The sequence below is a fragment of the Nocardia sp. NPDC055002 genome (assembly GCF_053608825.1).
This window is the reverse complement of the sequence record NZ_JBSGWE010000003.1, coordinates 910,593-968,263: the sequence shown is the minus strand read 5'-3', so window position 1 is coordinate 968,263 and position 57,671 is coordinate 910,593. Positions and strand designations below refer to the sequence as shown.

52 protein-coding genes, 1 tRNA gene and 1 riboswitch (1 of these 54 only partly in view) are annotated in these 57,671 nt (G+C 67.6%); of the genes, 30 read left to right on the top strand and 23 right to left on the bottom strand.

Annotation, left to right across the window (positions count from 1 at the left end; genetic code table 11):
* Positions 1–1,776, bottom strand: the 5' portion of a protein-coding gene (locus ACWF99_RS16720; protein WP_378638719.1) for a penicillin-binding protein. The gene continues 603 nt to the left of window position 1, outside the view; 1,776 of the gene's 2,379 nt are visible here — the first part of the coding sequence; its start codon is at positions 1,774–1,776; its stop codon lies off the left edge, out of view.
* A gap of 372 nt (positions 1,777–2,148) precedes the next feature.
* Between ACWF99_RS16720 and ACWF99_RS16715 the strand changes: the two genes are divergently transcribed.
* Positions 2,149–2,472, top strand: coding sequence for a WhiB family transcriptional regulator (locus tag ACWF99_RS16715; RefSeq protein ID WP_056821932.1), 324 nt, complete (start codon positions 2,149–2,151; stop codon positions 2,470–2,472).
* Between the two features lie 113 nt (positions 2,473–2,585).
* Here ACWF99_RS16715 and ACWF99_RS16710 read toward each other — a convergent pair whose 3' ends face one another.
* Positions 2,586–3,719, bottom strand: a complete 1,134-nt coding sequence (locus tag ACWF99_RS16710; RefSeq protein WP_378638722.1) for an ArsA family ATPase — start codon at positions 3,717–3,719, stop codon at positions 2,586–2,588.
* Positions 3,716–4,753, bottom strand: a complete 1,038-nt coding sequence (locus ACWF99_RS16705; protein ID WP_378638725.1) for an ArsA family ATPase — start codon at positions 4,751–4,753, stop codon at positions 3,716–3,718. The genes ACWF99_RS16710 and ACWF99_RS16705 overlap by 4 nt, the downstream gene beginning before the upstream one ends.
* 59 nt (positions 4,754–4,812) lie before the next feature.
* On the opposite strand from ACWF99_RS16705, the gene ACWF99_RS16700 reads away from it, so the two are divergent.
* Genes ACWF99_RS16700 through ACWF99_RS16690 form a run of 3 tightly spaced genes read left to right on the top strand, consistent with a single transcriptional unit; the run spans position 4,813 to position 6,253 of the window.
* Positions 4,813–4,974: a hypothetical protein gene (locus ACWF99_RS16700; protein ID WP_378638727.1), complete on the top strand. Its 162-nt coding sequence runs from the start codon at positions 4,813–4,815 to the stop codon at positions 4,972–4,974.
* 1 nt (position 4,975) lies between these two features.
* Positions 4,976–5,449, top strand: coding sequence for a RidA family protein (locus ACWF99_RS16695; protein ID WP_379301206.1), 474 nt, complete (start codon positions 4,976–4,978; stop codon positions 5,447–5,449).
* A gap of 9 nt (positions 5,450–5,458) precedes the next feature.
* Positions 5,459–6,253 (top strand): MBL fold metallo-hydrolase, encoded by a 795-nt coding sequence (locus tag ACWF99_RS16690; protein ID WP_452536577.1) that lies wholly within the window; start codon positions 5,459–5,461, stop codon positions 6,251–6,253.
* 170 nt (positions 6,254–6,423) lie between these two features.
* Here the strand turns inward: ACWF99_RS16690 and ACWF99_RS16685 are convergent, their stop codons facing one another.
* Both ACWF99_RS16685 and ACWF99_RS16680 read right to left on the bottom strand, forming a co-directional pair.
* Positions 6,424–7,098, bottom strand: a complete 675-nt coding sequence (locus ACWF99_RS16685; RefSeq protein ID WP_040703546.1) for a Crp/Fnr family transcriptional regulator — start codon at positions 7,096–7,098, stop codon at positions 6,424–6,426.
* A gap of 134 nt (positions 7,099–7,232) precedes the next feature.
* Positions 7,233–7,475, bottom strand: coding sequence for a hypothetical protein (locus ACWF99_RS16680; RefSeq protein ID WP_056821920.1), 243 nt, complete (start codon positions 7,473–7,475; stop codon positions 7,233–7,235).
* Between the two features lie 167 nt (positions 7,476–7,642).
* Between ACWF99_RS16680 and nth the strand changes: the two genes are divergently transcribed.
* From nth to ACWF99_RS16660, 4 genes are read left to right on the top strand one after another with little or no spacing between them, the layout of a single operon-like run.
* Positions 7,643–8,401 (top strand): endonuclease III, encoded by a 759-nt coding sequence (nth, locus tag ACWF99_RS16675; RefSeq protein ID WP_452536639.1) that lies wholly within the window; start codon positions 7,643–7,645, stop codon positions 8,399–8,401.
* Positions 8,398–9,048 carry a TlpA family protein disulfide reductase gene (locus ACWF99_RS16670; RefSeq protein WP_452536575.1) on the top strand — a complete coding sequence of 217 codons (651 nt, stop codon included), beginning with the start codon at positions 8,398–8,400 and terminating at the stop codon, positions 9,046–9,048. Before nth ends, ACWF99_RS16670 begins: the two co-directional genes overlap by 4 nt.
* A gap of 40 nt (positions 9,049–9,088) precedes the next feature.
* The gene (locus ACWF99_RS16665; RefSeq protein WP_378638735.1) at positions 9,089–9,817 is read left to right on the top strand and encodes an NUDIX hydrolase; all 729 of its coding nucleotides are present in this window, start codon (positions 9,089–9,091) and stop codon (positions 9,815–9,817) included.
* Positions 9,814–11,007, top strand: a complete 1,194-nt coding sequence (locus ACWF99_RS16660; RefSeq protein ID WP_378638738.1) for a MarP family serine protease — start codon at positions 9,814–9,816, stop codon at positions 11,005–11,007. Before ACWF99_RS16665 ends, ACWF99_RS16660 begins: the two co-directional genes overlap by 4 nt.
* 127 nt (positions 11,008–11,134) lie before the next feature.
* Here the strand turns inward: ACWF99_RS16660 and ACWF99_RS16655 are convergent, their stop codons facing one another.
* From ACWF99_RS16655 to acs, 4 genes are all read right to left on the bottom strand, one after another.
* A complete protein-coding gene (locus ACWF99_RS16655; protein WP_378661821.1) occupies positions 11,135–12,139 on the bottom strand; it encodes an alpha/beta fold hydrolase in 1,005 nt (334 codons plus the stop codon).
* Between the two features lie 55 nt (positions 12,140–12,194).
* Positions 12,195–12,722, bottom strand: coding sequence for a phage holin family protein (locus ACWF99_RS16650; protein WP_378638743.1), 528 nt, complete (start codon positions 12,720–12,722; stop codon positions 12,195–12,197).
* A complete protein-coding gene (nhaA, locus tag ACWF99_RS16645; RefSeq protein ID WP_378661818.1) occupies positions 12,719–13,948 on the bottom strand; it encodes a Na+/H+ antiporter NhaA in 1,230 nt (409 codons plus the stop codon). Before nhaA ends, ACWF99_RS16650 begins: the two co-directional genes overlap by 4 nt.
* Positions 13,949–14,095: 147 nt before the next feature.
* Complete coding sequence (gene acs / locus ACWF99_RS16640; RefSeq protein WP_452536572.1) at positions 14,096–16,054, bottom strand: acetate--CoA ligase; 1,959 nt, start codon at positions 16,052–16,054, stop codon at positions 14,096–14,098.
* A gap of 388 nt (positions 16,055–16,442) precedes the next feature.
* On the opposite strand from acs, the gene ACWF99_RS16635 reads away from it, so the two are divergent.
* From ACWF99_RS16635 to ACWF99_RS16610, 6 genes are all read left to right on the top strand, one after another.
* The gene (locus tag ACWF99_RS16635) at positions 16,443–18,041 is read left to right on the top strand and encodes a peptide ABC transporter substrate-binding protein (protein ID WP_378638750.1); all 1,599 of its coding nucleotides are present in this window, start codon (positions 16,443–16,445) and stop codon (positions 18,039–18,041) included.
* 63 nt (positions 18,042–18,104) lie between these two features.
* A complete protein-coding gene (locus ACWF99_RS16630; RefSeq protein WP_378638753.1) occupies positions 18,105–19,031 on the top strand; it encodes an ABC transporter permease in 927 nt (308 codons plus the stop codon).
* Positions 19,024–19,953: an ABC transporter permease gene (locus tag ACWF99_RS16625; RefSeq protein ID WP_378638755.1), complete on the top strand. Its 930-nt coding sequence runs from the start codon at positions 19,024–19,026 to the stop codon at positions 19,951–19,953. The genes ACWF99_RS16630 and ACWF99_RS16625 overlap by 8 nt, the downstream gene beginning before the upstream one ends.
* The gene (locus ACWF99_RS16620) at positions 19,950–21,644 is read left to right on the top strand and encodes an ABC transporter ATP-binding protein (RefSeq protein WP_378638758.1); all 1,695 of its coding nucleotides are present in this window, start codon (positions 19,950–19,952) and stop codon (positions 21,642–21,644) included. The genes ACWF99_RS16625 and ACWF99_RS16620 overlap by 4 nt, the downstream gene beginning before the upstream one ends.
* Positions 21,645–21,747: 103 nt before the next feature.
* Complete coding sequence (locus tag ACWF99_RS16615) at positions 21,748–21,912, top strand: hypothetical protein (protein WP_378638760.1); 165 nt, start codon at positions 21,748–21,750, stop codon at positions 21,910–21,912.
* 10 nt (positions 21,913–21,922) lie between these two features.
* Positions 21,923–22,669: a Fic family protein gene (locus tag ACWF99_RS16610; protein WP_378638763.1), complete on the top strand. Its 747-nt coding sequence runs from the start codon at positions 21,923–21,925 to the stop codon at positions 22,667–22,669.
* 424 nt (positions 22,670–23,093) lie between these two features.
* Here ACWF99_RS16610 and ACWF99_RS16605 read toward each other — a convergent pair whose 3' ends face one another.
* On the bottom strand, positions 23,094–23,954 hold the full coding sequence (locus ACWF99_RS16605; protein ID WP_378638765.1) for an HAD-IB family hydrolase: 861 nt from the start codon (positions 23,952–23,954) through the stop codon (positions 23,094–23,096).
* A 348-nt stretch (positions 23,955–24,302) separates the two neighbouring features.
* Here ACWF99_RS16605 and ssd point away from each other — a divergent pair, with 348 nt between their 5' ends.
* The 7 genes from ssd (at position 24,303) to ACWF99_RS16570 (ending at position 29,680) form a co-directional block, all read left to right on the top strand.
* Positions 24,303–25,454 (top strand): septum site-determining protein Ssd, encoded by a 1,152-nt coding sequence (ssd, locus tag ACWF99_RS16600; RefSeq protein WP_452536568.1) that lies wholly within the window; start codon positions 24,303–24,305, stop codon positions 25,452–25,454.
* Positions 25,455–25,521: 67 nt separating this feature from the next.
* On the top strand, positions 25,522–26,703 hold the full coding sequence (locus ACWF99_RS16595; RefSeq protein WP_378638771.1) for a TadA family conjugal transfer-associated ATPase: 1,182 nt from the start codon (positions 25,522–25,524) through the stop codon (positions 26,701–26,703).
* Between the two features lie 214 nt (positions 26,704–26,917).
* A complete protein-coding gene (locus ACWF99_RS16590; protein WP_452536565.1) occupies positions 26,918–27,706 on the top strand; it encodes a type II secretion system F family protein in 789 nt (262 codons plus the stop codon).
* A gap of 275 nt (positions 27,707–27,981) precedes the next feature.
* Positions 27,982–28,602, top strand: coding sequence for a type II secretion system F family protein (locus ACWF99_RS16585; protein ID WP_452536563.1), 621 nt, complete (start codon positions 27,982–27,984; stop codon positions 28,600–28,602).
* Positions 28,603–28,674: 72 nt separating this feature from the next.
* Entirely contained in the window at positions 28,675–28,884 is a 210-nt protein-coding gene (locus tag ACWF99_RS16580) for a DUF4244 domain-containing protein (RefSeq protein ID WP_378661791.1), read from the top strand.
* A gap of 41 nt (positions 28,885–28,925) precedes the next feature.
* Positions 28,926–29,240, top strand: coding sequence for a TadE family type IV pilus minor pilin (locus ACWF99_RS16575; RefSeq protein WP_452536561.1), 315 nt, complete (start codon positions 28,926–28,928; stop codon positions 29,238–29,240).
* A 5-nt stretch (positions 29,241–29,245) separates the two neighbouring features.
* Positions 29,246–29,680, top strand: a complete 435-nt coding sequence (locus ACWF99_RS16570; RefSeq protein ID WP_378661922.1) for an Rv3654c family TadE-like protein — start codon at positions 29,246–29,248, stop codon at positions 29,678–29,680.
* 299 nt (positions 29,681–29,979) lie between these two features.
* Here the strand turns inward: ACWF99_RS16570 and ACWF99_RS16565 are convergent, their stop codons facing one another.
* Entirely contained in the window at positions 29,980–32,370 is a 2,391-nt protein-coding gene (locus tag ACWF99_RS16565) for a DEAD/DEAH box helicase (RefSeq protein ID WP_452536559.1), read from the bottom strand.
* A gap of 435 nt (positions 32,371–32,805) precedes the next feature.
* Here ACWF99_RS16565 and ACWF99_RS16560 point away from each other — a divergent pair, with 435 nt between their 5' ends.
* The 4 genes from ACWF99_RS16560 (at position 32,806) to ACWF99_RS16545 (ending at position 37,582) form a co-directional block, all read left to right on the top strand.
* Positions 32,806–33,012 (top strand): cold-shock protein, encoded by a 207-nt coding sequence (locus tag ACWF99_RS16560; RefSeq protein ID WP_019044597.1) that lies wholly within the window; start codon positions 32,806–32,808, stop codon positions 33,010–33,012.
* Positions 33,013–33,249: 237 nt separating this feature from the next.
* Positions 33,250–36,186, top strand: a complete 2,937-nt coding sequence (gene topA / locus ACWF99_RS16555; RefSeq protein WP_378638787.1) for a type I DNA topoisomerase — start codon at positions 33,250–33,252, stop codon at positions 36,184–36,186.
* A 65-nt stretch (positions 36,187–36,251) separates the two neighbouring features.
* A complete protein-coding gene (locus tag ACWF99_RS16550) occupies positions 36,252–37,451 on the top strand; it encodes a DNA polymerase III subunit delta' (protein ID WP_378661785.1) in 1,200 nt (399 codons plus the stop codon).
* A gap of 58 nt (positions 37,452–37,509) precedes the next feature.
* Positions 37,510–37,582 (top strand) — tRNA-Thr (locus ACWF99_RS16545).
* 51 nt (positions 37,583–37,633) lie between these two features.
* On the opposite strand, the gene ACWF99_RS16540 is transcribed toward ACWF99_RS16545, so the two are convergent.
* Entirely contained in the window at positions 37,634–38,515 is an 882-nt protein-coding gene (locus tag ACWF99_RS16540; protein WP_452536556.1) for a hypothetical protein, read from the bottom strand.
* A gap of 110 nt (positions 38,516–38,625) precedes the next feature.
* On the opposite strand from ACWF99_RS16540, the gene ACWF99_RS16535 reads away from it, so the two are divergent.
* Complete coding sequence (locus ACWF99_RS16535) at positions 38,626–39,207, top strand: ArsR/SmtB family transcription factor (RefSeq protein ID WP_378638804.1); 582 nt, start codon at positions 38,626–38,628, stop codon at positions 39,205–39,207.
* A gap of 8 nt (positions 39,208–39,215) precedes the next feature.
* The gene (locus ACWF99_RS16530; protein ID WP_452536554.1) at positions 39,216–40,589 is read left to right on the top strand and encodes an alpha/beta hydrolase family protein; all 1,374 of its coding nucleotides are present in this window, start codon (positions 39,216–39,218) and stop codon (positions 40,587–40,589) included.
* Between the two features lie 94 nt (positions 40,590–40,683).
* Here the strand turns inward: ACWF99_RS16530 and ACWF99_RS16525 are convergent, their stop codons facing one another.
* Positions 40,684–41,772 (bottom strand): alpha/beta fold hydrolase, encoded by a 1,089-nt coding sequence (locus tag ACWF99_RS16525; protein WP_378638810.1) that lies wholly within the window; start codon positions 41,770–41,772, stop codon positions 40,684–40,686.
* Positions 41,773–41,987: 215 nt separating this feature from the next.
* On the opposite strand from ACWF99_RS16525, the gene ACWF99_RS16520 reads away from it, so the two are divergent.
* Both ACWF99_RS16520 and ACWF99_RS16515 read left to right on the top strand, forming a co-directional pair.
* Positions 41,988–42,452, top strand: coding sequence for a DUF2752 domain-containing protein (locus ACWF99_RS16520; RefSeq protein ID WP_378638813.1), 465 nt, complete (start codon positions 41,988–41,990; stop codon positions 42,450–42,452).
* Positions 42,453–42,490: 38 nt separating this feature from the next.
* Positions 42,491–42,676: a hypothetical protein gene (locus ACWF99_RS16515; protein ID WP_378638815.1), complete on the top strand. Its 186-nt coding sequence runs from the start codon at positions 42,491–42,493 to the stop codon at positions 42,674–42,676.
* Here the strand turns inward: ACWF99_RS16515 and ACWF99_RS16510 are convergent.
* From ACWF99_RS16510 to ACWF99_RS16480, 7 genes are all read right to left on the bottom strand, one after another.
* The gene (locus ACWF99_RS16510; protein ID WP_378638818.1) at positions 42,661–44,016 is read right to left on the bottom strand and encodes a M1 family metallopeptidase; all 1,356 of its coding nucleotides are present in this window, start codon (positions 44,014–44,016) and stop codon (positions 42,661–42,663) included. The genes ACWF99_RS16515 and ACWF99_RS16510 overlap by 16 nt on opposite strands.
* Positions 44,016–47,924 (bottom strand): Pls/PosA family non-ribosomal peptide synthetase, encoded by a 3,909-nt coding sequence (locus ACWF99_RS16505; protein ID WP_452536550.1) that lies wholly within the window; start codon positions 47,922–47,924, stop codon positions 44,016–44,018. The genes ACWF99_RS16510 and ACWF99_RS16505 overlap by 1 nt, the downstream gene beginning before the upstream one ends.
* A gap of 156 nt (positions 47,925–48,080) precedes the next feature.
* Complete coding sequence (locus ACWF99_RS16500; RefSeq protein WP_452536548.1) at positions 48,081–48,515, bottom strand: MarR family winged helix-turn-helix transcriptional regulator; 435 nt, start codon at positions 48,513–48,515, stop codon at positions 48,081–48,083.
* 110 nt (positions 48,516–48,625) lie between these two features.
* Positions 48,626–49,882, bottom strand: coding sequence for a hypothetical protein (locus ACWF99_RS16495; protein WP_452536546.1), 1,257 nt, complete (start codon positions 49,880–49,882; stop codon positions 48,626–48,628).
* Positions 49,875–52,070, bottom strand: coding sequence for a S8 family peptidase (locus ACWF99_RS16490; protein ID WP_452536544.1), 2,196 nt, complete (start codon positions 52,068–52,070; stop codon positions 49,875–49,877). The genes ACWF99_RS16495 and ACWF99_RS16490 overlap by 8 nt, the downstream gene beginning before the upstream one ends.
* A 24-nt stretch (positions 52,071–52,094) precedes the next feature.
* Positions 52,095–53,225: an AAA family ATPase gene (locus ACWF99_RS16485; RefSeq protein ID WP_452536542.1), complete on the bottom strand. Its 1,131-nt coding sequence runs from the start codon at positions 53,223–53,225 to the stop codon at positions 52,095–52,097.
* A 237-nt stretch (positions 53,226–53,462) separates the two neighbouring features.
* Entirely contained in the window at positions 53,463–54,167 is a 705-nt protein-coding gene (locus tag ACWF99_RS16480) for a class I SAM-dependent DNA methyltransferase (protein WP_452536540.1), read from the bottom strand.
* A gap of 172 nt (positions 54,168–54,339) precedes the next feature.
* Positions 54,340–54,454, top strand: a riboswitch (SAM riboswitch).
* Between the two features lie 41 nt (positions 54,455–54,495).
* Between ACWF99_RS16480 and ACWF99_RS16475 the strand changes: the two genes are divergently transcribed.
* On the top strand, positions 54,496–55,812 hold the full coding sequence (locus ACWF99_RS16475) for an aminotransferase class V-fold PLP-dependent enzyme (protein WP_378638838.1): 1,317 nt from the start codon (positions 54,496–54,498) through the stop codon (positions 55,810–55,812).
* Between the two features lie 5 nt (positions 55,813–55,817).
* On the opposite strand, the gene ACWF99_RS16470 is transcribed toward ACWF99_RS16475, so the two are convergent.
* From ACWF99_RS16470 to ACWF99_RS16460, 3 genes are all read right to left on the bottom strand, one after another.
* Positions 55,818–56,303, bottom strand: a complete 486-nt coding sequence (locus tag ACWF99_RS16470; RefSeq protein WP_452536538.1) for a Uma2 family endonuclease — start codon at positions 56,301–56,303, stop codon at positions 55,818–55,820.
* A 118-nt stretch (positions 56,304–56,421) separates the two neighbouring features.
* Positions 56,422–56,889 (bottom strand): flavin reductase family protein, encoded by a 468-nt coding sequence (locus ACWF99_RS16465; protein WP_379220612.1) that lies wholly within the window; start codon positions 56,887–56,889, stop codon positions 56,422–56,424.
* Positions 56,890–57,062: 173 nt separating this feature from the next.
* On the bottom strand, positions 57,063–57,539 hold the full coding sequence (locus ACWF99_RS16460) for a YbaK/EbsC family protein (RefSeq protein ID WP_452536536.1): 477 nt from the start codon (positions 57,537–57,539) through the stop codon (positions 57,063–57,065).
* Positions 57,540–57,671: the final 132 nt, after the last annotated feature.

The window sequence follows — 57,671 nt, the reverse complement described above, 5'->3', positions numbered from 1 at the left end:
CGCGGCGCCCGCGGCGGTACCGCTGACGTCGTCCTTGCTCATCGCGTTGGCGAGGGTGTTGGCCAGACCCGGGTCGACCACCTGCTCACAGGCTTGCTGGGTGAGCGGAACGGTCTTGCCGCTGCGGTCGACGACCTCCTTGATCGGCGAGGGCGGGCACCACTTGCCGCCCGAGCCGAGCGTGGCGGCCACGTTCGTCAGTTCGAGCGGGTTGATCGCGAACGGGCCGAGGGTGAACGAGCCCATGTTGTTGTTCTTGATGTGGTCGGCCAGGCTCGAGTTGCCGTGCCCGGAGGTGCCGGGGTTGGTGTAGGACCGCATGCCGAGGCGCACGGCCATGTCCACCGCGGCCGAGACGCCGACGTCCTGGATCATCTTCACGAAGGTGGTGTTGGGCGAGGTCGCGAGCGCGTCGGTCACCGACATCGACCCCGGGTAGTTGCCCGCGTTCTTGACACACCAGGAGTCGGCCGGGCAGCCCGGCGAGTTCGAGTAGCCCATGCCCCTGGCGGCGTAGGTGCCGGGGACATCCACCTGGGCGGCGATGCCGAGGCCCTTCTCCATCGCGGCGGCGGTGGTGAAGAGCTTGAAGATCGAGCCCGCGCCGTCACCGGCCATCGAGTACGGCTGGCCGAGCAGCGTCTCGTTGGCGTCGCGGTTGAGGCCGTACGTGCGGCTCGACGCCATCGCGAGGACGGGGTGCGAATCCTGACCGGGCGCGACCACCGACATCACCTCGGCGATGTTGTCGAGGTTGGGGTCGGCCTGCTCGTTCACCGAACGCTTCACCGATTCCTGCAGCACCGGATCGAGTGTGGTCTTGATCAGGTAGCCGCCCTTGTCGATCTGCTCGCGGCTGATCCCGGCCTCGGCCAGGTACTGCAGCGCGTAGTCGCAGAAGAAGCCCTTGTCGTTGGCGGAGATGCACCCGCGCGGCAGGCCCTTGGGTTCGGGCAGCACACCGAGCGGTTCGGCCTTGGCCTTGCGGAACTCCTCGGCGCGGTGCGGGATGTTCTGGATCAGCGTGTCGAGCACGGTGTTGCGGCGGTCGGTGACACCGGCGACGTTGGTGTAGGGGTTCAGCTTGGAGCTGGACTGCACCATGCCCGCCAGCATCGCCGACTGGGTGATGCTGAGCTGGGACGCGTCGATGCCGAAGTAGGTCTGCGCGGCGTCCTGGATGCCGTAGGAACCGTTGCCGAAGGGCACCAGGTTCAGGTAGCGGGTGAGGATCTCGTCCTTGGACAGTTCGCGGTCCAGCGTGAGCGCCATCCGGATCTCGCGCAGCTTGCGCGCCGGTGTCGTCTCGATCGCGGCGCGGCGTTCGGCGTCGGTCTTGGCGACCACGAGCAGGTTGAAGTTCTTCACGTACTGCTGGTCCAGGGTCGACGCGCCCTGCTGCACGGCACCCGAGGAGGTGTTGGTGAGGAACGCGCGCAGCGTGCCCTGCCAGTCCACACCCTTGTGGTCGGAGAAGCGCTTGTCCTCGATGGACACGATCGCCAGCTTCATGTTGTTGGAGATCTTGTCGCTCGGCACTTCGAAGCGGCGTTGCTCGTAGAGCCACGCCAGCGGCGACCCGTTCGCGTCGACCATCGTCGACACGGCGGGGACCGTGCCCTCCACCAGTTCGGCGGAGACATTGTCGACGGCGTCGGCGGCGCGGTTGGAGATGAATCCGAATCCACCGGCCAAGGGGAACAACAGCCCAGCGACAAGCACGGCGGCCAGCGCGCAGCTGCCGGCCAGCCTCGCGAGCGTTTGAGTGATCGGCACGATCCCAGACTAGAGGGTGGGGTGGTGAGGTTCACGGCTGTGCTGCTCGACGGGGAATGTCCGGGCGGTGCCAGGGGGGTTGCTCGGGCGTGTCAACAAAATGATCACATCGGCGTGTCGCGACCGGCCACGCCGGTGATCAGCACTACTGCGCGGTTCTGGCCCGATTTGAATGGACGCCCGTACCAAAAAATCGGGGGGCGGTCTTGCGTAACCGCCATACCTTTACCTAGATTGAGAACCCAGTGTGATAGAGCTAACACTCAAAGTGGAATGTGGTGCGGGACGCAGCGGTAGTTGGGTTGCTGTGATCCGCGCTCGCGATTCTGGAGCGCCGCACAACGGTGTTCGGACTGCAAAGGGGCACATCAAATGCACATCACAACCCCCATCGCTCGACTGGATGTAGAGCAGGCCGAGGCAAGGATCGCTTGGGTTGCCCAGGCGCGATGCAAGGAAGTGGACCCTGATCAGCTGTTCGTTCGCGGTGCGGCGCAGCGCAAGGCGGCAACGATCTGCCGTCACTGCCCAGTGCTGATGCAGTGTGGTGCCGACGCCCTCGACAATCGTGTCGAGTTCGGTGTGTGGGGCGGGATGACCGAGCGGCAGCGGCGTGCGCTGCTCAAACAGCATCCCGACGTGACGTCGTGGGCTGAATTCTTCAACGCCCAGCGGCAGCACCAGGTGGCTATCTAGCAGACGAGACCGGACCGTTATCACAAACGGCGCCGAGACCGCGTGGTTTGCGGAATCGGCGCCGTTGGTGAGTGTTACCGGATTGTGAGCTATAGCGGATTTGTCTGAATCGATCAGGCCGAAGCCGGGGTGCCGGTCAGCTGATCGCCGACGGCGCGCAGTGCTTCGAGATCCGAGACCTCGAAGGGCAGCGCGGTCACCGAGACGATCTTCACCCGCGGATGCGCACCGGTGAAGCGGTGCAGCAGCCGCCGCTCCCGCGCCGCCGTCGACACCCGATCGGCGTGGATGCGCAGCACCGACGCGGTCAGCGGGTTCGAATCGGCCAGCTGGTCGGCGGCAGTCAGCGCGTGGTCGCCCGACAGCTCCGACAACGCCGGATGGGTCCGGTTCAGCACCAGACCGGCCAGCGGCATCTTCTCGGTCGAGAGCCGGTCGACGAAGAACGACGCCTCGCGCAACGCGTCCGGCTCGGGCGCGGCGACCACCAGGAAGTGCGTACCGGGCTTGGACAGCATCGCGAAGGTGCGCTCGGCCCGGTCCTGGAACCCACCGAACAGCGATTCCAGCGATTGCAGGAACGTCGAGGCGTCCTTGAGCATCTGCCCGCCGACAATCGTCGACACCCCGCGCATGGCCAGGCTCATCGCCCCCGTGACGATCCGGCCGACACCGCGTCCCGGCGCCATGATCAACCGGATCATCTTGCCGTTGAGGAAGGTGCCCAGCCGCTTGGGCGCGTCGAGGAAATCGAGCGCGTTACGAGAGGGGGGAGTGTCGACCACGATCAGGTCCCACTCCTTGCGCGCGGCCAGCTGGCCGAGCTTCTCCATCGCCATGTACTCCTGCGTGCCACCGAACGACGACGCCACCGTCTGATAGATCGGATTGGCGAAGATCTGCTCGGCCTTGTCCGCGCTGGTGTGCTCGAGCACCATGTCGTCGAAGGTGCGGCGCATGTTCAGCATCATCGCGTGCAGCTCACCGGGGACCTCGGCACCGAGCTCCACACGCTGCGGGGTGTTGTCCAGTTCGGCCACGCCCAGCGACTGCGCCAGCCTGCGCGCCGGATCGATGGTCAGCACCACCACCTTGCGACCCGATTCGGCCGCTCGCAGCGCGATCGAGGCCGCGGTGGTGGTCTTGCCGACGCCGCCGGACCCGCAGCACACGATCACGCGGGCCGTCGGGTCGGCGATGATCTGCGAGACATCCAGCGCGGGCGGGGTGGAAACGTGCTCGCTCATCGGACTCCCTGCGCGGATAGCTGTTCGGCCAGTTCGTAGAGGCCACCCAGGTCGATGCCGTCGCCGAGGGCGGGCAGGGACAGCTGGGGGACGTCGATCTGCGCCAGTTCGGCGGCACTCGCGTTCTGCGCGGTCAGCACGATCGCATGGTCGACCGTTTCGGCGATCAGGCCGTCGAAGTCCGACTCGGACAGGGTGATGCCGGCCTTCGCCAGGTCGGCGGCGACCGCGGCAGTGTCGAGCTCGCCCGCCACGGCCGTGTCGCGCTGAGCCGGGGTGAGTTCGGCGGTGGCCGCCCGGTTGACGATCACCGTGCCGATCCGCAGATCGTCGGCGGTGAGCTCGGCGATCGCGTCGGCGGTCTCCTGCACCGGCAGTGCCTCGAGCAGCGTCACCAGGTGGATCATCGTCTGGTCGGAATGCAGCAGGTTGGACACGCCCTCGGCCTGCGAGGCGATCGGACCGCCCTTGGCGATCTCGGCCATGGCCGTGGTGACGTCGAGGAAGCCGGCGATCCGGCCGGTCGGCGGCGCGTCGACGACGATGTCGTCATAGGCGGGCCTGCCGTCTTTGCCGACCCGGACCACACACTCTTTGATCTTGCCGGTGAGGATCACGTCGCGCAGACCCGGCGCGATCGTGGTGACGAACTCGATGGCGCCCATCCGGCGCATCGCCCGTCCCGCGAAGCCGAGGTTGTAGAACATGTCGAGGTATTCGAGGAACGCGTACTCGATGTCCAGTGCCAGCGCCGTCACCTCGCCACCGCCGTCGGCGCTGGCGATATGGGTCTCGGTGGGCGGCAACGGTGGCCGATCGAACAATTGCGCGATGGACTGGCGACTCTCGACCTCGACCAGCAGCACTTTGCGTCCCCCTGCGGCGAGCGCGAGTGCGAGTGCGGCCGAAACGGTCGACTTGCCGGTGCCTCCCTTGCCGGTCACGTAGTGCAAGCGGGCCTTGGCCGCGCGCTGTGGCCATCCGGTCGACGGTTCCGGAACCGACGAAACCGGCTCTGCTGTTGGTGCTCCCACGCCGCCGAGCCTATAACCCGTTTCGCCCAGGCGTTCGGGGTGAGCCCTAAACTCACACCATGAGTGAAGTCACCCTGTGGGAGTACGCGACCGTGCCGCTGTTGACGCACGCGACCAAGCAGATCCTCGACCAGTGGGGGTCCGACGGCTGGGAGCTGGTCTCGGTGCTGCCCGGACCGACCGGCGAACAGCACGTCGCCTACCTGAAGCGGAAGAAATAGCGTGGCCACCGCGTGGAAGGACGCGCTCGACCGGCTCGGTGTCACGCTGCCGCCGGTCGCCGCTCCCGTCGCGGCCTACATCCCCGCCGTGCGCACCGGTTCGCTGGTGTACACCTCCGGCCAGCTGCCCTTCGTCGACGGTGAATTGTCGGCGGTCGGCAAGGTCGGGGCCGAGGTGGATGTCGAGCAGGCCAAGGAGGCCGCCCGGCTGTGCGCGCTGAACGCGCTCGCGGCCGTGCACGATCTGGTCGGGCTCGACCAGGTGGTGCGGATCGTGAAGGTCGTCGGATTCGTCGCCTCGGCGCCCGGATTCAGCGATCAGCCGATCGTGATCAACGGTGCGTCGGAGTTCCTCGGTGAGGTGTTCGGCGAGGCGGGCGTGCACGCGCGCTCGGCCGTCGGCGTCTCGGAACTGCCCAAGAACACGCCCGTCGAGGTGGAATTGATCGTCGAAGTGGACCAAGAAGTCGGATAGGCAGCCGTCATGGCACTGGAACATCCCGCGTACAGCCAGGTCAGGCCGGTCACCCCGACGGCATCGGTCCTGCTGGCCGACAACCCCAATCAAATGACGCTCGACGGCACCAACACCTGGCTGCTGCGTGGCCCGGACAGCGATTCCTATGTGGTCGTCGATCCGGGACCGAAGGACAAGAAACACACCGCCGACATCGTCGAGGCCACCGGCGGCCGGATCGCGTTGACGCTGATCACCCACCACCATCACGATCACACCGGCGGCATCGATCACCTGGTGAAAGCCACCGGGACGCCGGTGCGATCGGTGGATCCGGCGTATCTGCGTGGCGCGGTCGTGCCGCTGGTGGACGGCGAGGTGATCGAGGCCGCGGGCCTGCGGATCACGGTGCTCGGTACGCCGGGACACACGACCGATTCGGTGAGCCTGCTGCTCGACGACGCGGTGCTCACCGGTGACACGGTCCTCGGCCGCGGCACCACGGTGCTCGAATCCGCGCCGGGCGCGCTGGCGAACTTCCTCGCGTCGCTGGAAAAGCTGCGTGAGCTGGGCGTGGGTAAGGCGTTGCTGCCCGCGCACGGGCCCGACCATCCCGATGCGGCGCCGGTGGCGCAGTACTACCTCGACCACCGGCGTGAGCGGCTCGACCAAGTGCGGGCCGCGCTGGTCGAACTGGGTCCCGGCGCGGGCGCTCTCGCGGTGGTCCGCAAGGTGTACGCCGACGTGGACAAACGGCTGTGGCCCGCGGCGCGCAGTTCCGTGCAGGCGCAGCTGGAATACCTGCGGGCCGAACAGAACTGAACACCGCTCGATCGCCGACGCGCTCGCCGTGTCGGCGATCGAGTGCTGTCCGGCATACAACGGCCGATGTCCCGGCACAACGAAACCGCGGTGGTGTGGACGAGGCCCTCTCCTCGTGAGCCCACACGCATCAACGGTCCCGTCGTACCGGGACGGCAGGTGTTCGAACGTCAGCGAGCGCGACGTGCCAGACGCTCGGAATCCGAGATCAGCACGCTCTTGCCCTCGAGGCGCAGCCATCCGCGATGAGCGAAGTCGGCGAGCGCCTTGTTGACGGTTTCCCGGGAAGCGCCGACCAGCTGGGCGATCTCTTCCTGGGTCAGGTCGTGGGTCACGCGCAGCGCGCCCGCTTCCTGGGTGCCGAAACGCTGTGCGAGCTGCAGCAGCGCTTTGGCGACGCGACCTGGCACGTCGGTGAAGATCAGGTCGGCGAGGTTGTTGTTGGTGCGGCGAAGGCGTCGTGCCAGCACGCGCAGCAGCTGCTCAGCGATCTCAGGGCGCTGATCGATCCACGACTTGAGTGCGTCGCGGTCCATCGTCACGGCGCGGACCTCGGTGACCGTGGTTGCGGTCGAGGTACGCGGGCCCGGGTCGAAGATCGACAGTTCACCGAACATGTCGGACGGACCCATGATGGTCAGCAGGTTCTCCCTGCCGTCCGGGGACCGCCGGCCGATCTTCACCTTGCCCGTCGTGATGATGTACAGCCGATCGCCGGGTTCGCCCTCGTTGAAGATGACGTGGCCGCGCGGAAAATCTACGGGCTGCAGCTGCTTGGCGAGCGCGGCCACCGCGGTGGGCTCGACGCCTTGGAAGATGCCTGCTCTGGCGAGGGCCTCGTCCACGAATGTGCTCCTTATGGGATATGGCTTGCGAACCTGGTCGAGCGAATCGACCAACCGCGCAGTCTACGCGGCATTCCGGCACCGCAGTGACAGACACCACGTAAAGAGTGGATTGCGCGTTGAGAATCGATCGTTTAGCTCGCCCGTGCGACATCCAATTCGGAGGTACGGGAACGGCGCTTGCGCACGCGCGCCACGGCGGCGGGCAGGCCGAGCTTCGTCAGCTCTTTCACTTCGGCGTTGCTGGCGTTGTCCAGGTACTGCTGAACCTCTTCGTCGGGTTCGAGAAGCTTTCGGAGCCGATTCTCGACCCGCTCCATCCCCAGCGCGAACAGCATCAACAGCACTGGGAAGAGCACCACAGCGAGTCCTTGCATGACTGGCAGTAAACACGGTCCAGGTCTCAGATGGAACACAGCGGGCAAACTGGCCGGGCAATGTTGTCGTAGTGGTTCCGTATGGTGAAGCGGTGCCCGTTTCCCCCGCCCCCGCCGCCGCAGGCGATGCCGATCCGGCAGCGGATTCGGCCGCCGCACCCACCGGCATCTCGGCCGCCCGCAAGCGCAAGAACCGTGCGATAGCTGCGGAAACGCGGATCGGACTGGTCCGGCGCGCCCGCCGGATGAACCGCACGCTCGCCGCGGCGTTCCCCGACGCGCACTGCGAGCTCGACTTCACCACTCCGCTGGAACTGGCCGTCGCGACGATCCTGTCCGCCCAGTGCACCGACGTCCGGGTGAACCTCACCACTCCCGCCCTGTTCGCGAAGTACCGCAGTGCCTACGACTACGCGCAGGCCAACCGGGTGGAGCTGGAGGAATACATCAGGCCCACCGGCTTCTACCGGAACAAGACCAGTTCGCTGATCGGCCTCGGCCAGGCGCTGGTCGAAAAATACGACGGTGAATTGCCTCACACTCTGGACGAATTGGTGAAATTGCCCGGGATCGGGCGCAAGACGGCCAACGTCATCCTCGGCAACGCGTTCGATGTGCCCGGTATCACCGTCGACACCCATTTCGGCCGGTTGGTGCGTCGCTGGAAGTGGACCGACGAGGAGGATCCGGTCAAGGTCGAGCACGCGGTCGGCGCGCTGTTCGAGCGCAAGGACTGGACGATGCTCTCGCACCGGGTGATCTTCGAGGGCCGTCGGGTGTGCCATGCGCGCAAGCCGGCCTGCGGCGCGTGCGTGCTCGCCGACGATTGCCCGTCGTTCGGGCTCGGCCCCACCGACCCGGCGGTGGCCGCGGAGCTGGTGAAGGGCCCGGAGCGCGATCACCTGCTGAACATGGTCGGCCTGTGAGCGAAGCCTCGCTGCTGCGGCGGCCCGCTGTGCGCTGGGTGCTCGCCGCGGTGATCTTGGTCGTCGCGGCCACAGTGGCGCTGTGGCCGCGTGAGGGTTCCGAGACCACCGGCGTCGTTGCGCAGACATCGCAGCAGACGTCGGGCGTGTCGGCCGAGGAACGAGCGGCGGCGGGGTCGCAACCGTGCCCGTCGCCCGCGTCCGCATCCGCGACCGGATCGGGGCCGCTGGCCGGTCTCCAGATGAGCTGTCTGGCGGATGGCAAGCCTGTCGATCTCGCCGCGGCGCTCGCCGGAAAGCCCGCGCTGCTCAACCTGTGGGCCTACTGGTGTGGGCCCTGCGCCACCGAGTTGCCGCATCTGCAGGAGTTCGCGCAGCGGGCGGGCTCGGCACTCACGGTCATGACCGTGCACAGCGATCCCGACGAGGCGAAGGCACTGTCTCGGCTGACCGGACTCGGCATCACCCTGCCCGGCGTCGAGGATCCGCAGGCCGCCGTGCGCAGTGCGGTCGGTGCGCCCGCGGTGCTGCCCGTCTCGGTGCTCGTGCGGGCCGACGGCACCATCGCGAGTGTGGAGGTGCGTACGTTTGCCGACGTGGCCGACATCGCGGATACGGTATCCGCGAAGCTCGGGGTCACGGTATGACAGAGGACGTAACAGTGGCGTGTGGATCGAAGGCGATGGCGTGAACGATGTAGCGAGGCTCGACGATTCCGGCGTTCCCTCGTGGTTGCGCACCGCGATCAGATCCGGCGGTCCCGACGCCGACGACACGCTCGCTACTTCCCGCGCCCTGCGCCGGGCCATGTCGATCACCGGCAGGCCACGCCAGGCTGCTGTCCTCGTGCTGTTCGGCGGCTCGCCCGACGCCGACGAGTCGGTGCCCGGGGGCCTGCCCGCCGACGCCGACGTCCTGCTCACTCAGCGTGCTTCGACCATGCGCCAGCACCGCGGCCAGATCGCGTTCCCCGGCGGCGCCGAGGATCCCGGCGACGACGGCCCGGTCGGCACTGCCCTGCGCGAAGCCGCGGAGGAGACCGGACTCGATCCGGCCGGTGTCCAGCCGTTCGCCCTGCTGCCGAAACTGTTCGTTCCGCCGTCGAAATTCGACGTGACCCCGGTGCTCGGCTACTGGCGGGCACCCAGCGCGGTCCGCGTCGTCGATCAGGGCGAAACCGAGCGTGTCGTGCGTGTGCCGCTCACCGAATTGCTCGATCCGGCACACAGATTCATGGTGCGTGGCAGTCTCGGCTACCAGAGCCCCGCGTTCCAGGTCGACGGCATGCTGGTGTGGGGACTCACCGGCGGTATCCTCGCCGGCATCATCAAATCCGCTGGGTGGGAACGAAACTGGGATCGGGGCGACGTGCGTGACCTGGAGAGCTCGCTGGCTGCGGTCGGAATGACCCTGTGACCGCCTCGGTATGGCTCGACATCGCGGTGGTACTGATCGCGCTGGTCGCGGCGTCCACCGGCTGGCGGCAGGGCGCGGTGGCGTCGGCGCTGGCGTTCTTCGGTGTCGCGCTGGGCGCGGTCGCGGGCATTCTGATCGCACCGCACATCCTCAAGCACCTCAGTGAGGGTCGCAGCCGGGTACTCGGCGGCATCCTGCTGATCGTGCTGCTGGTGATCGTCGGTGAGGTGGCGGGCATGGTGCTCGGCCGGGCCGCGCGCACCAGCATCCGCCAGCCGGTCGCGCGCAGCGTGGACAGCGTTGTCGGCGCGGTCTTGCAGGCGGTGACCGTGCTGGTCGCGGCGTGGCTGCTCGCGTTGCCGCTGGCCACCGCGTCCCAGCCCGCTGTCGCCGCCGCGATCAACGGGTCGAAGGTGCTCGCCGACGTCAATTCGGTCGCGCCGGACTGGTTGCGCAAGGTTCCCAACGAATTCTCCAAGCTGCTCGACACGTCGGGCCTGCCCGATGTGATCGGCCCGTTCGGCCGAGCTCCGATCGCCGCCGTCGAACCGCCGGATCCCTCGGTGCTGGCCAGCCCGGTTGCGGCGTCGCTGCAGCAGAGCGTGCTGCGCATCCGCGGCACCGCACCCAGTTGCCAGCGGGCGCTCGAAGGTTCCGGCTTCATCGTCGCGCCGGAACGCGTGATGACCAACGCGCACGTCGTGGCGGGCACCAACACCGTGTCGGTCGACACCGCGCGCGGTGCGCTCGACGCCACCGTGGTCCTGTTCGACCCGTCCAAGGACATCGCGGTCCTCGCCGTCCCCGGTCTGACCGCTCCCGTGCTGCCCCAGGCCCCTGAGCCCGCGAGTTCGGGCGAGAGCGCGATCGTGCTCGGTTACCCCGGTGGCGGCCCGTACACCGCCAGCGCGGCCCGTGTCCGCGAGACTCTCGACCTCACCGGCCCGACCATCCACCGCGACGGCACCGTCGAACGTGAGGTCTACACGGTGCGCGGTCAGGTCCGCGCGGGCAACTCCGGCGGCCCGCTGGTCGACGCCGAGGGCCAGCTCCTCGGCGTGGTCTTCGGCGCGGCAGTTACCGACGACGACACCGGCTACGTGCTCACCCTGCACGAGGTCGCGTCCGAACTGGCCGCGGCCGCCCCGAGCAGCACACCGGTCAACACGGGCGCCTGCGTACTGAGCTGATCACCCAGCCCGGAGCAGGTAACCCCGATGTCGTCGCCCCCACATACAGCTCGGCTCCAGTAGTCCCTGTATGTCTGTACCCAAAGGGGCCTCAGGGGCCCCGCTCGAGCGCGCCAGCGCTCCAAGATCACGGCGAAACCAAGTCGTCGTGGGGCGGTGACCCGTTGACACCGTTCTGCTCGCGCCAGTGCGCGGTCAGCGCCTCGTTGACCTTGCTGGGGTTCTCCTGATGCGCGTAATGCCCCGCTCGCGGTATCGAGACCAGCGTCCGACGAGGCGACAGCGACTCCCCCCGCTGGTACGTCGCATCCAGCAGATACGAATCCTGTTCGCCACGCAGCATCAACACCGGGATGTCGATCGGGGTGCGCATCGTGGCCATGAACCGCTTGCCGTCCGGTCGCCACTGGCTGCGAAATGCCCAGCGCTGATACTCCAGCGCACTGTGCGCGGCCCCCGGAATCCGGATGGCATGGCGCATCCGCGACGCGGTCTCGACGAATTCCGCACTGCGCGACCAGGATTCACCGACCCGATCGTGCAGCAGGCGCTCTACCTCGGCGCCACCACGTCGGGTGAGCAGGTTTTCGGGATAGCGCGGTAGCTGATACCGCAGGAAATCGGGCAGCCAGGTCGCCCGCTGGGCCGGATCGCGCAGCACGGCGCTCTTGAGCGCGGCGGGATGCGGCGAGCTCACCAGCGCGATCGAGCGGACCAGTCGCGGATGCAGCACCGCGGTGGCCCAGCAGACCAGGCCGCCTTCGGCGTGGCCGACGAGCGTGGCCTCGGTGTGCCCGAGCGCCCGGATCAGACCGGCGATGTCGCCTGCGAGGGTCCAGCCGTCGTAGCCACGCGGTGGTTTGTCGGTGTCGCCGTAGCCGCGCAGGTCGACGGCGACGGTGCGATACCCGTGGCCGGCGAGCGCGGTCAGCTGATGCCGCCACGACCACCAGAAATCGGCGAAACCGTGCAGCAGCAGCACCAGGGGCGCCTCGGGGCGGTCCGTGCCGTCGGTTTCGGCGGCGACTGCTTCGACGACGTGGAAGCGGATTCCGTTGGCGTGCACGTCCCGGTGGGTCCACGGTCCGTCGAAACGGACGCTGGAGGGATCCGGGAATGAATTGGACGACACGCCGATCGAGCCTAGTGGGCGGGTCCGGCTGTTGCGACCGGGCCCGCCCGGCGCGTCATCGGTTGCTCGACTTCTCCAGCGAAGTGGCGCCCGCACCACTGGATCCGATGGCCGCGTGCGCGTCGGCCGCGTCGCGGTGGGTGAACGCGGCGGGCAGCACCTCGGCGGCCTGCTTGAGCGAACCGATCGTCTTCTCCGGCGCGCGCACCTTCCGTACCTTGAGCCAGCCGAGCAAGGCCAGCAGGACAGTGGTGAGCACCATCAGCAAGAACACGATCAGGAAAGCGGCCCAGCGCCACAGCCACATGTCGAGCAGCTCGGCGAGGAAGAAGAAGAAAAAGAACGAGCTGAACAGCAGCACTGTCAGCGCGAGGATGAAGAAGACGCTGCCGGTGAGGCCCTTCTTGATCTCACCGGTGACCTCGGCCTTGGCCAGCGCCACCTCGGCGCGCACCAGTGTCGACATCTGCTCGGTGGCATCGCGCACGAGGCTGCCGATGCTCGCCGATCCGGGCGGATTGGCGTCGGTCAACGGGATCGAAGTGACCGTCCGACCGTCATTTCCGCCTTGGGTGTAACTCACTTCGTCGACCCTTCTCCCTGTGGTAACTGGTCTGCATCGCGGCGCGCCTGGTGCACACGTCCTCGGCGCAACAGTAGCGCCGATCCGATCAGCGATGCTGCCATCGAGGTCACCAGAACGGCGGCCTTGGCAAGATCGATGGCATCGTCGCCGACGTCGGCGAGCGCGAGTTCCGCCACGAGAAGGCTAACGGTGAACCCGATCGCGCCGAGTACCGACAGGGCGAACATGTCGCGATACTCCAGTCCGGCTGGGCGTTTCGCCCAGCCGAGCTTGATAACGACCCAGCTCACACCGAAGATTCCGATGGTTTTGCCGAGCAGGAGCCCGAGGATGATCGCCAGCGCGAGCCGGTCGGTGAACAATGATCCGAACACTGCGCCGTTGAGCGGCACACCGGAGGCGAACAGCGCGAACACCGGTACGCAGAACCCGGCCGAGATCGGCTGCACCACATGCTCGAGGTGCGTCGCGGGCGCGATCTCCTCGCCGGGATCTTTGCGGACCCTGGTGAGCAACCCGAGTGCGACGCCGGCCAGCGTCGGATGGATGCCCGCCTCGTGCAGCGCGTACCAGCACACCAGCGCGACCGGAATGTAGAACAGCGGCGTGTGCAGGCGCAGCTTCTGGGCCAGTGCCCACACCCCGCAGCAGGCGAAGGCGGCGGCCAGCCACAGCAGCGACAGCGAGGCGGTGAACAGCACCGCGATGAGAACGATGGCGAGCAGATCGTCGACCACGGCCAGGCTCAGCAGGAACACCCGCGCGCTGGTGGGGATTCGCGAACCGGTCATCGCGAGGATCGCGAGCGCGAAGGCGATATCGGTGGCGACGGGAATGGCCCAGCCCTTGTCCATGCCGGGCACGCCGTGGCCCACCACCAGCGCGATCACGGCCGGGGTGATCACACCGCCCACCGCGGCGATGACCGGCAGCGCGGCCCGTTTCGGGTCGCGGAGCTCGCCGACGGCGAACTCGCGTTTGAGCTCGAGCCCGGCGACGAAGAAGAAGATCGCGAGCAGCCCGTCCTTGGACCAATCGGCCAGGGTGAGGTCGAGGTGCAGTGCGGGAATGTCGAGGTGGGTGTCGACCATCGTCTGGTAGCTCGCGCCCCACGGCGAGTTCACCCAGATCAGGGCTACCGCGGCGGCCACGAGCAGCAGCGCACCGCCGACGGTTTCGGTGCGGAGATAGCGGGTGAGCTCGGAGCGGACGCGCGTGATCAAGGGCAAGCCTTCCGGCAGGGGTCGACGGAACTGCGGGCGCTCATCGACTCGGATTCACGACCGCATGCCGACCAGACTTCCCGGCACACCTTTACGCGATCCTAACGGACCCGGCCGGTGACATCCGATGTCACCGGCCGGTGCGCGTCAGTTGCTCCCGGTGCGAATGGCCTCGAAAACGCCCGGATCGACCAGCGTGGAGGTGTCGCCGAGCTCGCGTCCCTCGGCGACATCGCGCAGCAGCCTGCGCATGATCTTGCCGCTGCGGGTCTTGGGCAGTTCCGGCACGATGTGGATCTCGCGTGGCCGCGCGATCGGGCTGATCTCCTTGGACACCTGCGCCTTCAGTTCGGCGACGAGCTCGGGGCCCGCCGACGCCGCGGCTTCGCCGGTGAGGATCGTGAACGCGACGATCCCCTGCCCGGTGGTCGCGTCGGTGGCGCCGACCACCGCCGCCTCGGCGACGGCTGGATGCCCGACCAGCGCGGACTCGACCTCGGCGGTGGAGATGCGGTGTCCGGAGACGTTCATGACGTCGTCGACCCGGCCGAGCACCCACAGGTCGCCGTCGGCGTCGAGCTTGGCGCCGTCGCCCGCGAAGTACCATCCCTGCTCGGCGTAGCGCTCCCAGTAGGTGGCGCGGTAGCGATCCATATCGCCCCAGATGCCGCGCAGCATCGACGGCCACGGCTTGTCCAGCACGAGGTATCCGTTGGCCTCGGTTTCGCCGAGCTGCACCGGTTTGCCCTCTTCGTCGACGACCGTCGCGGAGATGCCGGGCAGCGGGCCCATCGCGGCGCCCGGTTTGGCCGCGGTGACGCCGGGCAGCGGCGCGATCATGATGGCGCCGGTCTCGGTCTGCCACCAGGTGTCGACGATCGGAGTCTTGTTCGCGCCGAAGACTTCCCGGTACCAGCGCCAGGCTTCGGGATTGATGGGTTCGCCGACGGAGCCCAGCAGTCGCAGGGTGCTCAGGTCGTGGGCGTCGGGGATCTCACGACCCCATTTCATGAAGGTGCGGATGAGGGTGGGTGCGGTGTAATAGATGGTGACGCCGTACTTCTCGATGATCTGGAAGTGGCGGTGTTCGTCGGGGGAGTTGGGGGTGCCTTCGTAGACGACCTGGGTGGCGCGGTTGGCGAGGGGACCGTAGACGATGTAGCTGTGTCCGGTGACCCAGCCGATGTCGGCGGTGCACCAGTAGACGTCGTCTCCGGCTTTGTGGTCGAAGACGTTGTGGTGGGTGTAGGCGGTTTGGGTGAGGTATCCGCCGGTGGTGTGCAGGATGCCCTTGGGCTTTCCGGTGGTGCCGGAGGTGTAGAGGATGAACAGCGGGTGCTCGGCGGGGAAGGGCTGCGCTTCGTGCGAAGGCGAGGCGGCGGCGACGGTTTCGTGCCACCACAGATCGCGACCGTCGGTCCACGGCACCTCCGTGCCGACCCGGCGCACCACGAGCACGTGCTCCACCGACGACGGCACGTCGCCCTTGGCTGCCAGCGCCTCGTCGACGGCCTCCTTGAGCGGTGCGGGCTTGCCGCGCCGCCACTGACCGTCGGTGGTGATGATCAATCGGGCCTCGGCGTCGTCGACCCGCTGGCGCAGCGCGCTCGGCGAGAATCCCGCGAACACCACCGAGTGCGTGAGTCCCAGTCGCGCGCACGCCAGCATCGACACGATCGCCTCGGGCACCATCGGCATGTAGATCGCGACGCGATCGCCTGCCTCCAGACCGAGCTCGGTCAGGTAGTTCGCCGCTCGCGAGACCTCTTCCAGCAGTTCGCGGTAGGTGATGTCGCGCGAGTCGCCGGGTTCGCCTTCCCAGTGGATGGCGACCTGATCGCCGTGCCCGTCGATGACGTGGCGGTCGACGCAGTTGTAGGCGACATTGAGCTCGCCGTCGCCGAACCAGCGCGCGACCGGCGCGTCGGTCCAGTCGAGTACCTCGGTGAAGGGTTTGTGCCAGTGCAGCCGGTTGGCCTGTTCGGCCCAGAAGCCGTCGCGGTCGGTCTCGCCACGGTCGTAGAGCGTGGCGTCCGCGTTGGCGGCGGCGGCGAATTCCGCACTGGGCGGAAACGAGTCCTGGTGTCCTGCAGCAGTTTCGGTCACGTCGGTTCAGCCTCACATGCCTGGTGCGGTCGGGTCGGTCGCCGGGGTGCGGCCCAGCTGTCTAGACAGTAGCCAACGGACCCGCGACGGCGTGTCCCGTTGTCGTGACGATGTTTCGCGGCGGTCAATAGGGCTAGTTCATCCGATGACTTCGCCGGACAGACCGGACGGTCGCGAGCTATCGTTTTTACTCAACGGTTCAGCTGAGCGTTCCCGATATTTGTTCATATTTTTCTGCCGAGGGCGAGGGGCTCGGCAATTTTTCCTGCGTTTCCAGCGAGTAACCGTACTGATACATGTGAACTGAAAATGGCTCGGATCGCTGAAAAATCCAGCCGGAGCCGCTAACCTCCGACCGTTAGCCACGGAATTGAACCGGGAGAGAGCGTTGAGATTCATCAGAGCGACCGCGCTGGTCGCGGCGGGACTGGCGGCCACAAGCCTCGGTCTCACCGCGTGCTCGTCCGACGACAGTGCTGATTCGAGCATCGTCACCACCAATGCGGGCGAGCCGCAGAATCCGTTGGTGCCCAGCAATACCAACGAGAACATGGGCGGCCGCGTCGTCGACCGTTTGTTCGCCGGGCTGAAGTACTACGACGCCAACGGTGAGGCCCACGACGAGGTGGCCGAGAAGATCGAGACGGCTGATCGGAAGTCGTACAAGATCACTATCAAGCCGAATTGGAAGTTCACCGACGGCACCACGGTCACCGCGAAATCATTCGTCGACGCGTGGAACTACGGCGCACTCGCCGACAACGCGCAGCTGCAGAGCTACGTGTACAGCCCGATCGCCGGGTTCGACGAGGTGAGCGCCGAGAATCCCACCGTCAAGACGATGTCGGGCTTGAAGGTTGTCGACGATCGCACCTTCACCGTCGAGTTGAAGTCGCCCTCGATCGACTTCGAGAGCGCGCTCGGCTACGCGCCGTTCTATCCGCTGCCCGATGCCGCTTTCAAGGATATGAAGGCGTTCGGTGAGAAGCCGATCGGCAACGGTCCCTACGCGTTCGGTTCCTGGGAACACAACGTCAAGATCGATCTCACGCCCAACCCGGACTATCCCGGTGGCCGTCCGGCCAAGAACAAGGGCCTCCGATTCGTGATGTACCAGTCCTACGACACCGCGTACGCGGATCTGCAGGCCGGAAATCTCGACACCCTCGACACCATTCCCGACAGCGCGATCACCACGTACGAGAGCGACCTCGGCGACCGTGCGATCACCAAGCCGACCGCGCAGAACCAGCACATCGGCATCCAGACCACCGTGCCGCATTTCGGTGGCGAGGAAGGCATTCTGCGTCGCAAGGCCATCTCGATGGCGATCAACCGCCCGCAGATCATCGACAAGATCTTCAACGGCACGCGCACGCCGTCGCGCGACTTCACCGCCGCGACCCTGCCCGGCTACGACGCGAACCTGCCGGGTGCGGAAGTGTTCGATTACAACCCCGACCAGGCCAAGAAACTGTGGGCGCAGGCTGATGCGATCTCGCCGTGGTCGGGTCAGTACCAGATCACCTACAACAGCGACGGCGGCCACCAGGCCTGGATCGAAGCTGTCGCCAACAGCGTGAAGAACACCCTCGGCATCGACGCGGTCGCCAACCCGATGCCGACGTTCAAGAACATTCGCGACGCGGTGAACGCCAAGACGATCGGTACCGCGTTCCGCTATGGCTGGCAGGGCGACTACCCCACGATGATGCAGTTCCTCGGTTCGCAGTACTACAGCTTCTCCGAGACCAACAACGTCAACTACAACAATCCCGAGGTGGACCGGCTGTTCAACGCCGCCCTCGCCGCCCCGACGCAGGCGGAGTCCTACAAGCTGATCGCGCAAGCGCAGGCGATCATGATCAAGGAGATGGCAGACATCCCAGTGTTCGACTACGTCGCCAACGCGGGCCGCTCGGACAAGGTCACCAAGGCCGAGCTCACCTGGAACGGCCTGTTCGACTTCGAGAACATCGAGAAATAGAACTCGACAGCTGGGCCGGGTCACTGCGAAGTGGCTCGGCCCCGGTCGTTTTCGGAGGAAACGATGGCTTGGTACGTAGTTCGGCGTCTGCTCCAGATGATCCCGGTATTCCTGGGCGCGACGCTGCTCATCTATGCAATGGTCTTTCTGATTCCGGGTGACCCGATCAAGGCGTTGGCCGGCGAGAAACAGCTGACGCCGGCCGCCGAGGCGGTACTGCGCGCCCGATATCACCTCGATCAGCCTTTCATCGTGCAGTATCTGCATTACTTGAAGGGGATTCTCACTTTAGATTTCGGCACCTCGTTCTCGGGCAGACCGGTCCGTGAAGAACTCGAACGCGCCTTTCCGATCACCATCAGGCTGGCGTTTCTCGCCGTGTTCATCGAAGGCTTGTTCGGCATCTTGTTCGGCATGATCGCCGGGCTGCGAAAGGGCAAACTCTTCGATTCGACCATGCTCATCGCGAGCCTGGTGATCATCGCGCTGCCGGTGTTCGTCGTCGGTTATCTCGCGCAATTCTTTCTCGGTGTTAAATGGGGGATCGCCCCGGTTACTGTCACGGGTAAAGCGAGCCTGGGCGAGTTGATCGTTCCCGCGTTCGTGCTCGGCTCGCTGTCGTTCGCCTATGTGCTGCGGCTGACCCGAAACTCGGTGGCGGAGAACAAATCCGCCGACTTCGTTCGCACGGCGACGGCCAAAGGGCTCGGGCGCCGACGCGTGGTGAGCGTGCACATTCTGCGGAATTCGATGATCCCGGTCGTAACCTTTCTCGGCGCCGATTTCGGCGCGCTGATGGCAGGCGCGATCGTCACCGAGGGCATCTTCAACATTCCCGGCGTCGGCGGCACCATGTACCAGGCGATCATCCGCGGCGAGCCGCCCACTGTGGTGTCGTTCGTGACGGTGCTGGTGGTCGTGTTCCTGATCGTCAACCTCGTGATCGACCTGCTCTACGCCGCACTGGACCCGAGGATCCGCTATGCATGACAAGCAACAGCATTTCGTGGCCCCCGCCGACGAGGTGGAGGTGCTCGCCACCGACCGCGTCCTGGACCAGGGCACCCCGACCAGCATCTGGGGCGACGCGTGGCGGCGACTGCGCCGAAACCCCGTGTTCCTGGTCTCGGTGGTGTTGATCGTGTTCGTCATGCTCGTGGTGCTGTGGCCGTCGCTGTTCACCAGCCAGGACCCGCGGTTGTGCCTGGGGGAGTTCGGCATGGACGGCCCGCGCGAGGGTCATCCGTTCGGATTCGACAAGCAGGGCTGTGACATCTATGCGCGCACCATCTACGGGGCGCGTGCGTCGGTGAGCGTCGGCATCGCATCGGCGATGCTGTTCCTGCTGGTAGGCGGCATCCTCGGCGCGCTCTCCGGTTTCTACGGTGGGCTGCTCGACACGATCGTCTCGCGCATCGCCGAGATCTTCTACGCCATTCCGATGGTGCTGGCCGCGATCGTGCTGCTGCAGCTGCTGCGGCCCGCCGGGATCATGACGGTCGTCGCGATCCTGGTGGCCTTCACCTGGCCGCAGGCCGCGCGCATCACGCGTGGCGCGGTGATCGAGGCCAAGAACAGCGAATATGTCACCGCCGCGAAGGCGCTGGGGGTGTCGCGTCTCGGCACGCTGATGAAGCACGTGCTGCCCAACTCGGCGAGTCCGCTGATCGTGGTCGCCACCATCTGGCTCGGCGTCTTCATCGTCACCGAGGCGACGCTGTCCTATCTCGGCGTCGGTCTGCCGCCGAGCATCGTGTCCTGGGGCGCCGATATCGACCGCGCCAAGACCGAGATCCGTACCTCGCCGATCCTGTTCTATCCGGCGACCGCGCTGGCCATCACAGTGCTGAGCTTCATCATGCTCGGCGACGCGGTGCGCGACGCGCTCGATCCGAAGGAGCGCACCCGATGAGCCTCGACAAATCCGCACCGGAGCCACTGCTCGAAATCCGGGACCTGGACGTCGGTTTCACCTCCGACGGCAAGGAGATCCCCGCCGTTCGCGGCGTGAGCCTCACCGTCTACCCCGGGCAAACCGTCGCCATCGTCGGCGAATCCGGCTCGGGTAAGTCGACGACCGCGCACGCCATCATCAACCTGCTGCCCGGCACCGGCAAGGTCACCGGCGGTTCGATCCTGTTCGACGGCAAGGACCTGACGAAAGCGTCGGAGAAGGAGATCGTCGCCATCCGTGGCAACGGCATCGGCCTGGTTCCACAGGATCCGATGTCGAACCTGAACCCGGTGTGGAAGATCGGCTTCCAGATTCGGGAAACCCTGGTGGCCAACGGTATCGCCACCGGCGCCGCGGCCCGTGAACGCGCGGTGGAACTGCTGGCCGAGGCCGGTATGTCCGATGCAGAACGCCGCGTGAACCAGTACCCGCACGAGTTCTCCGGCGGGATGCGGCAGCGCGCGCTCATCGCGATCGGCCTGTCGTGCAGGCCGAAACTGCTGATCGCCGACGAGCCGACCTCGGCGCTCGACGTCACGGTGCAACGCCAGATCCTCGGCCATCTCGAACAGCTCACCACCGAGCTGGGGACCGCGGTGCTGCTGATCACCCACGACCTCGGCCTCGCCGCGGAACGGGCCGAGCACCTGGTGGTGATGTATCGCGGCAAGGTGGTGGAATCCGGTCCCGCACTGCAGATTCTGCGCGATCCGCAGCACGCGTACACCAAGAAGCTGGTGAACTCGGCGCCGTCGCTGGCGGCATCGCGGATGTCGTCGTCGCGGCAGCGGGCCGAAGTGCGCGCGCAGGCTGTCGAAGTAGCTGTCGCCGAGAAGGACGCCGACGCACTGCCCGACGCCGTGCTCGATGTGCGAAACCTGTCCAAGGCGTTCAAGATTCGCGGCAAGCGGCCGTGGCTGTCCACCGACTTCGTGGCCGTCGACGATGTGAGTTTCACGGTCTGTCGCGGCACCACCACCGCGATCGTCGGTGAGTCGGGATCCGGCAAGTCGACCATCGCGCAGATGGTGCTCGGCCTGCTCGAACCGACGTCGGGCACCGTGGAGTTCGACGGCAAGGACGTCGCGAAGCTCGACAGCAAGGGCGCGTTCGCCTTCCGGCGCCGGGTGCAGCCGATCTTCCAGAATCCCTACGGCTCGCTCGATCCGATGTACTCGATCTTCCGCACGATCGAGGAACCGCTACGGGTGCACAAGATCGGTACGCCCGCCGAGCGCGAAGCGGTGGTGCGTGACCTGCTCGACAAGGTGTCGCTGCCCGCGTCGGTGCTGCGGCGTTATCCCAACGAGTTGTCGGGCGGGCAACGTCAGCGGGTGGCGATCGCCCGCGCGCTGGCCCTCTCGCCTGAGATGGTGGTCTGCGACGAGGCGGTCTCGGCGCTGGACGTGCTGGTCCAGGCGCAGATCCTCACCTTGCTCAACGACCTCCAGGCCGAGCTGGGGCTGACGTATCTGTTCATCACCCACGACCTGGCGGTTGTTCGGCAGATCGCGGACAACGTGCTGGTCATGCGCGAGGGCAAGGTGGTGGAGGCGGCCACGACCGACGAGGTGTTCGCGTCTGCGCGCGAGGACTACACGCGGGCATTGCTCGAGGCGATTCCTGGTCGCGAGCTGCTCACGGGGTAAGGGTGTCAGCTGGGCTCTCGAAACCCTTCGAGAGCCCAGCTCATCGGCGTAGCGTGGATTCGTCCGAGGTGGTGCGGTGTGGATCGCGGGGTTGGAGACGCCGGTGGATCGAATCGATGCTGAACGGCTGGCCGAGCGGGAAGCGCGGCGGCGCAGGGCGGTGACCCCGGCGGCCAAGCGGCTCGCCGAGGTGCCGTGGCCGGATCGCAGCTGGCCGACGGTGCGCGGGTTGTATGTGACCGTGGGGGTCGCACTGTACGAGCGGTAACCTCCATGCCGTGACTGATCCGCTCCAGCCCCTGGTCGACCTGCCCGGCGTGCGCGAGGCCGCCGACAAGGCGCGCGACGCGCTCGCGGCCGTGCATCGGCACAAGTCGAACCGGCGTGGCTGGGCGACGACCGCCGCCGAAGCCGCCGTGCGGGCCGCCCGTTCCTCGGCGGCCATCGAAGGCGCGAGCACCGACCTGCCCGCCGACGGCCAGGTCAGTGACCCGGTGCTGGCCGGCGCGTTGCGGGTGGGCCAGGCGCTCGACGGCGACGCGCTCACCAATCTCGTCGGCACCTGGCGGCGCGCGCCCCTGCAGGCGCTGGCCCGGCTGCACCTGCTGGCCGCCGCCGACCTGGTGACCGACGAGCGGGAACTCGGTCGCCCGCGCTCGACTCCCGGCGTCGCCGAGCGGCTCGACATGCTCACGCAAACCGTCCAGTCGAGCAAGGCGCCCGCCCCGGTGATCGCGGCGATCGTGCACGGCGAGCTGCTGTCGCTGCGTCCGTTCGGCACCGGTGACGGTGTCGTCGCGCGTGCTGCCTCGCGGCTGGTCGCGGTATCCAGCGGACTCGACCCGCACAGCCTCGGCGTGCCCGAAGTGTTCTGGCTGCGCCGCCGTCAGGCCTACCTCGACGCGGCCGCCGGATTCGGCATGGGCACCGCGGAGGGCGTGGGTGGCTGGGTGCTGTTCTGTGCGGGAGCGTTGGAAGACGGAGCCCGCGAGGCGAACTCGATCGCCGACGCGGCGGCCGGCTGAACCCGGCCGTACACGTCGAAACGGGCGGCGTTGTCGATTGCTCGACCTCACCGCCCGCTAGCACGGAACACCCGGTTACCAAGCGTGCAGGGTGGGTTGTGTTCGGTGGCCTCGGCGATCATCCCAACCCCGCCGGTTCATCCCCGCAACCTGTGCGAGGCGTTCGCCGACGTTGGCTCGAATTTCGCAGGCCCACAACTCTTTCGGCCTTGTCGCGGCGCGCTCCGCGTGGGTGCCTGGTGTCCGTGCTGGGAAGGGTGGGATGGGAGGCGAAACCTTCTCTTCCGGCTCCGTCTTGGCCTTCCGTCCTTCCGTGACTCCATTCTTACACTGTGATGGCACTCACATCAAGGGTTTCTAAGGCATTACCGAATCCCGAGGAATTCGGCGTGTCGCTCGGAGATTCGTGCTGCACAGCGGCCGGTCAGCGTCGTTTGCGGAGCAGTCGGTAGCTGATCGCGCCGGCGATGATCGCGCTCAGTCCGACGGCGGCCGTCGCGGCGACGGTGGTGGTCGACGGTGCCTGGAATCGTGACCACAGCGACACCGGGTTGGAGAACGTGAGTACCGGCCAGCCGCGGCTCGCCGCCTCCTTGCGCAGCGCGCGGTCGGGGTTCACCGCGGTCGGATGGCCCACGGCGCTCAGCATCGGCACGTCGGTCACCGAGTCGGAGTAGGCGTAGCACCGCGACAGGTCGTAGCCCTGCTCGGCGGCGAGCTTCTCGATGGCGGCGACCTTGCCCTCGCCGTAGCAGTAGAACTCGATATCGCCGGTGTACTTGCCGTCCTCGACGACCATCCGGGTCGCCTCGGTGTGCGAGGCGCCGAGCACCTCAGCTATCGGTCCGACGATCTCCTCGCCGGAGGCCGAGACGATCACCACATCGTGGCCGCGGATCTTGTGATCGGCGATCAGATCGGCGGCCTCGGCGTAGATCAGCGGGTCGACCAGATCGTGAAGAGTCTCGGCCACAATGGTTTTCACCTGCTCCACATCCCAGCCCGCGCACATGTTGGCGAGGTTTGCCCGCATCCGTTCCATCTGGTCGTGATCTGCACCGGAAAGCAGGAACAAAAAGTGTGCGTAGCTGCTCTCCAACACGGCTCTGCGGTTGAGCAGACCCTGCGCGTAGAACGGTTTGCTGAAGACGAACGCGCTAGACTTCGCGATCACCGTTTTATCGAGATCGAAGAACGCGGCGACGCGCCCGCCCGGCACCGGGGCTCGGCCCGTTTTGCCGAGACTTGTGTCCGTAGGCGGGGTCTGGTCGCGTTCTGGCGTCACGTCAACAGAATAGGCACGACCTGCGCGCACCGCAGGATCGACTGTCCGCACCGTGGAAAAGGGTTTGCCCCGGGGACGCCGGACGGCGCGAATCGCCGAAGAATGTCGGCGAATGCTACTTGCGCCCGCAGCAGGGGGTGGGTGTAGTATTGCTGGCACCTGGACTTAGTCCAGGCGCGTTCAGCCCGACCCCCCGGGGCTGAACCCGACGGCCCCAGCCTCCTCCCCCCCGGCTGGGGCCGTCCTCTATTTCCGGGACGATCGTCAAAGTTCTCCACACCCCCGAGTTATCCACAATCGGTGTTTTCGGGGTGTTGATGAACTCCTCGCTCGGCAACGCTGAGTCGTATGAACCCAGTCCCGATGCGCGGTGGCCCGCCACAGATCGCGCCCGCTCTCGTGCTCGTGCGTGACGAACGGCTGCGCGCGGAGGTGCGTCGAGTCGCGGCGGCCGCCGAGCGCGTCACCGAGGAACGGGTGATGCCGGTCGGCAGGCACGCGTGGGCCGGGGCAGGCATAGTCATCCTCGATACCGCCGCCGCTGTTGCCGCCGCCGCCGGCGGATTCCCGCGGCGGGCGGGCGTCGTCCTGGTCACCGAGGGAGAGCCTGCCGTGCCCGACTGGCAAGCGGCGACGGCGGTGGGTGCCGAACGAGTTGTCGCGTTGCCCTCGGCGGCTGTCGCACTGGTCGAACAGTTCGCCGAACACGCCGAATCCCGCACGGGCGAAGGGATAGTCGTCGCGGTGGTCGGCGCGGGTGGGGGTGCCGGCGCATCCACGCTCGCCGCGGCGATCGCGCTGCGCGGGGCCGCCCGGCGGGTGCGTCGCGACACGGTGCTGATCGACGGTGCCCCGCTCGACGGTGGGATAGATCTGGTGCTGGGCATGGAGAACGTGCCGGGGCTGCGCTGGCCGGACCTGATCATCGAGGACGGCCGGGTGTCGGCTGCGGCGCTGCACAACGCGTTGCCCGTCGGGGCTCCCGGCTTGGCGGTGTTGTCCTGTGGCCGAGCGCGACCCGCCACCGGGGTGGGTCCCGGGCGATCACGGTCCGACTCGGTTTCCGTGGGGCACGCGTTCGTCGGACTGGCACCGGCGGCGGTCCGTGCGGTCATCGAATCAGGGAGGGACGCGGGAGATCTCGTGGTCTGCGATGTGTCGTGTGAGCGTGGCCCGGCAGCCGACGCGATGCTCGACGCCGCCGATCTGGTCGTCCTCGTCGTACCGGCCCGTCTGCGCTCCATCGCCGCGGCCGAAGTCGTCTCTGCCTATCTCGGAGAGCGAAACCCCAACCGCGGCTTGGTGGTCCGTGGTCCCGCGCCCGGCGGATTGCGCGGCGCGGAAGTCGCCGAACTTCTCGGATTGCCCCTTCTCGCCGCAGTGCGCGGGCAAGCCGGCCTCGCCTCCCGCCTCGAACGCGGTGGCCTGAGCGTCCGCCGGCGCGGCCCCCTGCGCGACGCCGCCGACGCCGTCCTCGCCATGGTCGGAGCCGAGGGATGACTACCCCCGCCGGCGCCGGACGCTGCATCCCTCGTGCGGCCCCTCGGATGGACGGAGCCGACGCGACATGACCTCCTTTGTGACCGTCGACCTCCTCGAACGCGTCCGTGAGCGCCTCGCCGAGCATCCGGGCGTCCCAGATGCCGCGCAGCTGGCGGCCGCGATCCGTACGGAGGCGGGCGGCGTGCTCGCCGACACCGATCTGCTCCGGGCCCTGCGCCTGTTGCAGACCGAGATGACCGGTGCGGGGCTGCTGGAGCCGTTGCTGCACGATCCCCGGGTCGCCGATGTACTCGTCACCGGGCCGGATGCGGTGTGGGTCGACCGTGGCCGCGGCCTGGAGTTGACCGATGTCCGCTTCGCCGACGAAGCCGCTGTTCGCCGCCTCGCCCAGCGCTTGGCCTTGGCCGCGGGCCGCCGCCTCGACGACGCTCAACCCTGGGTCGACGGCAAACTCGCCGGAACCGAAGCCACGCTGGGCGATGCGTTCGGCGTTCGACTCCACGCGGTACTGGCCCCCGTCGCCCACGACGGCACGTGCCTGTCCCTTCGCATCCTCCGCCCGGCGACCCAGGGCCTCGACGCGCTGGCGGCCGCCGGTTCGATTCCCCCGGACGCCCGCCGTCTGCTCGGTGACATCGTCCGCGCCCGCCTCGCGTTCCTGGTTGTCGGAGGTACCGGAGCGGGAAAGACTACTTTGCTCTCAGCCCTGCTCGCCGCCGTCGACCCTGCCGAACGAATCGTCTGCGTGGAGGACGCCGCCGAGCTCGCTCCGGTCCATCCGCATGTTGTTCGCCTCGTTGCCAGGACGGCCAATGTTGAGGGGGTAGGAGCTGTTACGGTGCGCGACTTGGTCCGTCAGGCCTTGCGGATGCGCCCGGATCGCATTGTCGTCGGGGAGGTCCGTGGTGCCGAAGTCGTCGATCTCTTGACGGCCCTCAACACCGGCCACGACGGCGGTGCGGGGACCGTCCACGCCAACTCGCCCCAGGAAGTTCCCGCGCGCCTGGAGGCACTGGCCGCGCTAGGTGGGATGGACCGGGCGGCCCTGCACAGCCAGCTCGCTGCCGCCGTCCAGGTGGTCCTGCACGTTCGGCGCCGCTCCGACGGAACCCGTACCCTCCACGAAATCGGTGTCCTGCACCGTGATGTCGAGGGAGTTCACATCACCCCGGCCTGGCGGTCGGACAAGCATCCGACTCCCGCGGCCGGTGAACTGCACCGACTACTCGAGGTGCGTCTCGGATGAGTAACCCGGTCGCGTATGCGGTGGTGGCTGTGCGGGATTCGTGTCGTCACGCGCGAATTCCATGGGCGGGCAAGTGGCTTCACAGGTCTAGACGCCATTCCGGGCGACGGCCGGTGGTCGACGATGCGGAGCGGCGATCGCTGCGGGTGGAGCTCGGAGCCGCCGCCGAGAGTGTCGAACGAGATGCGGGTTTCGGTGTGGAGGAGGCGGGCTCATGGGTAGTGCGTTGCTCTGTTGCGCGATCGCGGTGCTGGTGCTGCCCGTGGCAGGCGGTCAACGGCGATTCAACCGGCTGTTCGCCCCGAACGGGGGCAGTGCGCGAAAACGCGTGCCTGTGGAGTGGTGTGCAGGAATCGCGCTGGGGTGCGCGGCATTCCTGTTCGGACCCGGCGTCGGGTTGGCCGCTCTCATGCTGGGAACCACGGTGGCGGTCCGGCAACGGCGTGGTCGAGGTGACCGCGAACGGCGACGCGAATGTGGCTACCTCCTGGCCGGCCTCGAAGCTGTGGTCGGGGAGCTCCGCGTCGGCGCCCACCCGAGCGCGGCGGCCGAGTCCGCCGCAGGCGAGTCGCGTGGCGAAGCGGCGCGCGTACTGGCGATCAGTGCCGGCCGCAGCCGCCTCGGTGGGTCCGGAGCCGACGGTTGGGTCCAGCCGGGTTCGATTGTCGCCGAGGAACTGTCGCGAGTCGCCGCCGCCTGGCGGGTGGCCGAAGAGCACGGCTTGGCGCTCGCGGAACTACTCGCCGCCGCCAGGTCCGACCTACTCGGCCGCATCCGCTTCCGCGACCGCACCGAAGCCGCACTCGCCGGCGCCCGAGCATCGGCCACCGTCCTGGCCGGCCTTCCTCTGGTAGGTATCGGCCTAGGACAACTGATGGGAGCTGCCCCGCTCACCATCCTGTTCGCTGCCCCAGCTGGGGAACTACTTCTCCCACTGGGTGCCGCCCTCGCCTGCTGTGGACTGCTGTGGACAGATGTCATCACCCGCAAGAGCACAGCCTGATCCGCACCGGACGGTGTCGAACGGACGGCGGTAGTGGACAACTCGTGTGGATGCCCTGTGGACAGATGTGTGCTGCTGCAAGAGCACAGCGTCACTCGGCGTGCGGCACGGCCGGACGGGCAGGGCGGGAGTAGTCGCCGATCCGAATTCCTGTGGACAGATGTGATCACCGAAAAGACCACGCGCACACCGCGGTGCCCCGCGTGGGGCAGTTCGAATCGGGGTGTGGATGGGTGTGGACAGAACTTCGAGGAGGGGGATTTGCTGTGCAGGGGATGGCTGGTGCTGTTCCGCCGGGGGCGTTGCTGCTCGCGGCGGTGGCGATTGTGGTGCTACCAGGGCGAGTGGCCGTCAGTCGACGGGTGCGTGCGCTCGGTGCGACGACGGTCGGCGTCTCCGGGGCGACAGGTGACACCGCGAAGGTCGACCCGCTCGGGTCGGCATCCGCGTTCGATCTCCTGGCCGCGTGCCTCCGAGCAGGACTGCCGATGGCCGCGGCTGCGCGAGCCAGTGCGCCCACAGCGCCGCCGGTTCTTCGGGCGGCATTGCTCAGGGCCGCAGACCTTCTCGCGCTGGGCGCCGACGCGGCGACGGCATGGGAGCGGGCGGCCGCGGATGCGGTGGGGTCGGCGGGCGCCGATGACGTGGAGTCGCTGGCCAGGATGGCACGTCGTTCGGCGCGCTCCGGCGCCTCGCTGGCCGCGGCAGTCGGCGAACTCGCCACGCAACGCCGCGAAGCCGTGGAGGACGCTGCCGTCGCGCGCGCCGAACGCGCGGGTGTGCTGATCGGTGGCCCGCTCGGCCTGTGCTTCCTGCCCGCTTTCGTCTGCCTCGGCATCGTCCCGGTCGTTACCGGCCTCGCCGACCGCGTGCTCGGCGGCGGTGGGCTGCTGTGACCGGTTGCGACGGGGCCACCGAAACTTCACCGTGCGGATCAGCCGCGCGGTGCAACCAGAGAGGGGATCACGATGACGTTCGCGCACGCGGTATACCTGGGGGCTCGCACTCGAATCACGCGTCTGCTGCTCGAGGACGACGGCATGTCCACGGCGGAGTACGCGATCGGCACCATCGCCGCGGCGGCCTTCGGGGCCGTGCTCTACGGGGTCGTCACCGGGGACAGCATCGTCAACGCGCTGACCGGCATCATCGACAAGGCACTCAACACGAGCGTGTAAACCGCCGCGACACCAGCACTCTCGGGGCCGATGCGGGTGCGGTGACGGTCGAGGCCGCCATCGCCCTCGCGGCCCTGGTGTGCGCCGTAGCCCTGTGCGTCGGCGCACTGCTCGCCGGATCCACCCAGGTCCGCTGTACCGACGCTGCCCGCGAGACCGCCCGCCTCGCTGCCCGGGGTGACACCTCGCGCGCGATCACCGCGGGCCGAGCTGTCGCCCCATCGGGCGCGACCGTCGAACTCCGCACCGAAGGCGATCGGGTGGTCGCCACCGTCGCCGCGAACACCCCGCTCCTTCCCGGTCTGCGCCTTCGAGCCGAAGCGGTAGCCGTCACCGAGCCGGGAGTGGATCCGTGACGGCGATGCGCCTGTGCCGGCGAAGGGGAGCGGCTCTCGAGGTGAAACCGTGCGAATCGAAGGATCGTAGGTCGTCGTGGTCGAGGTCGAAGGCGGACGGAGGTGGGGCAACGGCGTTCGTGTGTGTGGCGTTGGCGGGGTTGATCTGCCTGACGTTGTTGGTGGGCCAGGTGGGTGTAGCGGTGGTGGCTCGGCATCGGGCGCAGGGGGCCGCTGATCTGGGCGCGCTGGCCGCAGCGGGTCTCTTGGCACAGAGCGCGGAGGCGGGATGTGGGGAGGCCGGGGAGATCGCCCGGCGGATGGGGGTTCGAGTACGGCGGTGCTCGGTCGCGCAGTGGGATGTTGTTGTAGATGTCGAGGCGAATGTGTCAGCGGGAGTGTTCGGTATGCGCACTGTGCGGGCTTCGGCACGGGCGGGTCCGGTGGAAGAGAATGAGTGACGCGCAAGTGTTATCACTGGCCGGTGGTTGTTCCGCACCGAACCAATTCGAATTAACCGGAAGTGCGTTTGCGCTATTTCATGCGCATTCTTTGATCTGGGCGAGAAAAAAATGAAAAAAACGATGTAATCGCGCCCGTGGCTCCAGTTGGCTATGTGCCAGTTAATAGAAGAGTGGTCCTTTTTATTCGGGCGCTGGGTGCTGGCCGACATATCGCTGCTGGTCAGCAGTAATTCGGACGAGTGACCAGCATTCTTCGAGTGCGGTGTCTCGCCGGTCACGCCGCGAGCGTGCGTACATCATGAATCCGCAGGTAGCTCCCCATGAGCCCGCAGCTCGCCGAGGACGGCGGCCAGCAAGCGCGCGGCGGCGTCCTTGTCCAGGGGGTTGTTGCCGTTTCCGCACTTGGGCGACTGCACGCACGAGGGGCAGCCGTCCTGGCACGCGCAGCTGTGGATCACGCTCAGCGTGGCGGACAACCAGGCCGTGAGCTGGGCGAATCCGCGCTCGGCGAAGCCGGCGCCACCGGGCTGGCCGTCATAGACGAACACCGTCGGCGCACCGGTATCGGGATGTTCGGCGATGGAGACACCGCCGATGTCCCACCGGTCGCAGCCCGCGACCAGCGGCAACATGCCGATGGCGGCGTGCTCGGCGGCGTGCAACGCGCCGGGAAGCTGCTCGTCGGAGATGTCCGCGCCGGCGAGCAGCCGGGGCGTGACGGTATACAGAACGGCCTTGGTGTGCAGGGTGTGCGCGGGCAGATCGAGCTCCACCTGGTCGAGCACCTCGCCGGTCACCAGGGTCCGCAGGTAGCCGATGACCTGGTTGGTGACCGCGACCTGCGCGGATGCCGCCGTGACCGCACCGAGCACGCGCTCCTCGATCACCCCCTCGACGGTGATCGAGGTGATCTGCCGGGAACTGGTGGTGAAGCCGGGATCCACCTCGTTGACGAACGCGACACCACCCTCGAGGTCCAGTTCGTCGACCAGATAGGTCTCGCCCTGGTGCAGATGGACAGCCCCCGTGTGCAGCGTGGCGGGTGCCCGGCCTGCGTCGGCGGTGCCGAGCAGGCGCCCGGTCTCGGCGTCGACGATCGCGATCGGCGCGCCGAGTCCTCCGCGCACATCCACGTCGTCGTGCGGGTGGGTGTGCGCGGTGATGTGCCAGCGGGCACCCGCGCCGCGGGTGCCCGGCCTGCGCCGGATCAGGCCCTGCTCAGCGAGGTCGGCGAGCACTTCGTCGGCTCTGAACTCGCTCGCCTCTTCGTCGGTGAGCGGCAGTTCCATCGCGGCGCACAGCAGTTGGGGGCCGAGGATGTAAGGGTTGTACGGGTCGGTGATGGTGGCCTCGATCGGCCGGTCGAGCAGCGCTTGCGGGTGGTGCACCAGGTAGGTGTCGAGCGGGTCGTCGGTAGCCACGAGCACCACCAGCGAACCCTGCGTCCGTCTGCCCGCCCGCCCGGCCTGCTGCCAGAACGAGGCCACCGTTCCGGGAAAACCGGCGATGACCACGGCGTCGAGGCCCGCGATGTCGACGCCCAGCTCGAGTGCGTTGGTACTCGCCGCGCCGAGCAATGTCCCCTGCGACAGCGACTGCTCGAGCTCCCGCCGGTCCTCGGCCAGATAGCCCGCCCGGTAGGCGGCAACCCGTTCCTGCAGCTCGGGGGCCGTTTCCGCGAGGACGCGACGGGTATCGAGCGCGATCAGTTCGGCACCGCGCCGCGAGCGAACGAAGGTCAGGGTCCTGGCGCCCTCGGCCACCAGCGCGGCCATGATCTTGGCCGCCTCGCTGGTCGCGGTCCGCCGCACCGGTGCTCCGTTCTCACCGGCGCGCATCGCGCTCAGCGGCGGTTCCCACAGCGCGACGGTCCGGGCACCGCGCGGCGATCCGTCCTCGGTGACAGCGACCACCGGCGCCCCGATCAGCCTGCTCGCCGACGCGGCCGGATCGGCACTGGTCGCCGAGCACAGGATGAACACCGGGTCGGCGCCGTAGAACCGGGCGAGCCGACGCAGCCTTCGCAACACCAGCGCCACGTGCGAACCGAACACTCCTCTATATGCGTGGCATTCGTCGACCACCACATATCGCAGGTTGCGCAGTACCCGTGCCCAGCGCTGATGCGAACGGAGAATCCCGACGTGCAGCATGTCGGGATTGGTGAAGATCCAGCGGGCGTTGGCCCGCACCCACTGTCTGACCTCGGCGGGAGTGTCGCCGTCATAGCTCGCCGGATGCGCCTCTCGCAGCGGATTGTCATGGATCAGGCTGCCGACGGCGCGGAGTTGATCGGCGCCCAGCGCCTTGGTGGGGGACAGATACAGCGCGGTGGCGCGTGGGTCGTCGTGCAACGCGGTGAGCACCGGTAGCTGGTAACCGAGCGATTTCCCGGACGCGGTTCCCGTGCTCACGACGACGTGGTTCCCGGTCGCCGCGAGATCGGCCGTGCGGGTCTGGTGTTCCCACGGCAGCGTGATCTCCTGTGCGTCCAGGGCTGTGACCAGGTCCGATGGCACCCATTCCGGCCACCCGGTGGTGCGCGCGCGCCGTGCGGGCAGCTCGGCGATGTGGGTCAGCGGGTTGCCGCCGGCAGCCGCCTCGGTCAGGACACGATTCAGCAACGATCGCCCATAGCTCTCGCCCGTATCGTGCTCTCGGACCTCGGTCCGGTCTGTCGGATTCATCCAGTCCTTCTCTCACGCGACACGCGAAGTGTGAAACGTGTGTGTGCGACAACCACTACCTGGGATTTCGTAACCCAGTAGCGATCTGGGTCACAGCATGTTTGCTGGAAGCTCACTCGGTTATCAAGAAGCAAACAGACCGAAAGTACGGATACACCCAATCTGTCCCTTACCTGCACATTCGCAAGATCATGAATTTTGCAAATAGTCGGTAACTCGACTGTCGAATTGCGCAGAGACATGGTTCACTGGGTCTCGGTCGCAAGCTTCTGTGTTCGAGGGACGGATCCAAGGTCCAAACCATCAGCAGGATCGTTGTTGCGAACGCCGTGCTCAGGATTTCCTTGCAGGGGGACCAACAGTACAGCGGTCGGAACGGGCCCGGTGGACGAACCCAGTTGTCCGCCGTTTCCGGTAGAAAGAGAAGGAAACAGAATGGCACAGGGAACTGTGAAGTGGTTCAACGCGGAGAAGGGGTTCGGCTTCATCGCGCCCGAGGACGGCTCCGCTGACGTCTTCGTCCACTACTCGGAGATCCAGGGCACGGGCTTCCGTACCCTCGAGGAAAACCAGAAGGTCGAGTTCGAGGTAGGCCAGGGCACCAAGGGCCCGCAGGCCACCGGCGTTCGCGCGCTCTCCTGAGCTGCGAAACACAACAACGCCTCGTCCCCCTCCTCCGCATGCGGAGGAGGGGGACGAGTCATTTCCGGGTACCATCGCCCAGGACAGCGCCCGCGTCGTGAAACGCCGCAAATGCCTCTACCCCAAGTGCGCAGGGTATAAACGTCACTGGTGGTGATGTCCGAACGTCGCCGTCTGCCCCAGCCGCGCACCGAGCGGACCTCCCGACGCGCGGATCTAGAAGGAAGGTGTTCGCCGGTGGCAACACGAGACCGCAGTTCAGCCGACCAGGGCCGACCCCTGCGTCGTCTCGTGATCGTCGAGTCGCCGACCAAGGCCCGCAAGATCGCGCCCTACCTGGGTCGCAACTACACGGTCGAGGCCTCGGTGGGCCATATCCGCGACTTGCCGCGCGGTGCCGCCGACGTGCCCGCCAAATACAAGGGGCAGCCGTGGGCACGCCTCGGTGTCGACGTCGATCACGACTTCGAGCCGATCTATGTGGTGAACCCGGATAAGAAGGCAAAGGTCGCCGAGCTCAAGAGCTTGCTGGCCGACGCCGACGAGCTCTACCTCGCCACCGACCCCGACCGCGAGGGCGAGGCCATCGCCTGGCACCTGCTCGAAACGCTCAAGCCGAAGGTCCCGGTTCGCCGGATGGTCTTCCACGAGATCACCGAGCCCGCCATCCTCGCGGCCGCCGCCGACACGCGCGAGCTCGACAACGATTTGGTCGACGCGCAGGAAACCCGTCGCATTCTGGACCGCCTCTACGGCTACGAGGTCTCCCCGGTGCTGTGGAAGAAGGTCATGCCGCGGCTGTCCGCCGGTCGTGTGCAGTCCGTCGCCACCCGGGTGATCGTGCAGCGTGAGCGTGAGCGCATCGCGTTCCGCTCCGCCGGGTACTGGGACATCGCCGCCAAGCTCGACGCGGGTCCTGACGAGAAGTCCGATTCGACCAACCCGCGCACGTTCGGCGCTCGCCTGGTGCAGGTCTCCGGCGACCGTGTCGCCTCCGGTCGCGATTTCGGTTCCGACGGTCAGCTCAAGTCGGCCACCGGTGTCGTCGTGCTCGACGAGGCCTATGCCCGCAGGCTGGCCGAGGCGCTCGACGGCGCCGCGCTCGAGGTCAGCTCGGCCGAGGCCAAGCCGTACACGCGCAAGCCGTACCCGCCGTTCATGACTTCCACGTTGCAGCAGGAAGCGGGCCGCAAGCTGCGGTTCACCTCCGAGCGCACGATGCGGGTCGCGCAGCGGTTGTACGAAAACGGCTACATCACCTATATGCGTACCGACTCCACGACGCTGTCGGAGTCGGCGATCGCGGCGGCGCGCTCGCAGGCGACCCAGCTCTACGGCGCGGAGTACGTCTCGCCGTCGCCACGCCAGTACACCCGCAAGGTCAAGAACGCGCAGGAGGCACACGAGGCGATCCGTCCCTCGGGTGACACCTTCATGACGCCCGGTCAGCTGGCCTCGAAGGTCGACAACGACGAGTTCAAGCTCTACGAGATGATCTGGCAGCGCACGGTCGCCTCGCAGATGGTCGACGCGCGCGGCACCACGCTGACCCTGCGCATCACCGGCACGGCGCGGACCGGCGAGGAGTGTGTGTTCTCGTCCTCGGGTCGCACCATCACCTTCGCCGGGTTCCTCAAGGCCTATGTCGAGAGCGTGGACGAGGAGGCGGGCGGTCAGTCCGACGACGCCGAATCCCGTTTGCCCGCACTGGAAGAGGGCCAGAGCGTCACGGCCGTCGAGCTCACTCCCGACGGACACAGCACCAACCCGCCCGCGCGCTACACCGAAGCCTCGCTGATCAAGACGTTGGAAGACCTCGGCATCGGCCGCCCGTCTACCTACTCCTCGATCATCAAGACGATCCTCGATCGCGGGTACGTCTACAAGCGCGGTAGCGCGTTGGCCCCGGCGTGGGTGGCGTTCGCGGTGGTCGGCCTGCTCGAGGCCTACTTCGGTCGACTCGTCGACTTCGACTTCACCGCCGCGATGGAGGACGACCTCGACGCCATCGCCGGTGGACGCGAGCAACGCGGAAACTGGTTGTCCAGCTTCTACTTCGGTGGCGAATCCGGCGCCGAGGGTTCGGTCGCGCGGTCCGGTGGCCTCAAGAAGATGGTTTCCGTGCAGCTCGACGACATCGACGCGCGCGAAGTGAACTCGATCAAGATGTTCGTCGACGAAGAGGGCCGCGATGTCGTGGTCCGCGTCGGCCGCTTCGGTCCGTACCTGGAGCGGATGATCATCAATCCCGATGACCCCGAAGGGGATCGGATCTCGCAGCGGGCGAATCTGCCCGACGATCTGCCGCCCGACGAGCTGACGCCCGAGGTCGCCGAGAAACTGTTCTCGACGCCGCAGGAGGGTCGCTCGCTCGGCGTCGATCCGGTGTCGGGGAACGAAATCGTCGCCAAGGAAGGACGTTTCGGCCCGTACGTCACCGAGGTGCTGCCGGAACCGCCCGCACCCGAACCGGACGCGGCGCCCGCGAAGAAGACCAAGAAGGCCGCGGAGGTCAAGCCGCGCACCGGTTCGCTGTTCAAGTCGATGGACCTGGCCGAGATCACCCTCGACGACGCGCTGATGTTGCTCTCGCTGCCCCGCGTGGTCGGCAACGATCCCACCTCGGGCGAGGAGATCACCGCGCAGAACGGCCGCTACGGCCCGTACCTGAAGAAGGGCACGGATTCCCGTTCGCTGGCGACCGAGGATCAGTTGTTCTCGGTCACCCTCGAGGAGGCGCTGAAGCTCTACGCCGAGCCCAAGCGTCGCGGGCGTCAGGCCGCGGCCGCGGCGCCGCTGCGTGAGCTGGGCAAGGACTCGGCCACCGACAAGCCGATGGTGATCAAGGACGGTCGCTTCGGCCCGTACGTCACCGACGGCGAGACCAACGCGAGCCTGCGCAAGGGCGACGAGGTCGAGTCGATCACCGACGAACGCGCGTCCGAACTGCTGGCCGATCGCCGGGCGCGTGGGCCGGTGAAGAAGGCGGCGAAGAAGACGACCGCGAAGAAGGCGGCCAAGAAGGCGCCCGCGAAGAAGGCGGCGGCGAAGTCGACGGCGACGAAGACGGCGACCAAGACCGCGGCGAAGAAGACCACCGCGAAGAAGACGGCAGCGAAGAAGGCTCCGGCCAAGAAGGCTGCCGCGAAATCCGCGGGGACAGACGAGGCTTGATCGCTCGCCCGCGTCCCGCCCGGCCTCGGTGAATCCTGTCGGACCCCGCGGCTAGGGTGTAGCGCGTGGCAGGTGTCTTCGATCGACTGGTCGGCCAGGACGTGGTCGAGACCGAGCTGGCCGCTGCCGCGAAGGCGGCGCGGGCCGGTGTGGTCACCGGGGCGATGACGCATTCGTGGTTGTTCACCGGGCCGCCCGGTTCGGGGAGGTCCGTCGCGGCGCTGTGTTTCGCGGCGGCGCTGCAGTGCACCGATCCCGATACCGTCGGGTGCGGGCGGTGCCATGCCTGCACCACCACGATGGCCGGTACCCATGGCGACGTGCGGCGCATCATCCCCGAGGGGCTGAGCATCAGCACCAAGGAGATGCGGGCCATCGTGCAGATCGCGGCACGTCGCCCGAGCACCGGTCGTTGGCAGGTCGTGGTTGTCGAAGATGCCGACCGCCTCACCGAGGGAGCCGCCAACGCCCTGCTCAAGGTGGTCGAGGAACCGCCGGACCGCACTGTCTTCCTGCTGTGCGCTCCCACCGTCGACCCCGAGGACATCTCCGTCACCCTGCGCTCGCGTTGCAGGCACGTCCACCTCGTGACGCCGACCGTTCCCGCGATCGCCCAGGTTCTGCGCGAGCGCGACCAACTCGACGCGAAGACCGCCGACTGGGCGGCTTCGGTCAGCGGCGGCCACGTCGGTCGAGCCCGCCGCCTCGCCACCGACGAGGACTCCCGCCAACGACGCAAGCGCGCCCTCGCTCTGGTCACCGCGACCGAGCGCCCCGGCGCCGCCTACGCCGCCGCCGACGAACTGGTGAAGTCAGCCGACGACGAAGCCAAACTGATGAGCGCCGATCGCGACGACCGCGAACGCGACGAACTCGCCACCGCTCTCGGCGCGGGCGGCACCGGCAAGGGTTCCGCCTCCGCCACCCGCGGTTCGGCGGGCGTCCTCAAAGACCTCGAACGCCGCCAGAAGTCCCGTGCCACCCGCACCGGCCGCGACGCACTCGATCGCGCCCTCATCGACATCGCCGGCATGTACCGCGACGCCCTGGCCATGCGATTCGCCGGCCGTGGCACCCCCATCACCCTCACCCACCCCGACATGGCCGACGAGATCACCGACCTCGCCACCAACGTCCGCCCCGAAGGCCTGCTCCGCAGCATCGACGCCGTCCTGGCCTGCCGCGAAGCCCTCGACCTCAACGTGAAACCTCGTTTCGCCATCGCCGCCATGACCGCCACCCTCATCACCGCCCGCACCACCTGACCACCCGTTTTCGCGTTCTACCCCTTCCCGCGATAGACTCGCGTCGCCGAAATGGCACGCCGCCTTAGCTCAGTCGGTAGAGCGCTTCACTCGTAATGAAAAGGTCGGGGGTTCGATTCCCCCAGGCGGCTCCGAGGCCATCAGACCCTTTCCGGGATACCGGGGAGGGTCTTTTGCTGTATCTAGTGGCCGCCGAGGAGGTTCCAGACTGTTACGCGCTCGTGGGTGATGTCGATGGGGGTGCCTGCGAGGGCGGTGAGGAGGTCGGGCAGGGGCCAGGTGGACAGGTGGGCGTAGCGGGCCGAGTAGAGGCCGAGGTGGGTGAGGGCGTAGGTGTTGGTGTGGTCGAAGAGGGCGTAGGCGATGACCTGGTAGAGGTCGTTGGAGGTCAGGGAGTCGGCGCGGATGCCGGTGCGCTGGTTCTTCGGGCCGAGGTGGGTTTTGAGGTCGAGGAGCAGGCCTGCGCTGATGAGGTCGGCGTCGGCGTTGCACAGGACCGAGGCGTCGAAGGTGGGGCCGGGGAAGGTCGGGGGGTGCAGGTGGGGGAGGAGGTGTTCTTCGGCGAGGCCGCGGAGTTCCCAGAGTTGGCGGATGGCGTCGGGGGGTGCGAGGGCGAGGAGGTGCTCGGGGGTGAAGCGGCCGGTTCTGAGCAGGTTGTCCAGGGCTGACTCGCGGAGCAGGCCCCGCCGGTAGACGTCGGTGCACAGGGCAAGGGCCCAGCAGGCTCGGCTGAGTCGGTCGACGTCGGTGGCGGTCGGGGCGACCGCGGCCTGAGCTGTCTCGATCACCGACTCGATGACGGCCGACTCTCGCGGATGGCCGAAGAATCCGAGTAGTGGCAGGACCGGCGCGTGTTCGGGTACCAGCAGGAACCTGATTTCGAAGTCGAACGCGGCGCCGAGCGTGGCCGGGTGCGCGCCGCCGGTGTCGACAAGTAGCGGTCCGGCTTCTCGCCGGTACTCGGCCTGCACGCCCCTGGTGTGGGGAAACCGTTCGTGCAGGTATTCGCGCAGCGGTGAGGTCTTGTCGCGCAGTGCCGCGGACAGATTGGTGTAGACGTACACGGACCCTCCGTTTCCAGAGATGAGCGTGCTGTCGATAGTGCCACGGGCCGCGACCCCATGTTGCATAAAGTTCTTTGCACACATATTTGTGCAAAGAGTACTTTGTAACTATGGCCGACGAGGTACCGCCCAGAGAGATCACCGACCCCGCGGCGCTGCGAGCGCTCGCGCATCCCCTGCGTCAGCGCATCCTGCGCGCGCTCGCCGAGAACGGACCGGCCACCGCGACAGCGTTGGGCGCTCGGCTGGGCGAGAACACCGGCGCGACCAGTTACCACCTGCGCCAGCTCGCCGAACACGGCTTCATCGAAGAGGCGCCCGAACTGGCCAAGGGCAAGGAGCGGTGGTGGCGTTCGCCGCCGAAGGACCTGCGCTACCGGATGGACCGCGAGCAGTCACCGGAGCTCCGCGAGCTGATGGAAGGTCTTGTCGCGCAGCACATCGCCGAAGACATCGAGATGTTCCAGCGCTTCCAGGCCGAGCGTGCCGAGCTGGGTGAGTGGGCCGACATGATGCCCTTCTCGCGTGGCGCGATCTACGCGACGCCGGCCGAACTCGAAGAATTCTTCGAGGACTACATGACCCTGCTCAAGCGTTTTCAGCAGTCTCACCCGCAGGATCGCCCGGGCGCCCGTCGTGTGCTGACGCGCTTCCTCGCCTTTCCCGCACCTCGCACGAACACCGCAGACTAGGACTTGGCGTGCTCTCGATCTTCCGGCGAATCATCCTGCTCACCTTCATGATCACCGTCGTCGCTGGATTCCCTGCGGCGCACGCGCAGAACACCACCACCGTCGACATCACCGTCACCCGCTCGGACGGCACGACCACCGCTGGCACCGTGCACGCCCCGACGGGGGCGTCCGGCAGGCCGGGCGTCGTGCTCGTCCACGGATCGGGCGACGGCAGCGGCGAGCACTACGACCATGTCGCCGAGGCGTTCGCCCGCGCGGGCATCGTCGCGTTGCGCTACGACAAGCGCACCGAGGATTACACGCCGTCGCACCGTGACTACTCCCTCCTGGCCGACGACGCGCTGGCAGGGGTTGCCGCACTGCGGAATCGGCCCGAGGTCGACCCGGCGCGAGTAGGTCTGTGGGGTCTGTCGGAGGGCGGATGGGTCGCGCCCCTCGCCGCGTCGCGATCCGCCGACGCGGCGTTCTTGATCACGATCGGCGCGAATTCGGCCGCACCCGCCGCGCAGCAGAACTGGGCGAACGAGACTCGGTTCGGCGCGGCGGGCGTGCGTGGTTCGATGGTTGATGTGCTGGCCCGCAACGGTATTCGTCAGCTGGTCGCCGCCGGTCAGTTCGCGCAAGCCGATTACGACCCGATCCCGGTGCTGGAGCGGATCACCCAGCCGGTCCTCGCGATCTGGGGTGATCTGGACCGTCTGACCCCACCCGGTGACAGTCTGCGCGGATTCCAGACCGCCTTCGAGCATGCCGGAAAGACGAACTACACGCTGCGCACACTCGCGAACGCTCAGCACGCCGGACAACCGACTACCGATGGCTTCGACAAACTTCCCGGCTTGGCGCCGGGATACGGCGAGCTCCTGGGTGATTGGGTCAACGGGCTTCCTGGATCCGCGACCCCACCGACGGCGGATCAGCCGGCGGCACAGGGGCATCCGGTGCGGGCGCTGGCTCCCGCATCCTGGTGGGAATCGACCACGGTGCAACTGACCTTGCTGTTCGGCATGATCCTGGCACTGGCCGGCTACGCGTTCACCGGAATGGTCAGGTCCTGGCGACTGCCCGATCGGCTGCCTGCGCGAGTGCTGTTGTGCACGACGGTGATCGGCATGCTCGGCACGATCGTCCAGCTCGGCTACATCCTCACCACCCGCGCAACCTCGTTCGGCCCCTTGCTGTTCGGCCGGACCCTGCCCTGGCTGGCATTGCAGGTGATCGCCTTCGTGGCGGTGGTCGCGCTCGGTTTCGTGCTCGCCCGCGCCCGTCACACCCTCGCCGGTGCGAGCGCCGGAGCGCGGACCCGATGGGTCCTGTTGTTCTGCGGTGGAACAGGTTTCGTGCTCTGGGCACTGTACTGGGGTCTGCTGCTCCCTTGACCTACGAGAAAGGCCCCCGACGAGGTCGGGGGCCTTCTTCGCGGTTACTCCTGAGCCGATCGCCGTTGATCGGTCTCAGGAGAACTGGCTCGGGTCAGCGGGCAGCGACATTGCGGCGGGTGGCCCGAGAGTTCATGGAGCTGCGCAGGATCTGGTGCAGAACGGCATCGAAGGCGTCGGTGTCTTCGACATTGCTGAGGTGGCCGTGCGGCAGCACGTGGAAATCGGCCAGGTTGCCGGTGCGGCGCAGGATGTCGACGATCGGGCGCGACAGGCGCTGCGGCAGCAGCCGGTCCCTGGCGCTGGCGATCACCGTGGTCGGGACGGTCAGGTTGGCGGTGCCTGCCGACAGATCCATGTCGGCCATCGCGGCAGCGTGGCGCCCGCGCGCGATCGGGCGGCAGGAGCGGATGATGCCCATCGCGAAGTCGACCTCGTCGGCGGTGGCCTCGGGGGTGAGAATGCGCGTGCGCAGAATCTGCTGGGTGAGCCAGCCGCCGGGGATCGGCAGCGGCGCGAACAGCAGCGACTCGCTGACCGGCTGCGGCATCCGCACCGGTGCGCCCAGCAGGGTGACCGGGTACTGCGCGACGGTGAGCTGCTTGTTCAGCAGCGGCAGCATGTCGGTTTCCCAGCGGATCGCGGCGTTGGCGGTGTTGGCGAGCAGCACGGCGGACGCGCGTCGGGAGACCTGTTCGGGGTGATGCTTGGCCCAGGCCTGAATGGTGAGCCCGCCCATGCTGTGCCCGGCCAGGACCGCTTTCTCGTCTTCACGCAGCGTCGCGTCGAGGACGGCGGACAGGTCGTCGGCCAGGGTGTGTTCGCTGGGGGCGGCGGTGCCGAGGGTGGAGGCGCCGTGGCCGCGCTGGTCGTAGCTGACCACGCGGTACTCGCCGGCGAAGGCGGTGATCTGCGGGTTCCAGTATTCGATACTGCAGGCCCAGCCATGGATGAGGACCAGGGTGGGGGCGGTATCGGGACCGTAGACGTGGACCCGGAGCTGCGCGCCGTCCGTGGTGGTCACCGGGACGACCCGGTGCTCGACGGTGGGGGCGTTGAATTTCGCGGTGGCGAAACTGCGGGTACGCAGCCCGGCACGGAACTGTGCGGTCAGTGCGCCGGTCTCGAGGTGAGAGACCATGGATCGCGCTGCCGCGAGCGTCATCATCGACTTCGCAAGCATTGTCGGCACTCCTTTGTGTCGTAGGCCACCGTACAGTGCAAGCCAGGGTGCTAGCTAGTGTTAGCGGGTCACAGTGTCCCACTTGTTGTGAACTGGGTCACCGAGCGTGCTGACATTGTGAAATCGCCTGAAATCAGCGAAAAATTGCACCGGAAGGGCACGATCGGGCATCGGTCGCGCTGGCGGCGGCGTACGGCCGCCGCTACCGTATTGGAGTGGACAAAACGCACGTCACGGCCGAGTTTTCCGGCGCGGATCCGAACCGGGGTACCGCGCGCTCGACCTGGCAGCGGATGACGCCACCGCTGATCGCCGCCGGTCTCGGCGTCGGCACGCTGGCCCTGCTGCATTTCCGTGACCCGCACGTCGAGGGTTCCTACGGCCTGTGCCCGGTGTACGCGCTGTTCGGGGTGTACTGCCCCGGGTGCGGCGGCATGCGCGCGATGCACAACCTCACCGACGGCAACATCGTCGACTCGCTGCACAGCAATCTGCTGGCCCTGCCGCTGACCGTAGCCTTCGCGGTCTTCGTCATCGACTGGATTTTGCGCGCTCGTCGCGGACAACGGTGGCGCGTACCCGGGCTCAGCGCGGTGACCGTGTGGTCCTTCTTCGGCCTGCTCGCCCTCTATTCTGTGCTCCGCAACACGCCATGGGGAACGTGGCTCACGCCCGTCTGACGCTGGTTCGCGGGCTGATTACCGGGCACCCTGGAGGTATGGGCGATTCACTGAAAGACAGAGTCCGGCAGAAGTTGCAGCGTCAGCTCGCCCAGGACGGACCCGACCCCGAGCAGGACGACGCCAGGGCCATCTCGGTGGCCGACGATCTCGAGGCGCTCGAGATGGTGCAGGCCGACGATCCGCTCATCGAGGAATTGGCCCAGCGTTATCTGGTGTTCTGATGCGCCTGCCCGCCCAGCGGCGGTAATTGCGGCAGCGGCTTGGTCCCGAGCCAGATCGCGAACAGGCCGCGCAACGGCGCCACACTGTAGTGACCGGCCAGGTCGACGAATTCCTCCGTAGTGACAGAGGAGTGCCGGTACCGCGCGGTCCACTCTCTGATCAGTTCGAAGAACAGGTGATCGCGCAGTTCCAGCCGCAGCGCGTGCAGGGTGAGCGCCCCGCGCTTGTAAACCCGGTCGTCGAACATGTCCTTGGGTCCGGGATCGCCGACGATGATGTCCTGCGGCTGACGCGCCAGGTTCGCGCGCGCCGCCCGCGCCAGCTGATCGGCGGTCGGCCCACCGGACGCTTCGGACCAGATCCATTCCGCGTAACAGGCGAAACCTTCGTGCAGCCAGATGTCCTGCCACCGCTTCAGTGTGAGGCTGTTGCCGAACCATTGATGCGCGAGTTCGTGTGCGACAAGACGTTCCGCGCCGCGCTTGCCATCGCAATGGTTGGCGCCGAAGATCGAGATGCCCTGCGCCTCGATCGGGATGTCGAGCTCGTCGTCGGTGACGACCACGGAGTAGTCGTCGAACGGGTACGGCCCGAACCGCTCGGTGAACAAGGCCATCATCTCGGGCTGACGCGCGAAGTCGTGTTCGAAGCTCGCCCGCAACCGCGGCGGGATGACCGCGTGCATCGGTACCGGTTCACCGACGGCGCCGACCCGGTACTTGCGGTAGGTGCCGATCTGGATCGTCGCCAGATAGCTCGCCATCGGCTCGGCCATCTCGTATACCCAGGTGGTCTGGCTGGCCTTGGCCTGCTTGCCGACCAGGGTGCCGTTGGCCAGCGCGTAGAACGGGCTGTCGGTGGTGATCGAAATCCGGTAGGAAGCTTTGGAACTCGGGTGGTCGTCGCACGGGAACCAGGACGCGGCGCCGTTGGGCTGGCTCGCGACCAGCGCGCCCTCGGTGAGTTCTTCCCAGCCGACCTCGCCCCACGGGCCGCGCACCGGCTTGGGGGTGCCCGAGTAGTGGACGGTGATCTCGAGAACGCCACCGGCGGGGATCTTCTGCTGCGGCGTGAGCGCGAGCTTGCCCTGCTGATGGACGAATTTCACCGCCTTCGATCCGTTGACGAGAACCTTCGACACCATCAATGCCTGCGACAGGTCGAGGGTGAACCACGGCCGCACCGTGGTGGTGACCGCGATGATCACCGCACGCCCGGCGAGCCGGTTGCTGGCGGGTCGGTAGCTCAGTTCCAGCTCGTAGCGCGACACACGGTAGCCGCGATTGCCGTTCTGCGGCAGGTACGCGTCGATGGGGTCCTCGTAGAACTTGCTCCGCATCAGGCGGCTCCGCGCTGCCTCGACTCCCGCGTCGAGGCGGGATCGGTCCAGTGCGTGATGGGATTGCCCCACCAGCGAGTCGACGGCGGAACCACGTCGCCGCGCATGACGAGCGACGCCGGGCCGATGGTGGCGCCCGCCCCGATGTGGGCGGCGGGCAGGGCGACGCAGTGCGGGCCGAGGGTGGCGCCCGCGTCGAGTGTCACCGTGTCCATGGACATGATGCGGTCGTGGAACAGGTGTGTTTGCACCACGCAGCCGCGCTCCACGGTCGCGCCGTCACCGAGTGTCACCAGGTCCGCCTCCGGTAGCCAGTAGGACTCGCACCATACCCCGCGGCCGATCTTGGCACCGAGTCCGCGAAGCCACAGATTCATGACGGGAGTACCCGTGGCGGCCCGCGCGAACCACGGCGCCGCGACGGTCTCGACGAAGGCGTCGGAGACCTCGTTGCGCCACACGAACGAGCTCCACAGCGGGTACTCCACCGCGCGAATCCGCCCGACGATCAACCACTTGGCGGCCACCGCGATGGCACCGGCGACCGCGCCCGCGGCCATCAGTACCAGACCTGAGACAAGCGCTGCGACAAGGTAATCGGTGTGCTGAGCGATCAGCGCGAGCACGAGCAGCACGCTGAGACCGATGGCGAAGGTCACCATCACCGGGATCAACCGGCAGGTCTCCACGAAGGCACGGGCCAGCTTGAGCCGCAGTGGCGGATCGAACGTGCGCGAGGTGTCGCTGGATTCGGTCGCGCGACGAAGCCGCACCGGCGGGCTGCCCAGCCAGGACGAGCCTGCCTTGGCCTTGTTCGGCGCGGCCGAGAGCACCGCGACCAGACCGTTCTTCGGCACGCGCCGACCGGGCGCGGTCATCCCCGAATTGCCGAGAAAGGCGCGCTTGCCGACCTTGGATTCGCCGATGCGCAACCAGCCGCCGCCGAGTTCGTAGCTACCGATCATGGTGTCGTCGGCCAGGAAAGCGCCGTCGGAGATCACGGTGAACTTGGGCAGCATCAGCACGGTCGACGCCTCGACGTTCTTGCCGATCTTCGCGCCGAGCAGGCGCAGCCAGATCGGGGTGAGCAGGCTGGCGTAGAGCGGGAACAGGAACGTGCGGGCGGAATCGAGCAGGCGTTCGGTGGCCCACACCTGCCAGCCGGTCCGGCTGCGCACGGGGTGGTAGCCCTCGCGCAGACCGATGCTGAGCAGACGCACCGCGAGCACGGTCGCCACGGCGTACACGCCGAGGCTGAGCAGGGTGGCCAGCGGCAGGATGGCGAAGCCGCGCAGGGCGGCGGCGCCGATGGTGGTCTCCTCGCGGACCCACCAGGCGATGAAGGTGCCGCCCACCGCGAGGCCGAACACGGGCATCGCGGCCAGCACCATCGACGACAGGCCGAACACGACCAGCCAGTGCCTGGCACGTTCCGGGGAGTGGTCGGGCCAGCGGCGCGGTGCCTTCCCGGTCTTGGTGGCGGGCGAACCCGCCCATTCCTGTTCGCCCTTGACCTTGCCCGAGACGGCGGAGCCGGGCGCGATCTCGGCTTTCTTGCCGATCTTGGTGCCGGGCAGCAGGATCGAGCGGGCGCCGATCACCGCGCCGTCACCGATGGTGATACCGCCGATGTGCACGATGTCGCCGTCGACCCAGTAGCCGGACAGGTCGACCTCGGGTTCCACGCTGGCGCCGTCGCCGAGTTCGAGCATGCCGGTGACCGGCGGCAGGCTGTGCAGGTCGACGCCCTTGCCGATCTTGGCGCCGAGCGCGCGAGCGAACGGAACCATCAGCGGTGCGCCGGACAGGCTTTCGGCGCCGCTGGCCTCGGACAGGCGTACGGCGGCCCACAAACGTAAGTGCACGGCCGAGCCGCGGGGGTAGGACCCGGGCCGAAGTCCGGCGAGCAGAATTCGGGCGCCCGCCACGCAGATCGTCATCCGGCCGATCGGCGAGATGAACAGCACGAACGCCAGCAGAATCCACCACCAGGACAGCCGTGGCAGCCACGGCAGCGAACCCGACCAGCCCGCGATGCCCGAGACCACGGTCAGCCACGTGACCCACTGCAACCCGGTGAGGGTGGTCAGCGGAATCGTGGCCAGCACCTGGGTGATCTGGGCGCGCACCGGCGTCGGCGTCACGACGCGCACGTCGACGGCCGCGACCGGCGCGCTGCCGTCGAGCAGTTCGACCAGCGAACCGAGCCGCGGGTGGTCGTAGAGATCGGCGACGGTGACATGCGGGTACCGCTCACGCAACGCGCCGACGAGCTGCGCCGCCGACAGTGAGCCGCCGCCGAGATCGAAGAATTCCGCGTCGAGATCGGTGGGCTGGGCGCCGAGGATCGCGTCCCACAGGTTCGCCACCCACGCCGCGGTGCCGGACAGTCCCGTCTCGGGTTCGTCGGCCGAAGGCAGCGGCCATGGCAGTGCGTCGCGGTCGACCTTGCCGGAGGTGCGGGTCGGCAGGTCGGCGACGACCGCCAGTCGCGGCACCAGCGGAGCCGGAAGTTGTTCGGCCAGAATCTCCCTGGCCTTCTTCACATCGAAATCAGGACCGGCGCCGGTGAGATAGCCGACGAGAATCTTGTTGCCGGCCTTGGTGGTTCGGATCGCGGCAGCCGCGCCGCTGACACCCGGCAGATGCTGGAGCGCGTTGTCGAGCTCGCCGAGTTCGATGCGGCGGCCGCCGATCTTGATCTGGTCGTCGGCGCGGCCGAGGAAGATCAGGCCCTCGCGGTCGTTGCGTACCAAATCCCCACTGCGATAGGCGCGTTCCCAGCCGAGGGAGGGCAGCGGCGCGTACTTCTCGGCGTCCTTGGCCGGATCGAGGTAGCGGGCCAGTCCGACGCCACCGATCACGAGCTCACCGGTTTCGCCTTCGCCCACCGGGTTGCCCTGCGGGTCGACGACGGTGAGGTCCCAGCCGTCGAGCGGCAAGCCGATCCGGACGGGCATCTCGCCGGTGAGCAGCGCGGCACAGGCGACCACGGTCGCCTCGGTGGGCCCGTAGGTGTTCCACACTTCGCGGTCGGCGCCGGTCAGCCGTTCGGCCAGCTCCGGAGGTACCGCTTCGCCGCCGAAGATCAGCAGTCGCACCGATTCCAGCGCTTGGGCAGGCCAGGTCGCGGCCAGCGTCGGCACCGTGGAGACGATGCTGATCTCGCGGCGCATCAGCCACGGGCCGAGGTCGGCGCCGGTGCGCACCAGATCGCGCGGCGCGGGGACCAGGCAGGCGCCGTTGCGCCAGGCCAGCCACATTTCCTCGCAGGAGGCGTCGAAGGCCACCGACAGGCCGGCCAGGACCCGGTCGCCGGGGCCGATCGGGGCCTTGCGCAGGAAGAGCCGGGCCTCGGCGTCGACGAAGGCGGCGGCGTTGCGATGGGTTACCGCAACACCTTTCGGGGTTCCGGTGGAGCCGGAGGTGAAGATGATCCACGCGTCGTCGGCGGGGGTGGGCAGGGTGTTCCAGTCGTGGTCGCCGGTGGCCGTGGTGGCCGACTCGATGCCGTCGCCGGTGGCGATCGCGCTCACCCTCGCCTCGCCGAAGACGAGCTTGGCTCGCTCCTCCGGGTCGTCGGCGTCGACGGGTACATAGGCGGCGCCGCAGTAGAGCACTGCCAGAATCGTCACGTACAGCGCGGCGGAGCCCGAGGGCATCCGCACGCCGACGCGGTCGCCCGGTCGCACGCCCGCCTCGGTGAGCTCGGCCATCCTGGCCTCGATCGTGGCGATCAGTTCCATGTAGCTGAGCACAACGGTGCCGTCGTCGATGGCCGGTGCGTCCGGGTGTGCCACGGCGGTGCTGGTCAGGATGTCGACCAGGGTGCGCGGCGGCGCGGCGAGATCCGCGCGCAACAGCGGGTCGCGCAGGACCGCCGGTACCTCAGTGTGTGGCTCGAGCATCGTGCTCAGTCCACCTCTCATCGGTTGACCCCCATCGGTGGTGTCTGTTGTTTCATGAGCGGGTTACCGGAGGGCAAACAGGATGGTCACCAGATGCCAACGGTACTCGGTGCGGGTGTTGCCGGACGGCAGCGAAAGGCGTGCCGTCGGCGCTGTTCACGAAGGTGATTCCGGCAGTTCGCCGAGGGCGGTGACCGTCAGCCGGTGCAGCGTCCGCTGTTCGTCTTCGTCCAGGCTGCTCAGCACGCGGGCGGTGGCCTCGGCGATCAGCTTGTCGGTGCGTTTGCACTGTTTGCGCCCGGCCTCGGTGATCCGCAGCCGGTATTTGCGGCGATCCTTGCCGTCGCGGGTGCGCTCTACCAGGTCGGCGCGTTCCAGCGCGTCGATGAGGCGGACGACTTCACTGCGGTCGATACCGAGCGCATCGCCCACCTTCTTCTGCGTCAGGTCGGCGTTTTCCTCGATGAAGGTGAGCACCCAGTGATCGCGCAACGGGAAGCCGATCTCGGCGTGCAGCGCCTTGGTGAGCCGTCCGAGCGCGTACACCGGGTAGCGCGGCAGGCCGCGGACGGAGTTCGTGTTCGTGGACATGAGAGGGAACTCTAGCAAATAGTGGAGCTGCCCAATCATCTTGGGTATCCATCATGGGGTGCATAGATGGTTGGAAACTGGGTGTGATCAGGCAACTCGGGGGCAATCGGTCAGGGGTAGCCGACCACGTTGCGTGCGCGTGGCGAGCGCGCGGACTGATAGGTCTCGGCGCGGCGCCGGACCTGAGCGTGGATGCTCGAGGTGGGATCGAGATCGGCGAGCTCGAACGAGATCTTGCCGCCGTGGTCGTGGTGGATGACCAGGGAATCGTCGAGGACGCGGTAGACCGCGCGAACTTCACCTTCGGCCCAGGCCGCGACGTACTGCACCGCGACAGCCCGGTGCAGCGCGAGTCGCCAGTACTTGCTGGTTCGCTCGCGCAATCGATCGGCATCGACGCCGTCGTACCAGCTGGGTTCCATCATCGGCGAGGAGCTGCCCGCCTGTGCCCAACGGTCGGCGGCGCTCAGGTCGACCCACAGGATCTCGCCGTCGCCGACCTGGTGGCCCGCGCGGGTCACGCGGCGTGACGGCGGCCGCCGGGGCGGTTTGGCGCGTGTGCCGATGACGGTGACGGCCGGCGTGCCGGGCAGTCGCGTAGCCGGGTCCACGGGCTGGTAGCCGGGATTGTCCTCGCGGACGAAGCCGAGAACGCGATCGAAGGCCGACAGGCCCGGTGCGGGGGCGCAACCGTCCAGGCACAGCAGGGTGCGGCCGAGTGCGAAGACGAGATCCGCCGCGATCGAACCCCGCTTCTCCTCGTCGAACGCGCGGGCGAGGACCTGTGCGGGGACGATCACGATCGAGGTATCCGACGGGCTGGTGTGCTCGGCGCAGCGGGTGAGGTGACCGACGTGCGCCGACTCGGACTCGGCGTAGAACAGGTAGTACGCGGTGGCGCCGAAATGCTCTGCGGCGTCCTGTAGATCGGCTCGCTGCGCGGAGGGCAGGGCAGCCGATTTGATCGGTTCACCCTGTCTGGCCCGCTTGGCCTGGATGAGTAACCGCACTTCGCCGGCACCCGAAGGGTCCTGCACGCTGTAGATGAAATCCGCACCGACTCCGCGCCTGCCACGGGCCCGGTTACCGCCCTCCTCCGGTCGCGTCAGCAGCCGGAGCCCGCCCGATCCTGCCGCCTGCGTCGCCGACCCCCACGACGTGCACCCCCGCGGCGGCACGCAATCGGGGCACGGCGCGTCGATGCGGTAGTCCACCCCGGTGAGATGGCCGAGCAGGATCTCGGTGAACGTCTCCTCCTGCCACGGAAACAGCCGCGCGCCCAGGTGCTGCAGCCGGTAAACGCTCTGACAACTCAGCCGCCGCGCCGCGATCGGGTCGACGAAGATCTCCGCTGGGAACTCAGACATCGAGTGGGATCTCGATCGTCGGGCGAAGCGCTTCGAGCTGGGTGACATAGGCGCTGAGCACCCGCTCGTACAGGTCGTCGACCTTGGCGTGGCGCACTGTGATCACCATCGAGTAGCGGATCGGCTGTGCGTTGACGGTGGGATGGCCGGATTCCCTGGCGGTGTGGTGGATGTCGAAGACCGGGTTGCGCAGGCTGTTGACGCGCTTGCTCCGCTCGGCGTGCAGGACGGTGTCCCATTTGTGGGAGTCACGGCGCAGCACGGCCTCGGGGTCGAGTTCGGTCGCGCGGAAGAACGGGGCCGAATCCGGGTGGATTCTGGTCGGTTCGGCGAACCGCTCGTCATGCGGACGGAACGTGACATCGAGGCCGCTGCGGGTGTAGCTGCCTGGGTCGGCGGGGTCGACCGGGGTGGCGAAGACCAGAGTCGCTCGAATGCGGACCATGCCGGCGGGAAGCGCCGCGGGCAGCGGAATCCGGGCGCGCAGGTATTTCGCGGGGGTGAGTTCACCCTGGTAGAGCACTCTGGCTTCGCCGTCGCCGCACAGAACCATGTCGGCCAGGGTGGCGGCGATACGGCCGTGTCCTGAGTCGGAATCCGGTGAACTGGTGCGTCTTTCGGCAGTGTGCACGAGCAGGGCCTTCAGGTCGAGCGCACCGAGTTTCGGGCCGAACAGGGTGCGGGCGCCCAGCGCGGCGCGCAGGGCCATCGGGGCGGCGAAGCTGGTGCCGGAGTCGGGAACTGCGGTGCCGTCCGGTCCGACGACGTGGAACGGTTCGTGATCGCTGCCGCCGAAGGCGAGCAGGTCGGGCTTCACGGTGCCGGGGGAGCGGCCCGGCCCGATCGCGGAGTACGGCGCACGGTTCCATTGCGCTCCCACCCGATCCGATGAACCGACCGCGAGCGCGTTGACGCTGTCGGCCGGAACCTGGACGCGCGCGTTGCCACTCGGTCTGTCGGCCTCGCCGTTGTTGCCGACCGCGATGGTGGCCAGCGTGGTGCCGTCGCTGAGGTAGTCGTCCCAGAACGCGGTCCAGGCGTGCACTTCGTCGTCCTCGATGGGGAGTTCGGGGCCGATGCTGACATTGACGAACTCGTATTTGCGTTGGCGCAGCACGGTATCGATGCGCTCGATGGCCGAGTACAGCTCGCACTGGTCGTCGTCGGTGTCCTCGTCGAGCACCTGGTAGTGGTCGATGTAGCCGTAGGGGACCGGGACCGGCTGGACGGGGTCGACGCTGCCGAACAGCAGCGCCGAGGTGACGCGGTGGCCGTGGTCGAGATAGGTGCGCTGCGGCGCGGCGCTGTCGGCGAAGGTGTGGGCGTCGACCCAGCGGGTCAGCGGGGTACGTGCGGGGATGCCACCGTCGAAGACCGCGATGGTGAGTTCCCGGTCGGTCGGCTCGGTCGTCGGCAAGGCCGGGCGGAACGTCGAAAGCGCTGTCCTGGTGGTGGTGTCGCGCCCGAGCTGGGTGCGCATGCGCGGCATGCGGCGGATCACCCTGGTGAACGAGTAGCCGGCGAGTGCGGCGATGGCGGCGTGGGTTCCGGTGACGGGGACGAAGGCCAGACCACCGTTGTCGAGTCGGCGGTCGATGGCCACGTCGAGATCGAGATCGCGGGAGAAGTCGAGCAGACCCTGCAGGGCGATGTCGCGACCGGAGTGCAGCACCAATTCGGCGACGGTCTCCGAATTACGCGGTTCCGCTGCGAGTCTGAGCCTGTCGGCGGCGTTGTTGAGCCGGAATTCCGCCAGGCTGACGATACCGATCTCGGCGCCGCCCAGCGGTGCGTCGGCAGTGATCCGCTCGGTGAGCAACTGCAGATTGACGCGGGTCGTTGCCAGGAACAGCAGGGTGCTCGCCCGCGGTTTGCCGTGCTCCGGCGCGATCGCCACCGGCCTGCTGCCCAGCGGATCCAACTGCATCGATGTGAGAAGTCTTGTGGGATAACCACTTCTCGACAAGTACTGCGGATGCAGGGTGACCGCCGTGACCGTCTCGTCCTCCGGGCAGGCCGTTTTCGGCAACGCGTCCGCACTCGAGGTGGCCGCGCTCAGCATCGGCGCGAGTCGGGCTCGCGCCTGCGCCACCGTGTACGGGGGCTGCGGCGAGCCGCCCGATCTGCTGGGGGAGATGGGCGCGGTGAGTCGCTCACCGAAGCCGATCAGAAATCGCGGTCCCGCCACCGGTGAATCCCCCCAGCTGCCACGTTATTCCCGTCGATGCGTGAAACCACGAATGGTGTCGCGCGACACCCCCGTCAGCGCGCTGATCTGGCGCTGAGACAAGCCTGACACGCCCGTCAGCGTCTGTGCCAGCCGTAACCGATCCGTTTTGGGAAGTTCAGCTGCCAGTCGCGCGGAATGCTCGGCCATCAGCCCGGGCAGTAGCTGGTCCTCGAGCACGCAACGCCTGCGCAATCGCAGCATCGCGCGCTCGATATCGTTGAACGACAAGCCCTTCGACGCCAGCGCCACCGCGTCCACGGCGCCGTCGGGCAGTGGCTGCCCGGCGAACCGGCGAATCGCCTCGCAGCGTTGCTCGGCCTCGGGCAGGGCGAACTCCATGCTCACATCGAAGCGCCGCCACGCGGCCGGATCCAGCAGATCGGCGTGGTTGGTCGCGCCGATGACCAGGCCCCCGCCGGTCGGCCAGTCGTCGATCTGCTGGAGCAGCACCGTGACCAGTCGCTTCAACTCGCCCACGTCGCGATCGTCGTCGCGACGCTTGGCGATGGCGTCGAGCTCGTCGAGCAGCAGAACGCACGGCCGCTGCTTGGCGTAGTCGATGGCATGGCGCAGGTTGGTGCCGGTCTTGCCGAGCAGGCTGCTCATGATGGTCGCCAAGTCCAGGACCACCAGCGGCAGCGACAGTTGGTGGGCCAGCCAGGCTGCGGCCATCGTCTTGCCGACGCCGGGCGGACCGACGAACAGCAAGCTGCGGGCCGGGGTCAGATCGGCGGCGGCCAGCCGGTCGGCCTGCTTGCGTTCGTCGACGATCTGGGTGAGCACGTCATAGGTTTCGGCGGCCAGGATCGGCACTTCGGCGGTGGAGCCGGGCGGGATCACCCGCAGCAGCGGCAGCCGGCTGTCGCCGTCGACCGGAATCGGCGTATCCACCTCCGCGCGTAGGGGATTGGCGCGCGTGGGGTTCTGGCGCAGCAGCGCGATCAGCGCATCGGCCAGTTCGGGACTGGCATGCCGGTGGCGGCGCGCGGCCCGGCGCACGAACATTGCGACATCCTGCTCGCGCCCGGCGAGCGCCAACCTAGCCAGGTGGACGAATTCGTCGGGAAGATCGGCGCTCACGTCCGCCGAAGTGGAGCTCAAGGCGTGTGACATGGTCTTCTTCCGATCAACTACGTGGACTATTTTCGCTTCACTCGATCGTACGGCGTCCATCACGGGCAAAGTTCACCCCTTGTGTACCGGTTTGACATCGGACCCCACCCGCAGCGCCACATTGATCTGCCGAGCCCTCAGCGCAGCGATTCCCTTCGTCGGATGCTAGTTCCGCCACGCCCCCTCATGGGCGATTCCCTTCGCTTCGGGCGTGCCTCGAAGCGTGCGGCGCGGCGCCTATGCGGTGCCGAGCGTCCAGACCAGCGCCATGGTGAACGGGTGGCCGCGCAGGTGGGCCCACTTGGGTTTCGCCGCGAGCCAGGCGTCGTCGACCAATGCCTCGGCCGCTTCGGTGAGGACCCAGCCCGCGTCGGTGCCCGCGGTGATGTGCTCGCTCAGCAGGTGCAGGTGGGTGCTGATCGCGATCGGATCGCCCCCAGCGGGGGTGTAGTGCGTCGGCATTCCGGTGACCATCATGAACTGTGGGTGGTAGCTGATCTGGGCGAACGTGGCTCCTGGGACAGCCAGCCGCGCGGCCTCGGTGTAGAACGGGCGCAGGTCCGGCAGGTGTTCGTCGATCAGTGAGGAGATCACGAGATCGTAAGTGCTGCTTGGTAATTCGGTGGCACACACGTCGGCCTTGGTGAGTGTGCGGTGTACACCGCGGGCGCGGGCACGGGCCAGCATGCCCGCGCTCAGATCGACGCCGTCGATCTCGGCGCTACTGCGGCTGCGCAACCACGCGCCGGTTCGCCCCGTCCCGCAACCCAGGTCGACCGCCTGTCGCACTCCCGCCCAATCCGGGCGGCGAAGCCGATCCAGCAGCGCCGCGTCCATCTCGTCCATCACGGTGCGCTCGTAGGTGTCGGCCCAGCCGTCGTAACCGGTGGTGACATCGACGGTGGGGTAGTTGCGCCGGTCGAAATCGGCGAAGGCAGGCATCTCCGGAGTATCACAAGGGAAAGCGCACGTGGACAACCGATTTCCCGCTGCGGCCGCGACGGCCCGGCCGCCGCGCCGAACCGGGAGATCCCGTGGGTGGTCGGGGTCGACTCGGAGCGCGCCGACGATCGGTGGTTGACAGGTCCGGTGGTCGTCTGTCACTCTCGTTGCAGGTCACGAGTACCAGCGTTCAGCCCCGGCTTGCTGGTCGGCAACCCTCCTCCGCGGTGGGGTGCTCCGGGTGACGACCAGGCTGACGTCCGAATTGGGCGCGGCAAGCGCGGGCCACCTCTTCAGGAGCGGGTCCCTGAGCCGACGGGATTTCGTCATGACTGCTGTAATCGACCCCACCTGTGCCATCGCCGCCGTTTCCGGTGCCGACCTGCAGGTTCCGCTCGTTCAGGGCGGTACCAGCTCCTACGCCAACTTCGACTACGCGGCGAGTGCGCCGGCGTTGAAGCAGGTCACCGACCGGATTTCGCAGTTGCTGCCGTTCTACGCCAGCGTGCACCGGGGCGCGGGATACGCCTCGCGGATCTCCACCGAGTGCTACGAGGCTTCGCGTGGGTCCGTTGCCCGGTTCCTCGACGCCGACGACGACCAGGTCGTGGTGTTCACGCGTAACACCACCGATTCGCTGAACCTGCTGGCCGGGTGCGTGCCGGGGGAGACCGTGGTACTCGATATCGAGCACCACGCCAACTTCCTGCCGTGGGCGAAGCACGGTCGTCGCGTCGTGCGGGCCGCCGCCACGGTCGAGGAGACGATTCAGCGTGTCGTCGCCGAGCTGTGCAGCAAGCCTGCCGCGCTGCTGGCGGTGACCGGTGCGTCCAACGTCACCGGTGAGGTGCTGCCGCTGGAACGGCTCGCGACCATCGCCCATCTGTGTGGTGCGCGCATCCTCGTCGACGCCGCTCAGCTGGCTCCGCATCGCCGGATCTCCCTGCGCGAGACCGGGATCGACTACCTCGCCTTCTCCGGGCACAAGCTGTACGCGCCGTTCGGTTCGGGTGTGCTCGTCGGCCGGCGGGACTGGCTGGACGAGGGTGAGCCCTACCTGGCCGGTGGTGGTGCGGTGCGCAATGTCGGTGTGACAGAGGTCGAATGGGCGTGCGCGCCGCAGCGGCACGAAGCCGGCTCGCCGAACGTCCTGGGTGCGGCCGCTATTGCCGCCGCCTGCGATGCGCTCGCCGCCATCGACCCCACCGAACTCGTCGCGCACGAGCGCTTTCTGGCCGACCGGCTGCGTGACGGCCTGTCCGCGATCCCCGGCGTCGACCTGGTCGGTATCTGGTCCGACAGCCCCGACTGTGTGGGCATCGTCGCCTTCACGATCGCCGATGTCGCCCCTGGCAAAGTCGCCGCGTACCTCTCCGCCGAGCATGCCATCGGCGTCCGCGACGGCCGCTTCTGCGCGCACCCCCTCCTCGCGAGCCTCGGCCTCGACGCCGCCCTCCGAGCCAGCATCGGCCTCGGCACCACCGCCGCCGACGTGGACCGCTTGATCAGCGCGGTAGCCACCCTGGTCAGCCACGGTCCCACCTGGAACTATGCCGCCACCGACGGCCACTGGAACCCGACCCCCGAAACCCGTCCCCTCAGCGCCTCTTCCCCCGAAGGCGCCGCCCCCTGCCTGATCGGCTGAACTCGTCACAGGCGAGATTCACCGGACGTCGGCCGTCGAGACCTGCTCTCGGCGGCCGATATTCGTTCCCCGTCGAGGGCGTCCCAGGTGATGGTGACGCCGAGCGGATCAGTGATGGCGATCGCGCGCGCGTATTCCGCTCGCTTGTCCACACAATCGGCGGTAACCGTCGCTGGTGAAACCACTTCGACCACCAGCAGGGTGTCCCCTGCTGTGGGTTTGGTCTTCCACTTGTCGCGGGGGTCTTCGATACAGCGATACACGATGGCGTCGGGGCGGCGGAAATTGAACGGGACCTCCGAGACCAGCATGTCCAGTTCGCCGCCGGCCTTCAGGCAGGGCTGCCCGGTGGCGCGTTTCCGGATCGCTTCCCGCAGGCACTGTTTGATCGCATCGGCGATGGCGATGTGATTCGGCGAAGGTGAGTCGCGATGCACCAGCAGGCCGTCTTTGACCTCGATCACCCGAGCGAGGTCTTCCGGCATCGCCAAATACGTGTCCAGGTCGATACCCGGTGCACCGGCGCAACCACGACCAGTCGTATGCCTCGCTCACCGGACCAAACACTAGCTGTAGCTGGTGGGCCGTCGGCTTACATAGACGCTCTGATCAGGTGTCGAGGGCGGTGGGGCGGTGGTATCTGCCGTTGTAGTAGAGCAACGGGGCCGCGGAGGGGGACTCTTCGGTTTGGTCGTGGACTCGGGTGACCAGGCCTACGGCGAGGGTGTGGTCGCCGAGGTCGATGAGTTTGTGGAGGGTGGTGCGCAGCCAGATGGGGGTGCCGTGCAGGACCGGTTCACCGGTGTCGAGGGTGGTCCAGAGGGCGCGGTCGGTGAAGCGGTCGGCGGCGGTGCGCGAGAAGCGGTGGGCCAGGTGTTGTTGGTGTTCGCCCAGGAAATGGATCACCACCGAGTCCGCGGCTCGCAACGCGTCGATGCTCGATGAGGTGTGCGCGATATTGAACGACACCAGGGGCGGTTCCAGCGACAGGGAGGCGAACGAGGTGGCCGTGAACCCCACCGGTCCACTCTCGGCTCCGAGCGTCACCACCGTGACGCCGGCCGGATAGTGCCGCATAGAGGCCCGGTACTGCTCAGCCGTTATCCCGCTCAGATCATCGGGAACGACCAGTCCGGTCTCAGAAGGTTGCACATCGCCCACCGCCCCCAACTTACGCCCGTCCGGCGTGCGTCCTCATGTTCGCTGTGTCCGTTTGATCCAACTCACACGGTCGGGAACGGCACCCGAATTCAGTCGATATCAATCGGCAGACCCGCGGTGATGCGGACGATTTCGCGGAAGTTGGTGCGGAACACGGTGTTCGGGTGGCCGCCCGCTGCCCAGACTTCGGGGTGGGCGGCGAGGGCGGTGTCCACCCAGGTGGGGAGGTTGGTGGGGTGACCGAGGGGAGCCGTGCCGTCGATGGGCTGGCCGGTGATGCGTTCGGCCAGGGCGGTAGGGGCCGGAGTGAGGGTGCCCTCGAGGCGTTTGCCGGTGCGGACGAGGTCCACGCGGTGATGACCGGCGACCAGGAGCAGGACGGGGTCGTCGTCGAGGAGGAAGACCTGGGCGGTGAGGATCGCGGTGAGCTGGGCGCCCATGGCGCGGGCGGCGTCGGCCGCAGTGGGAGCCGGCGTCTCGGGGCAGACGATGACGCCGTGGTGCCCGCGGGCGATGAGAGTTTCCGCGACCCGGCATGCGACCGGCGGCAATGACGACCTGCGCATGTCATCCAGAGTAGGGCGATTGCGGGAAATATGCTGTGTAACTGGAGCACTGGCGTGCTCGAGTTCGCGGCCCCGCCGGTCCCGTCGATCAGGTGCCGTTGCTTGCTCCTTCGTCGCCTACGCAATGGCACC

What these genes read in the sequence shown, in the direction of transcription:
- ACWF99_RS16715 (WP_056821932.1), top strand. Translation starts at nt 2,149, where the DNA reads ATGCACATCACAACCCCCATCGCTCGACTGGATGTAGAGCAGGCCGAG.
- ACWF99_RS16710 (WP_378638722.1), bottom strand. Translation starts at nt 3,719, where the DNA reads ATGAGCGAGCACGTTTCCACCCCGCCCGCGCTGGATGTCTCGCAGATC.
- ACWF99_RS16700 (WP_378638727.1), top strand. Translation starts at nt 4,813, where the DNA reads ATGAGTGAAGTCACCCTGTGGGAGTACGCGACCGTGCCGCTGTTGACG.
- ACWF99_RS16690 (WP_452536577.1), top strand. Translation starts at nt 5,459, where the DNA reads ATGGCACTGGAACATCCCGCGTACAGCCAGGTCAGGCCGGTCACCCCG.
- ACWF99_RS16680 (WP_056821920.1), bottom strand. Translation starts at nt 7,475, where the DNA reads ATGCAAGGACTCGCTGTGGTGCTCTTCCCAGTGCTGTTGATGCTGTTC.
- ACWF99_RS16630 (WP_378638753.1), top strand. Translation starts at nt 18,105, where the DNA reads ATGGCTTGGTACGTAGTTCGGCGTCTGCTCCAGATGATCCCGGTATTC.
- ACWF99_RS16625 (WP_378638755.1), top strand. Translation starts at nt 19,024, where the DNA reads ATGCATGACAAGCAACAGCATTTCGTGGCCCCCGCCGACGAGGTGGAG.
- ACWF99_RS16620 (WP_378638758.1), top strand. Translation starts at nt 19,950, where the DNA reads ATGAGCCTCGACAAATCCGCACCGGAGCCACTGCTCGAAATCCGGGAC.
- ssd (WP_452536568.1), top strand. Translation starts at nt 24,303, where the DNA reads ATGAACCCAGTCCCGATGCGCGGTGGCCCGCCACAGATCGCGCCCGCT.
- ACWF99_RS16595 (WP_378638771.1), top strand. Translation starts at nt 25,522, where the DNA reads ATGACCTCCTTTGTGACCGTCGACCTCCTCGAACGCGTCCGTGAGCGC.
- ACWF99_RS16590 (WP_452536565.1), top strand. Translation starts at nt 26,918, where the DNA reads ATGGGTAGTGCGTTGCTCTGTTGCGCGATCGCGGTGCTGGTGCTGCCC.
- ACWF99_RS16585 (WP_452536563.1), top strand. Translation starts at nt 27,982, where the DNA reads ATGGCTGGTGCTGTTCCGCCGGGGGCGTTGCTGCTCGCGGCGGTGGCG.
- ACWF99_RS16580 (WP_378661791.1), top strand. Translation starts at nt 28,675, where the DNA reads ATGACGTTCGCGCACGCGGTATACCTGGGGGCTCGCACTCGAATCACG.
- ACWF99_RS16570 (WP_378661922.1), top strand. Translation starts at nt 29,246, where the DNA reads ATGCGCCTGTGCCGGCGAAGGGGAGCGGCTCTCGAGGTGAAACCGTGC.
- ACWF99_RS16565 (WP_452536559.1), bottom strand. Translation starts at nt 32,370, where the DNA reads ATGAATCCGACAGACCGGACCGAGGTCCGAGAGCACGATACGGGCGAG.
- ACWF99_RS16560 (WP_019044597.1), top strand. Translation starts at nt 32,806, where the DNA reads ATGGCACAGGGAACTGTGAAGTGGTTCAACGCGGAGAAGGGGTTCGGC.
- ACWF99_RS16535 (WP_378638804.1), top strand. Translation starts at nt 38,626, where the DNA reads ATGGCCGACGAGGTACCGCCCAGAGAGATCACCGACCCCGCGGCGCTG.
- ACWF99_RS16525 (WP_378638810.1), bottom strand. Translation starts at nt 41,772, where the DNA reads ATGCTTGCGAAGTCGATGATGACGCTCGCGGCAGCGCGATCCATGGTC.
- ACWF99_RS16515 (WP_378638815.1), top strand. Translation starts at nt 42,491, where the DNA reads ATGGGCGATTCACTGAAAGACAGAGTCCGGCAGAAGTTGCAGCGTCAG.
- ACWF99_RS16510 (WP_378638818.1), bottom strand. Translation starts at nt 44,016, where the DNA reads ATGCGGAGCAAGTTCTACGAGGACCCCATCGACGCGTACCTGCCGCAG.
- ACWF99_RS16505 (WP_452536550.1), bottom strand. Translation starts at nt 47,924, where the DNA reads ATGCTCGAGCCACACACTGAGGTACCGGCGGTCCTGCGCGACCCGCTG.
- ACWF99_RS16500 (WP_452536548.1), bottom strand. Translation starts at nt 48,515, where the DNA reads ATGTCCACGAACACGAACTCCGTCCGCGGCCTGCCGCGCTACCCGGTG.
- ACWF99_RS16495 (WP_452536546.1), bottom strand. Translation starts at nt 49,882, where the DNA reads ATGTCTGAGTTCCCAGCGGAGATCTTCGTCGACCCGATCGCGGCGCGG.
- ACWF99_RS16485 (WP_452536542.1), bottom strand. Translation starts at nt 53,225, where the DNA reads ATGTCACACGCCTTGAGCTCCACTTCGGCGGACGTGAGCGCCGATCTT.
- ACWF99_RS16480 (WP_452536540.1), bottom strand. Translation starts at nt 54,167, where the DNA reads ATGCCTGCCTTCGCCGATTTCGACCGGCGCAACTACCCCACCGTCGAT.
- ACWF99_RS16475 (WP_378638838.1), top strand. Translation starts at nt 54,496, where the DNA reads ATGACTGCTGTAATCGACCCCACCTGTGCCATCGCCGCCGTTTCCGGT.
- ACWF99_RS16465 (WP_379220612.1), bottom strand. Translation starts at nt 56,889, where the DNA reads ATGCGGCACTATCCGGCCGGCGTCACGGTGGTGACGCTCGGAGCCGAG.
- ACWF99_RS16460 (WP_452536536.1), bottom strand. Translation starts at nt 57,539, where the DNA reads ATGCGCAGGTCGTCATTGCCGCCGGTCGCATGCCGGGTCGCGGAAACT.